Genomic DNA, 57,671 nt, shown 5'->3' on the forward strand with positions numbered 1-57,671 from the left:
TTTTCGGTCTGATCTTCGCCATCGTCGCCTACCTTTCCATTGGCGCCCTCTACGCCGTGCCGCGTGCCGCAGCCATTGGCTACGAGCTCGGCGTGGAGTCCACCTTCGACCTCTCGGGCGGCTGGTGGCGACTGACAGGCACCTTCGCGTTCTTCCTGATCTGTTTCCTGCTAACGCTCTGGCCCGGCAAGGTGGTGGATAACCTGGGCAAGATCCTCACGCCCATCCTGCTGATCCTGCTGGCCATCCTGGCCATTATCGGCCTACAAAAGCTAAGCAACCCCAGCATCCCGGCGACCGAGGAATACGCCTCTAACCCACTGGTCAGCGGAATCTCCCAGGGCTACTTCACGATGGATTCCATCGCCGCCTTGGCCTTCGCGCTGATCGTTGTGAGCTCCTTCAGCCAGAAGGGCGAGTCTGACCACGGGCGCATCATCAAGCTCTCTGCTGTGGCCGCCGGTACCGCCGGATTCTTCCTGATGTTGGTCTACCTGGGCCTGGGCCTAGTCGGCGCCCGAATGCCAGACAAAGAGGCCTACAGCGACGGCGCTGCCCTCCTCAGCTCCGCCGCGCACCTGACGATGGGCAACGCGGGCGAGTTCGTGTTCTCGATGATCGTGCTGCTGGCCTGCATCACCACCGTGGTCGGCCTGACAGCCGCTACCTCCACGTTCTTCCATGAGCTCATTCCGGCTATTAGCTACCGCTGGTGGGCAACGATCCTGACGCTCGTCGGCCTGCTGATCTCCAACTTGGGTCTGGAAAAAATCCTCAACGTTTCCGGTCCGGTTATCGGCCTGATCTACCCACCGGCGATCATCCTGATCGCACTGTCTTACGTGCACCTGCTGTTCCAGAAGTACAAGCTGGTGTTCGCCTACCGCATCGGCGTGATCGTGGCCTTCGTGTTCTCCTTCATCGACTTCCTGGCCGCGCTGAACGTGCCGGTGGATGCACTGCAGGATGCCTTGAGCTGGATTCCGCTGATGGACGCGGGCATGGGCTGGCTGCTGCCCACTCTGTTCCTCACCGCCATTGGACTGGCCATTGACCTAAGCCGAAAGGTTCCGAACGACGAGGACGAAGAAGTAGACTTCGAGGCACTTGACCCGTTCACGGCAAACGTGGACGACGAAGATAACACCGACGGCGCCAACGACACCTCCGAGGCGCGCACTTCCCGAACTTAAGTAGCAATACCTAACACTTCGCACAAGGAAAACGCCTAAAATTCTCCTATGACGTTTTCTTTCTTCGGTTCACCCCGTTTTCAAGCCCCTCGCCGCCAGCGCCTTCTTACTGCTACCTGCGCAGTGTTGCTACCCGCGGCGATCGCTACCTCCGCCCTCTCCCCCGCCGCTGCAGCACCGTCACGTGGCGGCTTCTACGGTTCTGCGGAAGGCTCCCTCTCCCAAGCTGCGGCTACCGGCAGTGGCAAGTTCGCAGTAGGATCCCTGCCGCACTACGACCCAGATGGCTTCTATTCTTCCCTGCCTCTGAAAGTAAAGGGCAAGCCAGGGGAAATCCTCAAAACTGCCCCCAGCAACTTTGCCCTAGGCATTCCTTTCGTCGACTGGACGAACAGCGAAGCCCAGCGTGTGGCCTATGTTTCCACCAACTCCCGCGGCGAGACCGTGCCCGTCACTGGCACCGTTCTAGTCCCCCGTGCTCCCTACACCGGTGGTGGGGAGCGCCCCCTGTTGGTCGTAGCGCCGGGCACCCAGGGCAGCGGCGATGCATGCGCCCCGGGCAAGCTGTTGCCGATGGGGCTAGAGTACGAGGCCGCACCCGTAGCCGCCGCCCTCTCCCGCGGCTGGGCAGTGGCTCTTACCGACCTGAACGGTCTGGGCACGCCCGCCCAGCACACGTACATGAACCGAGTGGATCAGGGCAATGCCACCCTGGACATGGCTCGTGCGGCCAAAAATCTACCTCAGGTTTCGAAGTCCTCCCCGGTCGCCCTGTGGGGTTACTCGCAGGGTGGCGGTTCTTCCGCGGCCGCGCTGGAGCAGGCTCCCACGTACGCCCCTGAGATCAATCTGAAGGCGGGCTACGCCGGTGGTGTACCGGCCGATCTTTACACCACTTCCGTCGCCATCGATAACGGCCCGTTGGCTGCCGCCCTGGGATACACCCTCAATGGCTTCCTTATCTCTAACCCGGAGATCCGCGGCGCCGTCGAAAAGCGCATGAATGACAAGGGTCGGACGTTCCTCCGCCAGACCGCCAACGAGTGCCTCCCCGAATCGCTACTGCGCCACGGCTACACCGATACGCGCACCCTGACGAAGTCTGGTGAATCGCTCACGGAGCTGTTGCGGCAGGAGCCCTTTAGGCAGCTTGTGGACGCCCAACGTATCGGCAAGCGCCCGCCCCAGGTTCCTGTCTACGTAGGCCACGGAACGAATGATGATACGATTCCCGTGGAACAGAGCCGCCAGATGGCCCGGCAGTGGGCAGAGGGAGGCACGAAGGTGAACTATGTGGAGCACAATATCCCCCACACCTTCCCGCTGGGCGACCACATGGTGCCGATGTTCACGCACCTCAAGCCTGCCCTGGACTGGTTGGATAACGTTATCCACGACCGACCGGTGCATCTCACCAAAGCCGGGGATATTCGACGCTGAAAATAGAAAACGCCCGGGTTCAGTGAGTTTTTCACTGTCCCCGGGCTGCCAGGCTTAGTTAGCCTTTCTGATTCCAGTCGTCGTTGGAGTCTGCGGCGTCAAAACCCTCATCCTCCGGAACGTTGCCCTCGGCGGCGACGGACACTGCCTCCTGTGCCTCCTCGGCGGCCTCGTCGTTGCCGACCTCCGGCAACGGCTTGGGCTTAGTACCAAAGACGAACTTCGCATCATCACCCTTGGACTCGCCGTCCCAGTTCTCTACATCGACGGTGACGATTTCACCGGCACCGATCTCGCCAAACAGAATCTTCTCAGACAGGTGATCCTCGATCTCGCGCTGAATGGTGCGGCGCAGCGGGCGGGCGCCCAACACCGGATCGAATCCACGCTTGGCCAGCAGGGACTTCGCCTGCTCGGTGAGCTCCAGATCCATATCCTTCTGCTTCAAAGCGGTGCGCACTCGGTTCAGCAGCAGATCCACCATCTGGACGATCTGCTCTCGAGTCAGCTGGTGGAAGACCACAATGTCGTCGATACGGTTCAGGAACTCCGGGCGGAAGTGCTTCTTCAGCTCGTCGTCGACCTTCTGCTTCATCCGCTCGTACTGCGTATCCTCGTCGGCCTCGCCGGAGGAGCTGAACCCCATACCCACAGCCTTGGAGATGTCCCTGGTGCCCAAGTTGGAGGTGAAGATCAGGACGGTGTTCTTGAAGTCCACCATGCGGCCCTGACCATCGGTCAGGCGACCATCCTCCAGCACCTGCAGCAGAGTGTTGTAGATCTCGGTGTGAGCCTTCTCGATCTCGTCGAACAGCACCACAGAGAACGGCTTGCGACGGACCTTCTCGGTCAGCTGGCCGCCCTCGTCGTAGCCGACGTATCCCGGAGGGGCACCGAACAGGCGGGAGGCTGTGAATTTGTCGTGGAACTCGCCCATGTCGATCTGGATCAGCGCATCATCGTCGCCGAACAAGAACTCTGCCAGCGCCTTCGACAGCTCGGTCTTACCCACACCGGACGGGCCGGCGAAGATGAACGAGCCGGACGGGCGCTTCGGATCCTTCAGCCCGGCGCGGGTGCGGCGGATGGCGCGGGATACGGCCTTAACAGCATCGTCCTGACCGATGATGCGCTTGTGCAGTTCGTCCTCCATGCGCAGCAGACGGCTGGACTCTTCCTCGGTGAGCTTGAATACCGGGATGCCCGTCCAGTTGCCCATGACCTCGGCGATCTGTTCCTCGCCGACCTCGGCAACCTCGTCCAACTCGCCGGCGCGCCAAGCCTTTTCCTTCTCCGCACGCTCTTCGCCCAGCTTGCGCTCGTCGTCGCGTAGGGCTGCTGCCTTCTCGAAGTCCTGATCGTCAATGGCGGCCTCCTTCTTGCGGCGCACTTCGGCGATCTTGTCGTCGACCTCCTGGATAGACTTCGGGGCGGTCATGCGCTTGATGCGCATGCGCGCGCCGGCCTCGTCAATCAGGTCCACGGCCTTATCCGGCAGGAATCGGTCGTTGATGTAGCGATCCGCCAGCTGGGCTGCCGCCGTCAGAGCGCCGTCGGTGATGGATACACGGTGGTGCGCCTCGTAGCGGTCGCGTAGCCCCTTCAGGATCTCCACGGTCAGCTCGACGGAAGGCTCCGGCACCTGCACCGGCTGGAAGCGGCGCTCCAGGGCAGCGTCCTTCTCAATGTGCTTGCGGTACTCGTCCAGCGTGGTCGCACCGATGGTCTGCAGCTCGCCGCGGGCCAGCTTCGGCTTCAGGATACTGGCTGCGTCGATCGCGCCCTCCGCAGCACCGGCGCCGACCAGGGTGTGGATCTCGTCAATGAACAGGATGATGTCGCCGCGCTGGTTGATCTCCTTTAGCACCTTCTTCAGGCGCTCCTCGAAGTCACCACGGTAGCGGGAACCCGCGACCAGGGAGCCCAGATCCAGGGAGTAGAGCTGCTTATCCTTCAACGTCTCCGGCACCTTGCCGTTGACAATGTCCAGAGCCAGGCCCTCCACCACGGCGGTCTTACCCACGCCGGGCTCACCAATCAGCACCGGATTGTTCTTGGTGCGACGGGACAACACCTGCATCACGCGCTCGATCTCGTTGCCACGCCCCACAACCGGGTCCAGCTTGCCGTCCTTTGCAGCCTGGGTGAGGTTGCGGCCGAACTGATCCAGTACCAGAGAGTTGGACTTCTGGCCAGGGCGGCTCGGCGCCCCCTCGCCTACACTGCCCACGCCTGCGGTGGCGGGCTCGCCGCCGCCGCTTTCTTCCTCGTTACCCTCATAGCCACTCAGCAGTTGAATGACCTGCTGGCGCACGCGGGACAAGTCAGCGCCCAGCTTCACCAGCACCTGCGCTGCCACGCCCTCGCCCTCACGGATGAGGCCCAACAGGATGTGCTCGGTGCCGATGTACTTGTGCCCCAGCTGCAGCGCCTCGCGCAGCGCCAGCTCCAGCACCTTCTTAGCGCGCGGGGTGAACGGGATGTAGCCGCTCGGCGGGTGGCCGCCCGTGCCGATGATGTCCTTGACCTCGGTACGCACGGCATCCAGGGAGATGCCCATGGATTCCAGAGCCTTCGCTGCAACACCCTCGCCCTCCTGAATCAGGCCGAGCAGGATGTGCTCAGTGCCGATGTAGTTGTGATTCAGCGCGCGTGCTTCTTCCTGCGCCAACACAACGACGCGGCGCGCGCGATCCGTGAACCTCTCGAACATGGTGTGCTCCCTTTTTCAAAAGATGTAGCTTGCGTATTCGCCAATGTTGCCCACCTTAGCCGTGAGTGTGGACAACTCATATCGCCTTCTACGCAACAGTGCAGTGTTGCTGGCTTATTCCCCCATCACCTCGCCCCCAGGTAACCACATATCGGCAGGTCAAGAACCATTCTGAGCCGAGTCTTTCGGACTGTACGCCGTCAGCGAACGCCCCTTCCCCAACCTTGATCCACCCACTTCCCCACCGCCTATCCGCGCATAGTTATTTTTTCAAAGTGAGACATTTTTGTTTGACGAATATTAAAGTGATGCAAGCCACTAAATGGTAGAGAAGCCAACCCAAGGAGAGACACCCAGAAATGAACGCCGCAGCAGCCGCCCAGTTGCCCAAGCCCTCCCTCACCGACCAGATCGGGGCCGCCGGCACACTCCTCAAGGGCACCCTGCCCCTGTTCAAATCGGGAGTCCTGGGATCTATGAGCCCCGTCGCAGCAACCAAGGCCCTCAAGGGCATCATCCAGTGGAACTTCCTGCCCGCCGGCCTGCTGGCCATCGGTGCTGCGCGCGACCCGTACCACACGGCCATCATTGACGACGCAGGCTCCATGACCTACCAAGAGCTGCACGAACAGTCCACCGCCTTGGCGCAGGCCCTGTTCCGCACGGGGGTTCGCGAACGCGACCGCATCGGCGTGCTGTGCCGCAATCACCGCGGCTTCATCCTCACCCTGTGCGCACACGGTCGATTGGGCACGGACATTGTGCTATTCAACACTGGGGCGTCGGCAAAACAGACACAGGCTGTGCTGCAGGAACAAAAAATCGACATGCTGTTTATCGACGAGGAGTTCCTCCCCCTCCTGCCGAAGGATTTCGACGCCTGCCCGGTGATTATCGCCTGGGAAAATGGCGACACACTGGGACTGTCCCGCGAAGCCGAGGAGGCTCTTAAGAAGCCCTCCAATATCCGAGATGCGATCGCCAGCGGCAACTACGCCACCCGCCACGAGGACTGGGCCTCCCTACACGAGGTGCTGCGCACCACTCCAGAAAACCTCTCTATCCCCAAGCGTCCGCGCCAGGGCCGCACCATCATCCTGACCTCCGGCACCACCGGCACCCCGAAGGGGGCACGCCGACCGGAGCCGAAGACGTACATGCCAGCATCGTCGATCATGAGCCGCATCCCGATGCGCCACCACCGCCCGTCATTCCTCTCCGCACCGATGTTCCACACCTGGGGCTTCGCGCAGATCCAGCTGGCGCTCGCCCTGCGAAACACCATGATTATGCAGCGCCGATTCTCCCCGGAAGGCGCCGTGCAGCTTATCGAGAAGAACCGCCCATACACCATCGCTATGGTGCCGACGATGCTGCGCCGCATGTTGGAGGTCATCCCGGAGGGCTTCAACCCGGGCACCAAGATCATCGCCACCTCCGGCGAAGCGCTGCCGCCGAAGGTTGTACGCGAGACGCAGGAGAAGTTCGGCGACGTGCTATACAACCTCTACGGGTCGACGGAGGTCAGCTGGGCCTCCATCGCCACTCCGGAGGATCTGCGGAAGCACATTAACACCGCCGGCAAGCCGCCGATGGCCACCACCCTGAAGGTCCTGGACGACAACGGCAAGGAACTGTCGGAGGGAGAGATCGGCCGCATCTTCGTAAAGAACGACATGCTGTTCGAGGGCTACACCCGCCCCGGCTCCGATAAGGAGATTATCGATGGCATGGTCGCCACCGGTGATCTGGGCTACTACAGCGAAGGCTTGCTTTTCATCTCTGGCCGCAGCGACGACATGATTGTCTCCGGCGGCGAGAACGTTTTCCCACAGGAGACCGAGGACGTAGTGAACTCCATGGACTGTGTTGCAGAGTCCGCTGTGCGTGGCGTGGAGGACGCGGAGTTCGGCCAGGCGTTGTGTGCGTGGGTCGTGCCGGAGGGCAAGACCGCGGAGGAGCTAACCGACGAGGAGAAGGCGGAGTTCGAGGGCAAGGTGAAGCTGGAAGTTAAAGCGCATCTGGCTCGCCACAGCGTGCCGCGCTACTTCGTGTACATGAATAAGCTTCCCCGCAACGCGGTGGGCAAGGTGGTCCCGCGCGAGCTGCCACAGCCTTAGCCAGTAGTCCACTCGTAGCCACCCATCCCGCAGAGGGGCATCCCAGCTGACTTAATTGTCGGAAAACTTAAATGTCGGAAAAGTTGCAAAACCTTATTGGGCACAATTTTCGCTAATGGAAAAGCCCTGGTCAGAGAGGTGTACAACAAGGGCTGACAATAGCAGGTTTGCAGTTTTGCAACTTTTCCGACATTTAGCTCTGCCACTTTTCCGACATTCAGTTCTGCAAATTTTCCGACATCTGGTTCTGCAACTTTTCCGACATCTAGCGCCGTGTAAAGCTAACCGAAGCGGTGGGCGCAAGCAGATGCGCCATAATGAGGGGCATGACCAACATCAGCTCCAACAGCAACCTCGACATTAGCCCCAGCCCCCTCCGCCCCCGCGTGCTGTCCATCGCCGGCACCGACCCGACAGGCGGAGCAGGCGCGCAGGCGGACCTCAAATCCATCATGGCGGCGGGCGGCTACGGCATGTCCGTCATTACCGCGCTGGTAGCGCAGAACACGCAAGGCGTGCGCAATATCCACACTCCCCCGCTGGATTTCCTTCGCGCGCAGCTAGACTCCGTCTTCGATGACGTCACCGTCGATGCTGTGAAGATCGGCATGCTCGGAGACATCGATACCATCCAGGCCGTCCGCGACTACCTGCAAAGTCACCAGGTCACGACGGTGCTAGATCCGGTGGCGGTGGCTTCCTCGGGCGATCGGCTACTCACGGCGGATGCCGAGGACGCGCTACGGGACTTCGCTGCTGCTTCTTCGGTGGTGACGCCTAACCTCCCCGAGCTGGCTCTCCTGACGAAGACCAAAATTGCCAGCAGCGAGCAAGAGGCCGTGGACATCGCCGGCACGTGGGCGAAAGAAACCAACACGACCGTAATCGTGAAGCTGGGCCATCTGGCTGGGCCGGAAGCCGGAAACATTGCGGTGGCTCCGTCCGGGGAGACGCACAAGGTCAGTTCCCCGCGCGTGGAAACCAAAAACACCCACGGCACGGGGTGTTCTTTGTCTTCCGCACTGGCCACACGCCTGGGTGCGGGTGATTCGCTAGAGGATGCGCTGGATTGGGCCACTAAATGGCTCAACGAGGCCATCGCCAATGCCGACCGTTTGCTTGTCGGTAAAGGCCATGGCCCCGTTGATCACTCAGTGCGCCTGTTCTAGGCAGCTAAGCGCGGGCGCGAGCGGGTGGCTAGCCAGCTATCCAGCTACGCGGACGGCAGCGCGCAACGTAGCCGCTGCCCGCGCACTAGCGCCGCCAGCTACTACTTGAGCTCCTTGGAGGAAAGACCCAGCTCGCGACGGGCGACAACCAGCTGCTGAATCTGCTGGGTGCCCTCGAAGATGTCCAGGATCTTGGAGTCGCGGGCCCACTTCTCCAGCAGGTCACGCTCGGAGTAACCGTAAGCGCCGGCGATCTCAACCGCACGCAGGGTCAGGTCGGTAGCCATGCGGCCCGCCTTCGCCTTGCACTCGGAGGCTTCCTTACTGTTCGGCTGCTTGTTGTCGGCCATCCAGCCTGCGCGCATGGTCATCAGGTATGCAGCTTCCCAGTCGCTCTCCAGGCGAATGTACTCGCTGGCTGCTGCGGGCTGGTTCCACGCGGGGGCGTCGTAATCAATCTCTACACCTGCGTCGGTGAGGATCTCGCGCAGCTTCTCCAGGGAAGCGCGGGCAACACCGACAGCCATGGCGGCAACCATGGGGCGGGTGTTGTCGAAGGTGGCCATCACGCCACCGAAGCCCTTCTTGGTGTCCACCTCCGGGGAACCCAGTAGGTTCTCCTTCGGGATGCGGACGTTGTCCAGGATGAAGTGCGCGGTGTCGGAGGAGCGGATGCCCAGCTTGTGCTCCAGGCGGACCAGCTCGAAGCCCGGGGTGTCGCGCGGGACGACGAAGGACTTGATGGCTGCACGGCCGGCGGACTTGTCGACGGACGCCCAGACAACAACGTGGGTGCAGCGCTCGCCGGCGGTGACGAAGATCTTCTCACCGTTCAGCACGTACTCGTCGCCATCCAGCTTGGCGGTGGCGGCGACGGCTGCGGAGTCGGAGCCGAACTGCGGCTCGGTGATAGCCATGGCAGCCCAGATCTTGCCGAATCGCTCGAGCTGCTCATCGTCGGCCACTGCGGCGACAGCTGCGTTGCCCAGACCCTGGTAAGGGATGGACAGGGTCAGTCCGACGTCGCCCCAGCAGGTCTCGATGACGTTGAGGATGGAGGCCATGTTGCCGCCATTCTTGACGCCCTCAGTCTTCTTCTTGTCATCGCCGCGGCCACCGGAGGCACCGGCCATGGTCTGGCCGGCATCTGCCATGCCTTCGACCAGGCTGGCCATGGTGTCCAGCTCGACGGGGCGCTCGTGCTCCGCGAGATCGTACTTGCGGGAGATCGGGCGGAAAATTTCGGCGGCGGCCTGGTGCGCTTGGTTCTGGCCCGCCTTCAAACGCTTGGGGAGTTCCAGATTAATCATGATGTGGTTCCTTCAAGTTCCTTGTGCTTATTCGATATGGATTCGAATTGTGGCGGGGTTAGACGACGACTACGCCCTCGGCAATGCCGATGGCGCGCATGTCGCGGTACCAGCGCTCGACCGGGTGCTCCTTGGTGAAGCCGTGGCCACCGAGCAGCTGCACGCCGTCGAGGCCCATGACCATGCCCTTGTCCGACGCGTAGCGGCGGGCCAGGCCGGCCTCGCGGTTGAAGGACAGACCCTGGTCCAGGCGGGAAACACCGCGTAGCAGGATCAGGCGCAGGCCGTCCAGCTCGATGCGCAGGTTGGCAACCATGAAGGCGACTGCCTGGCGGTGCGAGATAGGCTCGCCGAATGCCTCGCGCTCGTTGACGTACTTCTTGGTGTACTCCAGGATGGCCTCGCCGGTACCGGCTGCCAGTGCAGCCCAGCCCAGGCGAGAGCGGCGGATGATCTCTGCGTAGTTTTCCTTGCGCTCGTCGGCGGACAGATCCTTGCCACCCAGCAGCTGGCTGGCCGGGACGCGCACATCCTTCAACAGAACACGGCCCAGGGCAGCGCCGCGCAGACCCATCGACGGGTCGGCCTCAACTACCAGGCCGTCGGTGTCGGACTCGACGATGACGAAGGTGTTTTCGCCGTCGAGGTTCACTGCGATGACGAACAGCTCGGCCTTACCAGCGTTCGGAACCATGGTCTTCACGCCGTTGATAACGATGTCATCGCCCTCGCGGACGGCGGTGGTCTGCAGGGTGAAAGGATCGAACAGCGGGCGGGATTCGGAGACGACCACGGCGGAGGCCGGAACGGACTCGCCTGCGAACTCCGGCAAGTAGGTCTTCTGCTGGGAATCGTCACCGTAGTTGGTGATGACGTTGGCCACGCCGGCCGGTGCCAGGATGGCAACGGCCTGACCCATGTCACCGAATGCCAGAGCCTCGGCGATCAGGGCGTTGGTAGTGGCGCCGGATGCAGAGGCGATGCCTTCGTATTCTTCCGGCAGGTTGATCAGGGCAACGCCCAGCTCAGCGGCTGCTTCCAGCAGCCCCTCGGCCGGCTCAGATGCCTCGTTCTGGTCGTGTCCGGTCGGACGCAGACGCTCTTCGGCGAACTCGCGTACCGCGGCGACGATCATCTCCTGATCCTCGGTCGGGGTCAGGTCGAACGGAGCCTTGCCCGGTGCCGGCGCCTCAGTCGGGACGGGCTGGTTGTTCTCGTCGGTGGTCTGGTTCGCCAGACGAACCGGCTTTCCGGAGCCCTTGATTTTCTTGAACTGGCGGTTCACAGCACCCAGGGTGCGCATGCCGGTCTTCGTGGACTGGTAGGCAACGCGGTCGACCTTCTTGCCGAGGCCGTACTTCTCTGCCAGGTCGGAGCCCGTGAACTTCGTCAGGACTCCCATGACGGTGCCGATTGCGTCTCGCTTGATGTTGTTCAGGCCAGGAGTCGAATCGGCACGCTTGCTTCGGTCGCTCATTTCGTGCGGCCACCTTTCACTGGTTGTCAGCGCAAATCTCATATCTGCATGTGCGGATAATTATGTATGTAGCGTAAACCAGTTTAATGGCGCGCGTCACAATATGGGGCAATTCACGATCTGAATTACACCCAACCGGGCAAACTGCAGGCCAGCTACCGTTGCACGACCCCCACGAGGCGACGCTAGGTACGCCTAGTTGTCGCCTGGCGAGCTCGGCCTAGTTGTCGCCTGGCGGGCTCGGCCTAGTTGTCGCGCTCCGGCTTCACGATCGGGAACAGTACGGTCTCGCGAATCCCCAGGCCAGTCAGCGCCATCAGCAGGCGGTCGATACCCATACCGGTACCAGCCGTCGGCGGCATGCCCTGCTCCATAGCGGCCAGGAAGTCCTCATCCAGGCGCATTGCCTCGTCGTCGCCGTTGGCGGCCAAACGCGCCTGATCCTCAAAGCGTTCGCGCTGAATCACCGGATCCACTAGCTCCGAGTAGCCGGTGGCCAACTCGAAGCCGCGGACGTACAGGTCCCACTTCTCGGTCACGCCCGGCTTGCTGCGGTGCTGGCGGGTCAGCGGAGAAGTCTCTACCGGGAAGTTGCGCACGAAGATGGGCCCTTCCAGTTGGTCCTCGCACAGAACCTCCCAGATTTCCTCCACCAGCTTGCCGTGTCCCCAGCCACCCTTGGCGGGAACGTCCAGGCCGATGACCTTGGCGATCTCCTTCAGCCCCTCAACAGTCGAGTCGATCGTCACCTCCGGCTGGCCGGGGTACTTGCGTGCCAACGCCTCGTTCAGCGAGGGGTACATCTCAATTTCTTTCCACTCGCCGCCGAAGTCGAACTCGGTGCCATCGGCCAGGCGTACCTTGCCGGTGCCCTCTAGGTCCGTACCCTTGGTCAGCTGGTCCACGATGTACTGGATGGACTCGCGGGTGGTGCGAGCACAGTCGTCGTAGTCGCCCCACGCTGCATAGGTCTCCAGCATCGCAAACTCCGGGGAGTGGGACTTGTCCACGCCCTCGTTGCGGAAGTTGCGGTTGATCTCGAAGACTCGGTCGATGCCGCCTACCACGGCGCGCTTCAGGAACAGTTCTGGCGCAATACGCAGGTACAGGTCGATATCCAGGGCGTTGGAGTGCGTAACGAACGGACGTGCCGCCGCACCACCGTGCAGGGTCTGCAGCATTGGGGTCTCGATCTCTACGAAGCCCTCGCCCTCCATGTAGTCGCGCAGAGCGCGGATGACCTTCACGCGCGTCATTGCGTTCTTGCGGGCATCCTCGCGCACGATCAGGTCGTTGTAGCGCTGGCGCACGCGGGTTTCTTCGTTCATCTCTGCGAACGCCACTGGCAATGGACGCAAGGACTTCGCCGCCATGACCCACTCGCTGGCCATCACTGACAACTCGCCACGGCGGGAGGCGATCACGCGCCCCGTCACGCCGATGAAGTCGCCGAGGTCTACGTCGGACTTCCAGGCCGCAAGTGCCTCCTCACCGACCTCCGCCAGGGAAAGCATGGCCTGCAGCTGCGTGCCGTCGCCGTCCTGCAGGGTGGCGAAGCACAGCTTGCCCGTGTTGCGCATGAAGATCAGGCGCCCGGTCACGCTCACTACGTCCTGGGTTTCGTCGCCTGCGGCGAGGTAGGTGACGCCCTCTGCCTCAACCGGTTGCTCTTCAGCTTCACCGTCAGTCTTCTTCACGGCCCATTTTGCACGCACCTCGGCCAGGGAGTGGGTGCGCGGCACCTCTACCGGGTAGGCATCCTTGCCGGATTCAATGATGCGTTGGCGCTTGTCGCGGCGGATGCGTAGCTGTTCGGGCAGGTCTTGTGCGGGGGTATTTGCTGCGTCAGTCACGTTTACAAAGCCTAGCGCATGGGGAGGACGAGTAATCGATTGAGGCGTGCGCGGCGCCTGGGGGTGTTAGCTTTAGGGAACATAAGACGGATCGTTGCACGACGACCAATGCGCGACGACCAATGCACGAAGTACACCGGACGAAGACACGAAGACTCGAAGACTACGGAAGCACTCAAACATGTTTAGTTCACGCCCCGCTACTTTCACCCATAAGTACGCCCGCGCCACAGCTGCCTGCTTGGCAGCGGGCTCTTTGGTTTTCGCATCCAGCTGCTCCGCTTTTCAGCGCCCAGAAGGCGCCAGCGAAGAAGTTTCCTACGGGGGCAAGAAGGAAAACTCCGGCTCCAATAACAGTTTCTCCGACGTCTCCCCAGAAATCAGCGATGACCAGCTGCGGGAAATCTTCGCCGATGGGAAGTTCAGCGACTGCAAACTCGACCAAGCTTTCTTCGACAGCGCATACATGGATGGCGCGAAGATGATTCCGCTGGACTCTGCCGACGTGTACGTCAATTCAGAAACCTGCTCCGGCTATGTAAAGCCGCAGATCAGTGGCGATCAGCCCGATGAGCTCAAAGAAACTTCGATCTACACTGCACTGTCCGCCACCAAGAATGGCTCCAATCTCGACGATCTTCCCAATGAGGATGCTGAACGGAAGGAGCTATCCGACGATGGTCTTCAAGGATGGAAATCTGCCGAGGTAATAAATGCGTGCATGCTTTCCGGCCCGGAGGGAACACCGTTGGAATATGCAGAGGTTATCTCCATGTCCGGTTGTGACCCGGTCAAGCCGCTGTTGCGCTCGCTGACTAACCTGGCAAACCGTTATCAGGAACTCGAGGGCAAGGAAGCGAACATTGGTGGCTCTAACGGCCCACTGGAACTCGGCGATCGCGTAGAGATCGACCTCGCTGATGACGGCTACCTCGAATCCCGCGACAAGGCCAAGCCTAAGGAAGAGTCAGTCACTGAAAAGGTGGGCGTCGGTAAGACAAAAATGAAGCTGATGAGCCTTGAGATTCTTACCGACAATCCGCAGGATTACGGCAAGGTTTGTGCCGAAGTGGAGTATGACTACGAAGACGAGTCGCCGCTGTTCCCTCCAACCGAGATCGGTCTACAGTCCCCTGACGGCGAATACCAGCTGATGAAGGTTGCTGGTAGTACTGTGACTCCTTTGTCTGATGGCAAGGGCAGCCAGCGTTTCTGCTCGGAGGTTGGGTTGCGTTATAGCAACAGCGACTTCGTGATTATCGGATCGGACACACTCACGGCAACGGAAAAGTCCCTTGAGGAAGAGGGAATGCCGCTGTGGCGCTTCCACGTGAAGCGCAACGACGACGGGAATTACGAGATTAGCTAGTCGCGCAGCGCAAGCTCGGGTGGGAGCTTTAGCCTTCCGGGTGGCGCGGATTCTTTAGCCCCGAGCCGTCCGGCACGTGAGCCGGGTCGCCACCGAGCTCCACCTGCTTGTTGTTCTCGTCCACAAAGACAACGCGCGAAGCGTAATTCTTCAGGTCTTCCTCGCTGTACTGGGCATACCCAATGATGATCACCAGGTCGCCGGGGCTAATCAGGCGCGCGGCGGCGCCGTTAATGCCGATCACTCCGGTCCCGCGGTCACCCGAGATGGCGTAGGTAGTCAGGCGGTTGCCGTTATCAATATCGACGATGTCGATCTGCTCGCCCTCGAGGATGTCGGCAGCTTCCATCAGGTCAGCATCAATGGTGCACGAGCCGACGTAGTGCAGGTCGGCCTGGGTGACCGTCGCACGGTGGATCTTTGATTTCAGCATGGTTCGCAACACGGGTGAACACCTTACTCGGGGCTAACAAAATATGCTATTTAGCTGTAGTTTGTGCGCTGTCCAAGCGGGGCTCAAACAGCGCCCAGGCACTCCCCAGGCAGCGCCCAAGCGGGGCTCAAACAGCGCCCAAGCGCTGTTTAAAGCGAGTGCTTAAGCGTTTCGGTGCGCGCCATCGCTCGGCAGAGCCACCACGAACTCGGGCTCGTTAAAGCCCTTCTCCGCAAAAGCCTCGGCCACCGCCCTGGCTGTTGGTTCTACCTGGTCCTCGCGCAGCAGCGCAATCGCGGAACCGCCGAAGCCGCCGCCGGTCATGCGCGCACCCAGCGCGCCCTTAGCCATCGCAACGTCCACTGCGGTATCCAGCTCCGGAACGGTGACCTCGTAGTCGTCGCGCAGGGAGGCATGACTGCCCTGCATCGAGCGACCGAAGGCCTCCATGTCGCCAGCGCTGACCTGCTTAATCGCCTCGGCTGTGCGGGCGATCTCGCTGACTACGTGGCGCACGCGGGCGGCCACCTCCACCGGATCCATGTCGTTGGCCTTGGCCCATCCCACGGAGGCATCCTCGGCTTCCTCGGCGAAGCGCAGGCTGCTGACCCCCAGGTCGGCGGTCACTCCGTCGATCACCGCACGCCGCGCGGCGTATTGCCCGTCGTTCAGCCGGTGCGGGGCGTTCGTATTCATGATGAGGATCGCCAGCCCCCGCGCCGCAATATCGAAAGGCACCTGGGTGGCGCTGTCTTCGGCAAAGTCGATGGCCAGGGCGTGGCCATCCTGCCCGAACAACGAAATACGCTGGTCAAGGCCGCCCGTTGAGGCGCCGACGACCTCGTTCTCTGCTCTTATGGACGCCCCCATGAGCCCGTTGCGAACTGCATCATCGAGGGGCGCGCCGCCGTATAGGTCATAGGCCGCGAGAGCCGCCGAGCACTCCAGCGCGGCGGAACTGGAAAGCCCCGCGCCGACGGGAACGTCGGACTCGATGGCGAGATCCAGGCCACCAGCGGGCATCAGGCCAGCCTCAACGGCCGCCCAAATGGCGCCGACTGCGTACCCCGCCCAGTTGGCGGGGTTGCCGGGGCCGACCTCGGCCACGGGGATCTCACAGTGCACAACCTCAGCCGGGTCGCCGAAGCGGGAGGCCACGCGGAACACGCCGTCGTCGTTTTTGGCAGCTGCCACGTAGGTCCGCTGGGACAGCGCTAAGGGCAGGCTGATGCCATCGGCGTAATCGACGTGCTCGCCGATCAGGTTCACGCGCCCCGGTGCAGACCACACGCCCGCCGGTTCGGAGCCGTAGACCTGCTGGAACAGGGATGTTGCGTCGGCAGTACCCTGCTCCTCGGAGCGGGTCTGCAGCCAGCGCGGAGTAGCAGCGTCTTGTGCTGCGTTGGTTTGGCTAGTTGGCATTGTCGGCGACCTCCCGGAAGCGCTCGGCGATTCGTTCCGGAGTGGTGTCGGAGATCCAGGCCTCCTGACCCGACTCACTACCGGCCAGGAACTTCATGCGGCCTGGGGATCGCATCATCGAATACAGCTGCAAGTACAGGCGACCGTTCTCCCGGTCCTCCCCCACTGGCGCCTGGTTCCAGGCTGCGATGTAGGGGGTGCGTTCCACACCGTCGAAGAAGCGATCCATGCGCCCCAGCAGATCCAAGTAGAAGCGGGTGAGTTCATCCTTCTCCTCGTCGGTGAGCGCCGCGAAGTCCGGGACTGCCCGGTTGGCCATGAGGATAACCTCCACCGGCCACTTCGCCGCCGCCGGAACATAAGCAGTGAAGTGTTCGCCGGCTAGAAATACGCGGGTGCCGGATTCCTTTTCAGAGGACAAGACGGCGTCAAAAAGATCCTTCCCGGTGCTCTCCCGAAAAGCCCGAGCGCGCGCGGCTACCTCGGCGGCGCGCGGCGGAACGAAGGGATAGGAGTAGATCTGGCCGTGCGGGTGTTGCAGCGTCACGCCGATTTCCTTGCCGCGGTTTTCAAAGGGGAACACATAGCGGATGCCCTCGATAGCGGAGAGCTCAGCAGTGCGGTGAGCCCAGGCCTCAACGACCGTGCGCGCGCGTTCGTAGGGCAGGTCCCGGAAAGATGCGTTCACGTCCGGGGTAAAGCAGACGACCTCGCAGCGACCAATGGCGGGCTTGCGGGGGAACAGCTCCTGGCCGTCGACCTGCGTGGCGAAGTCGTCCGGCACCTCCATGTGCACAGACAGGGAGGGGAAGCGATTTTCAAAGACCACGACGTCGTAATCATCGGCGGGCACCTCGGTGGGCAGCTCGCCGGGCTTGGTGGGAGCCAGCGGGTTTTCGTTGGCCGGGGGCATGAACGTGCGGTTCATGCGGTGCGCGGCGTAGACGTACCACTGGCCGGTCAAGGGATCCTGGCGCATCTCGGATTCCGTGGTGGCCCGCGGCAGGTCGCGGGAATCGTGCAGCTCGCGCTGCTTCTCGCCGGAAACGTAGGCCGGCTCGTCGTCGAAGTACAGCAGCTCGCGGCCGTCGGCCAGCGTGGTTCGGGTTACTTTGACATCGTGCTGCACGGCAAGGATCACTTCCTAAGAATTTTTATGCGGTAGGCGCAGGTAAGCGTTAGTAAAAAAGCCCGCCTCTTTAGTGGGGCGGGCAACACGTTATTTAGTTTGCGGTTCCTGCGGTTCGGCGGATTCGTCGATCTTGATTGGGTCCAGCTTGGTCCACAGGAAGAAGACCGCTGCCACGACGATCATGGCGAGCCCGCACACCAGGTTATACGTTTCGTTCTTCGGCTCGCCGGTGGTTACATCCATGCCCGGGTCCAGCAGGAAGTAGCTGATCAAAAGCACGAGTCCGTACAGACCCATGAGGGAACCGATGACGTTGCGGATGTCGAAAGCGCCGGCCATGTGGGAACGCTTAACGGCCTTGACGGCCTTTGCTTCGGTGTTGTTAGCCATTGTGTCCGTTCACTCCTTTCTGGAAGTTTTCAGTGCGCCTAGGCGAACACGATGTTGAGGACGAGGACCATAGACAGGCAGAGGATGCCCAGCGGGACGGTACGGCGGTACCACGGCAGGGTAGCCTCGGCGACATCTGTGAGATTCTCCTTCGGGGTGACGGACTTGACGAAGCCCACCAGCTCCTCATCCGGCTTCGGCTTGGTCACCATGGAAACCAGGATGGAAGCGATGATGTCCGTGACGAATGCCAGAGAAGCAGCCACGAAAGCCGTACCCTGACCAGGCAGGTTGAAGAAGCTAGCCTCGGTGCTGCCGAAGGTTGCCACAGCCCAGTAGACGATGGCGATACCCGTACCGGAAACCAGGCCGACCCAACCTGCGGTGGGTGTCATCCGCTTCCAGAACATACCCAGGATGAAGGTGGCGAACAGCGGCGCGTTGAAGAAGCCGAACAGTGTCTGCAGGTAGTCCATGACGTTGCCGAAGTTGGAGGCCAACAGGGCGGTAAACACTGCAATGACGGTGGCACCGACGGTGGCGATGCGGCCGACCTTCAGGTAGTAGTCGTCGTCGCGATCCTTCACGATGTAGGACTGCCAGATGTCGTAGGAGAACACCGTATTAAACGCCGAGATGTTGGCTGCCATGCCGGCCATAAACGCGGCCAGCAGACCAGCGATAGCCACGCCCAGCAGGCCGTTCGGCAGCAGATCGCGCATCAGGTACAGGATCGCATCGTTCGGCTCCGCGGAGCCGTCCATGATCGGGGTGACAGTGGCACCGGCGACCATACCCGGGATGACTACCAGGAACGGGATGAACATCTTCGGGAACGCGCCGATGATCGGGGTCTTACGTGCAGCGGACAACGAATCTGCTGCCATCGAGCGCTGCACCTCCACGAAGTTGGTGGTCCAGTAACCAAAGGAGAGCACGAAGCCCAAGCCAAAGACCAAGCCGATAGCGGAGACGACCGGGTTGTCGAAGCCGGAGATCTCGGTGCCCGGCCAGGTGTGGAAGTGCGAGGAATCCGCGACCTTTTCCTGCAAACCGGACCAGCCACCCACCTGATGCAGGCCGATCATCGTCAGCGGTAGCAGTGCTGCGATGATCACGAAGAACTGCAGCACCTCGTTGTAGATGGCAGCGGACAGACCGCCGAGGGTGATGTACGACAGCACGATCACAGCGGCGACGACTAGGGTGACCCACAGCGGCCATCCCAGCAGGGAGTTGACCACCTTGGCCAGCAGCAGCAGGTTCACGCCCGCGATCAGCAGCTGCGCAATGGCGAAGGAAACGCCGTTGACCAAGTGCGCGCCGTTACCGAAGCGACGACGCATGAACTCCGGCACGGAACGCACCTTGGAGCCGTAGTAGAAGGGCATCATCACGATGCCGAGGAAGACCATGGCCGGGATCGCACCGATCCAGAAATAGTGCATGGTCTCGAATCCGTACTGCACGCCGTTGGCCGAGTGGCCCACAATTTCCACGGCACCCAGGTTGGCGGAGATGAAGGCCAGGCCCGTCACCCATGCGGGTAGGGAGCGGCCCGAGAGGAAGAAGTCGATTGAGCTGGACACCTTGGACTTAGCCGCCCAACCGATGCCCAGGACGAAAGCGAAATAGAGCGCGACCAGCGCGTAGTCTACCCAGCTCGCGTCCAAACGTAGTCCTTCAGCTGTCATAGCTGCGAACCTCCAGGAACGTCACGTCCCCGTCCCAGGAACCAATCATCTTGTTTCTCAACTACCAGCGACGAGAACTATTGGATACTTAATGCATTCTTGATTCTAACGCCGTAGGGCGCGGTAAAGGAAATTATTTTCTATTTATGTAACTAGGTTGTGGCGAAAGTTACGAACTAAGAATCGACGCCCCCATGCGGAACGATAGAGACACCACATTCAAAGCTGCGTTCCTCCCCCGCAGCCAGGCGGATGAGGTCCCGGCCGGAGCGTAGAGCGTCCGGCGGACACGTCATCGGCTCGACAGCCAGGGCTCGGCCTTCGCCGGGGTAACCCTCGCGGCGAGCCGGGTCGGCGGTGAACACCTGGAACCAGCCGAAGCCCTCTTTTACCCACAGGCGCACGCCCTCGCCGTCTGGGTTCAGCAGACGTACCTCGGCATGACCGTCGGGGCCGAGGCAGTCGTGCATCCAGCCTTTCTCCGGTACCTGGCCGAAGCAGTGGTCCAGCCACACGCCAGCCATGCGCTGGCCCGCCTCTACATCCGGCAGCACCTTGTTGGCGGGGAATTCCGGGCCGGCCGGCAGGTTACGCACCGAGTCCAGAGGCAAGTTAGTGGCGACGGGCAGGTGCAGCACACAGTCGTCCAGCGGCGCCCCCAGGGCGCTCAGGTACGGGTGCCAGCCCAAGCCGAAGGGGCAGGAAGTATCGGCATCGTTGCGGACTTCGAAGATTGCACGCAGCCCATCACGCACGTCGAGGGTCCACGTCACCCGCATGCGCAGCGGCCAGGGCCACCCCTGGCGCAGGCCAGTGGACAGCTCCAGCGTTACGAACTCCTCCCCTCGGTCGGCTATGTGCCAGGCCATGTGGCCTACAAACCCGTGGATAGCGGTAGCACGTGCAGGCTCAGTTATGTCCAGCCGGTGCAGCACACCGTCGTGGGCAAAAACTCCATCGGCAGTGCGGTTCGGCCACGGTGCCAAAATGATTCCGGAAGACAGAGGCGGGTAGGCGCCCTCGGGGTAGGAAACCACCAGCGGCTTGCCCTCATGTTCCAGGCTGCGCAGTCCACCGCCGAAGGTGGAGATACTGGCGCGGTAATCCCCCGCGGAGATCTCCACGAAGGGGTGGGAGTGGCGCTTCAGGGTGTCTAGTTCGTCGCTCATGGTGCTTACTCGCCTGCGTTCGCGGCGGCTGAGCCGTCCCCGCCGTAATCGCTGCCCTCGTCCAGGCCCTTGAAACCCGTGCCCAGCGGCACGCCCACGTTGTCGATCAAGCGCGTGGTCCCTACGCGCGCCGCCACTAGCAGACGCGCCTCGCCGTCCTGGGGGCAGTCGGAAAGATCCGTACCGCGCAGCTCAAGATAATCGACGTTCACGCCGGAGGCGGCGTCCAGAATAGAGCCAGCAGTCTCCAGCACCGCTGCGGCCCCCTGCTCGGCCACGAACGCGCCTGCGGTAAGGGCCGCGGACAGGGTGAGGGCAAGCTCACGTTCCTCGTCGGACAGGTAGACGTTGCGGGAGGACTTCGCCAGGCCGTCGGCCTCGCGCACGATCGGCACGCCGTGAACCTGCACCTCCATGTTCAGGTCGGTAACCATCTGCTGGATTAACAGCAGCTGCTGGTAGTCCTTCTCGCCGAAGAAAGCGTGGTCGCAGTGTGTAATGGTGAACAGCTTGTTCACGACCGTCAGCACGCCCGCGAAGTGCGTCGGGCGGTGCGCGCCCTCCAGGATGCGGCCGGCTGCGCCCGGGTGGATCGTCGTCCGTGGACCGTTGGGATACATCTCGCGGGGGCTAGGCGCAAACACGGCATCCACACCTGCGGCCTTGAGCTTCGCCACGTCCTCGTCGAGGGTTCGCGGGTAAGCATCCAGGTCCTCCCCCTCAGCAAACTGCAGCGGATTCACAAAGATGCTGACCACCACCAGCGCACCTGGGATCTGCTGGGCAGCCTGCACCAGCGATAGGTGACCCTCGTGCAGCGCACCCATCGTGGGCACCAGCACCACGGGGCGGCCTGCCTTGCGCATCGCACGGGTCAGCTGCCCGATCGCCTCGATTTCAGTGAAAACCTCTGCCTGGCCAGGTGTGAACGTCATAGTTCTTACTCTAGATCCAGCAGCCTTTCGACCTCAATCGCCCCTGCCTTTAGCGCGGTCCGGCGGGCCATGGTTGTGTAGGCGGCCTCGCTAGCTCGACCGTCCCCGCCTCCGAGCTCCTGCAGGGCGGCCCGGTGGCGCATCACGGCCGCCACATCGTCGCGGGCCACCGGGCCAGTCAAGCCGTCCATGCGCCTATCCAGCGCGTTATCCACCGCTGCGTGGGCGATGCGGCGTAGCAGCAGGGCGCTGTCGGGGCTCTCCCCCGGCGCGCCCACCACACGATCCAAGATCTCCTGCGCGTCCGTCAGGAGGGTCACCAGGTGGTTTGCCGCGTGCGCCATCGCCGCGTGGTAGGCCGCGCGGTGATGCTCGGGAATCGCCACGGGTACTCCGCCCAGGCTGGCCACCAACGCCTGCGCGACCGCATCGCCGACCTCGGAATCGCTGGTTATCCCCCACGCACAACCGTCCAGCCGCTCACTATCGGCGGCGGTGCCGGCGAAAGTCATCGCCGGGTGCAGCGCCAGCGGCAGTGCCCCGGTATCGGTGACCGGCTGCAAGATCCCGCAACCGAAGGCGCCGGACACATGCGCAACGATCTGCCCATCACGTGTGTGCTGCGCAACCTCCTCGATCACCTCGGGCAGCTTCGGATCCGGCACCGCCAGTACCACGATCGCGGCGTGCGCGGCGCTGCTGAGGCTGGTGCGGGGGATGTTCGGGATTCTTTCAGACGCCAACCTCTCCGAGCGTTCCGATCGTGCGTACACACCATGCACGTGGTGGCCCGCGCGTACGAACGCCTCCGCCAAGGCCACGCCCACCTTGCCTGCGGAGATGATGCCGACAGAAAGGCGTGGCTGTTGGATATCCATACCTGTCACAGGTAGGCGCTTACTTCTGGAAGCGTTTCATCAGCTCAGCGACGGTCAGGCCGTCCTTGACTTCGTCGGCGCGACGGCGGCCGTGCGGGCTCTCTGGCTGGTCGTCCTGCTGGTTATCGTTCAGTGTGTCGTCGTTTGCTGCTTGGGGGGCCGGATTATCGATGCGAGCACGGCCGGAGCGTACAGCCTCGGCGCTCGGCATTTGCGCACGGCGCTTCTGCGCGGGTTGAGGTTGTGGCGACTGTGCAGCCTGTGCAGCCGCTGTCTTGTCTTCCGCACGCTTCGCGTCGTCCATCGCCGTGGTATCCACCACCAGCGGTAGTTGGGAGGTCTCTTCGGAATCCTGACCAGTCCACTTCACGGCAGCGAACGTGCCGGTGTTGAACTTCGGCTTGCTGCGGTGCTGAGCCTGGTGCGATTGAGCCTGGTGCGGCTGAGCCTGCGTGGGCTGCTGGGGGCGCTGGTCCTGCTGCGTGTTTCGAGCCTGGCGTGTCTGAGCCTGCTCGGGGCGGGCCTCGTGCTGGCCTGCAGTCTGGGTAGTAGCGACCCGGCTGCCACCCTGTCCCAGCTCGTGAACGCGCTCTGCAGTTGCGCGTACCGCACGCTGCTCGCCCTCGTCGAAGTTCTCGCCGGTCAGCTCCGCCAACTGCTGGCGCATGTGCGCCAGTTCCGCACGCAGCTCCTCCAGGTGCTTATCGCGCTGGTCCTGGGACTGCTTGGCCTCCGCAGCGTACCTAGCCTGAGTTGCAGCCTCGCGCTTGTCCAGCTGTGCGCGCTCCTGCTCCAGCTGCGACTGGTAGTAGCTCTCCTGGTTCTCCGCCTGCTCACGTGCCAGCTTCAAAGCACCCGAGTAGCGCAGTACCAATACCACGCCGAAGAACGCCGCCCAGAGCGCGGCGATCAAGGCCACCTTCAGCCAACCATCGGAATCCATGAACAGCGTCAGCACGCTGGCCACAAGTGCCAATGCCACCAGTCCAAACATCAGGACGCGAGAGAAGTTCGAGGGCTCGTTCGACACCACCGGCGAACCGTGGAAGTCGGAACCCCAGTTGTCAGAATCGTCCTCGTATCCCAGAGATTCCATGGACTGATGCCCAGAGAAAGGCTGCGACTGCGGCTGGTGAGACTGCTGTGGCTTAGGAGACTGCTGGAAGCTCATGGACAACACACTACCCAACGTCGAGGCCATTGGGGGTTAATGGCGCATCCGGTGGTGGCGCTTCACAGCTGCGTTCCAACCACATTCCGGCCACAACGGCCACCAAGCCGCCCAATGCCCCAGCGATCACACCTGGCACATCCGCCTCCGCGGCCATAAGGCGCCCGGCGTTCGGCAAGACGTACAGCCCCACGCCCACAAAGACCCCCAGGAACACTGATCCTCCCCACGCCGTGGCCTGCCCCAGCGCCAACCACTGAGCCACCGTGGTCGGCTGCATCTGCGAGCGATCCATCCCCACCCCGCTAGCGCCGATACGCTTACGAATCACCCACCCCGCCACTGCGCACACAAGCGCGAAGATCCACAACAGCACAGCGCCAGTGGTCTTGATCGGCGGGAAACTGCCGTAGAAGCTCAGTGTAGTCACCCATGCAATGAGGGCGCACACGACCGCCACCGCGGAGATCGTAGAGATCTGTGTGCGCTTCAGCGGACTCATGTGCTTGCCTCGTTATCCCTTCAACTCGGACGGATCCGCCGGAACGATGGCCTCCCGCTCGGTCGGATCGACTTCGCCCAGCCACTCCAGGATGCCTCGCCCATTCAAGGTACACCAGGGTTCCCGAGCTAATTGCAGGTCGCTTAGGGGCACCAGCACAAACGCTCGCTCGTGGGCATAGGGGTGCGGAATAACCAGCTCAAAACCCCACTTTCCCTGGGACTGGAGGGGCTGAGAGTTGGCGTCAAAACAAAAAAGAATATCGACATCTACCGTCCGCGGGCCCCACCGCACCTCACGCCGACGGTTTGCCACGGCCTCGGCAAATTGACAGTGGTGCAGCAGTGCAAGCGGATCCAGCGACGTGCGCACGGCAACGACGGAGTTGCGGAATTCCCGCTGCTCCACCCCACCCCACGGCGGGGTGACGAAGATGCGCGACTTTTCCACAATCTCAATGTCCGGGTGCATCGCCAGCAACTCGTAGGCGCGCTCGATCTGCGCGGTCGGGCTGCCCACGTCGCCCGGCATGTTCGAACCAATTCCGAGGAAGGCGGTAATCATCGCTTAGACCTCCGAGCCACCGCCCGCACGTCGCCGAACGGGTGGACGATCGGCGCCTGCGGTTTGTGGACCGTGACTTCTACGGCGTAGACACCACCCAGCTCCGCAATCTGGTCAGCAATGGTGGAGGCCAGGGTCTCGATCAAATCGTGGCCCTGCGCCTGGCCCTTTACTTGGCTCGGCGCGCCCTGCGCTCCCCGTCCCTCGACCGCGTTCACCGCGATGTCGGCCAGCTGCACGTAGTTGATCGTGTCTTCCAGCGAGTCCGTTTCCGCGGCTGCGCGAAAGTCCGTCCACACCACCATGTCCACAATGAACTTCTGGCCTGCGTCCTTTTCATGCGAAAACACGCCGTGGTGGCCGAACGCCTCCACGCCGATGAGCTCGATGCGATCAGCCACGTCGCGCCCTCCATTGCTCGTCGATGTCGGGGCCGCGTCCGGTAGCCATCGCATGCGCAACGTCCACGGCGGCCCGTGTCGGAGCTACCTTATGCACCCGAACCGCCCACGCGCCAACCGCCGCTGCCAGCGCGGAGGTAGCCGCCGTCGCATCGTCCGCCGATTCCGGGGTGCCAGGTTTGCCGTCGCTCGCGGGCCGCAGTGCCGTCAGGAAGCGCTTGCGCGAGGCCCCCACCAACACCGGATATCCCATTTGCACCAGCCGTTCGGTCGCTCCGAGCAGCTGCCAGTTTTCCTGCGGTGTTTTCGCGAACCCGATGCCGGGATCTAGGTAGATCTGTTTCTTTGTGACGCCTACCGCTTCCGCCGCCGCAATCCGCCGCTCGAGCCATCGAATAACGTGGTCGACGATGTCCTCACCGTGGTCGTGATAGCCCTGGGCACCAGCGAAATCTGCAGCGTTTCCCTTGTTCCAGTGTATGAGGATGATCGGCAGGCCGGATTCCGCGGCCAGCGGAAGCATGTCTGGGTCCGCCAGGCCGCCGGAGACGTCGTTGAGGTAGGTGACCCCTGCCTTCCAGGCGGCCCGCGCCGTGGATGCCCGCATCGTGTCGATGCTGGTGGCGATTCCCCGGCGGGATAGCTCCTCGATGACGGGGGTGACGCGGGCGGCCTCGACCTCCGGGGCGACGCGGGTGGCGCCCGGGCGGGTAGATTCCCCACCCACGTCGATAATGTCCGCACCATCAGCCACCATGGCCTCCGCATGGGCTACGGCGGCCTCGGTGTTCGGGTATGCCCCGCCGTCGGAGAAGGAATCCTCGGTGACGTTGAGGATGCCCATCACGAGGGTGCGCTGGGGGTTGTTTGCGCTGGGATCAGTCACGGTAGAACCCGTCACGGCCGAATCAGCGCCATCGCCTCTGCGCGGGAGGCCGCGTTTTTCTGGAATCCGCCGCGGACCGCGGAGGTCACCGTGTTGGCACCGGGCTTGCGAATACCGCGCATGGCCATGCATAGGTGCTCGGCTTCCAGCACAACGATCACTGCGGAAGGGTCCAGCTTGTCCACCAGCGCGTCGGCCACCTGGGAAGTCAGGCGTTCCTGGACCTGCGGGCGCTTCGCCAGGCCGTCAATCAGGCGGGCCAACTTGGACAGGCCGGTGACCTTGCCGGATTCGCCGGGGATGTATCCGATGTGCGCTTTGCCGAAGAAGGGCACCAGGTGGTGCTCGCACATGGAGTAGAAGGTGATGTCGCGGACGAGCACCAGCTCGCGGTGATCCTCGCTGAAGGTCTTGCTGAGCACCTCCGTCGGATCTTCGAAGAGCCCAGAGCAGGTCTCGCGGTAGGCGCGCGCCACGCGGGCCGGGGTTTCCCGCAAGCCTTCGCGGTCGGGGTCCTCGCCGATGGCGCACAGGAGTTCGCGAATGGCTGCTTCGGCTCGCTCCTGGTCGAAGGTATCCGGGTTGAGCGGCTGTTGTGAGTTATTCACTAGTTTTCTTCCTGCCTGTGCTGACCACCGGACTCGTTGCCGGTGTGGTCGCCGTCGTGCTTATCCCAGGGGAACGTCTGCTTCGGCATCTCGCCGCGGCGGTGGCGGGCCACCGACTCCGACTGCTCCTGTTGTTCCTCTGGCTCCGACTGTGCGGTCTGTTCCGGCTGCTGTGGTTCGGCGGACTGGCCCAAAGGCTGTGCCTGGCCCTGCTGCTCAATCTGTGGAGCCGCCTGGCCCGGTTTGTTGTCCGGCTGCTCGTTGGCGGGCAGTTGGAAGCCTCGCTCCTGTTCCGGCGGTATCGGGCGGCCGGGCTGGCTCGGCTGGTTGTATTGACCGAGCTGGTTGTGCTGCCCCTGCTGAGTCTGCGGGAACTGCTGCTGCCCCTGCTGCAGGCGTTCCGCCTGGCGCTGCTCGTTTTGCGCCTTGCGCCTTTCCATACGTGCACGGCGGGCAGCAGAGAAGAAGTTGGTCTTCTCCGGAGGCTCCTCGCCACGCTCACGGGCCAGCTCTACCGGGGTCTTCACCGGCTCGCGGTGGTCGCACGGGCGATCCAGGTCCTGCATCGGGAAGATATCCGCAACCTCGCGGGTCTCGATGCCCTCGAAGATGGCCTCCAGGTCCGACCGGCGCAGCGTCTCCTTCTCCAGCAGCTTCGATGCCAGGGTGTCTAGGTAGTCGCGGTTTTCGCGCAGCACCTCGTAGGCCACCTGCTGGGCCTTGTTCATGAGCATGCGCACCTGCTCGTCGATCTGATTGGCCACGTTTTGGGACGGCTGGTTGCCGCCCTGGCCACCACGGCCGACGAACGGGTCGCCGTCATCCTGGCCGTACTTCACGGCACCGACGACGGGGCTCATGCCGTATTCCACCACCATCGCGCGGGCGATGTTGGTAGCCATCTCGATATCAGCGGAGGCACCCGTAGTCGGGTTGCCAAACACTAGCTCCTCGGCACCGCGGCCGCCCATAGCAAAGACCAGGCGGGCGAACAGCTCGGAGCGATTGTACATACCCTTGTCGTCCTCGGGCGCAGTCATGGCGTGGCCACCGGTGCGGCCACGCGCCAGGATCGTCACCTTGTAAACCCGGTCGATGTCCTTCATCGCCCAGGCAGCCAGGGTGTGGCCTCCCTCGTGGTAGGCAGTGACCTTCTTCTCGTGCTCCGAGATGATCTTCGAGCTGCGACGTGGCCCACCCACCACGCGGTCTGTGGCCTCTTCCAGAGCGTCGGCGGTAATCACGTTGCCGTCCACGCGCGCGGTGAGCAGGGCGGCCTCGTTCAGCACGTTCTCCAGGTCGGCACCGGACATGCCCGCGGTGCGCTTGGCCAACGACTTCAGATCCACGTCCTTCGCCAGCGGCTTGTCCTTCGCGTGCACGTTCAGGATCTGTTCACGGCCAGCCAGATCCGGGTTGGTTACCGGAATCTGTCGGTCGAACCGGCCCGGGCGCAGCAGCGCGGGGTCCAAGATGTCCGGACGGTTGGTGGCGGCCATCAGGATCACACCATCGCGGTCGCCGAAGCCGTCCATCTCCACCAGCAGCTGGTTCAGGGTCTGCTCGCGCTCGTCGTGGCCGCCGCCCATGCCGGCGCCGCGTTGGCGGCCGACCGCATCGATCTCATCGACGAAGATGATGCAGGGCGAGTTCTCCTTCGCTTGCTTGAACAGGTCGCGCACGCGGGAAGCACCCACACCGACGAACATCTCCACGAAGTCGGAACCAGAAATGGTGAAAAACGGTACGCCCGCCTCGCCCGCCACGGCGCGGGCCAGCAGGGTCTTACCGGTACCGGGCGGACCGTAAAGCAGCACACCGCGCGGGATTTTCGCGCCCAGCGCTTCGTAGCGGGTCGGGTCCGTCAGGAAGTCGCGGATCTCATCGAGCTCCTCCACTGCTTCATCCGCACCGGCCACGTCGTCGAAGGTGGTATCCGGATTGTCCTTGTTCAGCTGCTTAGCGGTGGACTTGCCAAAGCCGAAGGCACCCATGCCGCCACCGCCCTGCATACGGGACAGCATGAACATCAGCAGACCGAAGATCAGCAGCATCGGCAGCAGCATCATCAGCAAGCTGCCCAGGAAGCTATCCTCGGTGACCTTGGTGTTGAACTTCTCCGACTCGGACTTCTGCACCGCGTCGAAGATCTCCGGAGCTGCGCGACCGGGGTACTTCGCGATGATCTGCTCGATGCCGTCCTTGCCATCGACCTCGATGGAATCCTTCAACTTCAGCTGTACTTGCTGCTCACGATCATTGATCTGAGCTTCCGTGACGTTCTTGTCCTCCAGCTGCTTCATGGCTACGGAGGTCTCGACCTCGTCGTAACCACGGGCGTCATCAGTTAAAACACCGAACGCATAGATCGCGATGAGGATCACGGCGACAATACCCGCGATCCTCAGTACCTTCTTCTTGTCCATATTTCCTAGAGTGTTGTTTGTTTAAAAATGACCGCGCGAACAGCGCTTTACTGGTTAGCGCTTTTACTGGTAGACGCGCGGGTGCAAGGTGCCCACGTAGGGCAGGTCGCGGTAACGCTCCGCGAAATCCAGGCCATAGCCCACAACGAACTCGTTGGGGATGTCGAAGCCAACCTCGGCCAGGTCGATCTGTACCTTCTGCGCCTCTGGCTTACGCAATAGCGTAACGACAGACAGCGATTTCGGGTTGCGGTTGCGCAGGTTCTTCATCAGCCAGGACAGTGTCAGGCCAGAGTCAATGATGTCCTCGACGATCACCACGTTGCGGTTTTCTATGTCGCGATCCAGATCCTTGAGGATGCGCACCACACCCGACGAACTGGTGGAATTGCCGTAGGAACTCACGGCCATGAACTCCAGCTGCGTGGGGATATCCAGCGCACGCGCGAAGTCGGTAATAAAGAACACCGCGCCCTTCAGCACGCAGATCAGAATGAGGTCGTCTTCCTCGTCGCGGAAGCGGTCGGCGGTGGCCTTCGCCAGTTCCCCAATGCGGTCGTGCAGCGCCTCCTCGTCGATGAGGACACTTTCTAGATCGTCGCCGTACGGATTTTCCGGGACATTGAAGTTCTTCTCGCTGTGCATCGCAGACCTCGTTTTCCTCGTCTTGTTTTCGCAGTGTTGTGGCAGTGATCGCTTCGCCGTTTAATGCCTGCCTGGCATTCTAGCGCGCAGCTACTACCTGGGAACAGTCGCTAGCTGCAGGTAACCGTCGCGGCGCTGCACCACAAGGCGATGGGCGCGTCGCTTCTCGCTCATTGTAGGCGCGCCCGCAGGCCACGGCACCGCTGTTCCCCCTTGCCCTTTCCATGCCACGACCAGCGCATCTATTGCCTGCAGGTGCGCGCTCGTCAGCGGTCCCGTTTTATCGGCCAGCCACTGCTTAACGATTCTGCGCCGTAGCGCCGCTGGCTGTTGTTGTAATTCGGTGCAGTTTATAGACGCCCCCTTCTCCGCCACCGCCAACCCCCGTCCTGCAAGCTCATCGAGTAGCTCTACGTCTTCGCGGAGCATCCGCGCGGTGCGCGCCATGTTCGCACCGATGTGTTCCCCCAGCGCATCCTGCAGATACGGCAGCACCTGCGTGCGGATACGGCTGCGTAGGAAGGCATCGCTGGAATTGTGCGGGTCCTCCCACCAGGAAAGGTCTGCACCGCGACATTCCGCCTCCGTCTCGGCTCGGGTGCAACCCAACAGGGGGCGGCCGAGCCAGGCCGCGCCCGCGGCCACCGAAGCGTGGTCTGCGTGCACGGACCGCATCCCGGCGATGGCCTCCGCCCCGGAGCCGCGAACCAACCCGATGAGTAGCCCTTCGGCATCGTCATCCGCGGTATGCGCCACCAGCAATGGCCTCCCGGCGGCAGCGGCCCCCAAGGCGCGGTAGCGCGCCGTGCGTGCAGGCCCCTCCCCCGTACCTTCCACCGCCACCGTGCGAATCTCCGCCGTCGCACCCAGGGCGCGCGCGGTCTCCGCGGCCTGTTGGGCCACGCGGGCGGAACCTGCCTGCATCTGGTGGTCCACCACTACAGCGTGTACCGACACGTCGCACCGCAGCAGGCCGTGGACAAGCGCTAACGAATCCGCTCCGCCGGACAACCCCACGGCCACGCCGGCGCGCACCTGTGCGGCACGGTTGTGGTCCGCTCCGCCACTGTCCAACGCCCGTAACCAGGCCCGGATCTGCGACTGCACGCTCATCTCTGCGCTGAACTTCTTGCTCGGCTACGCGGCCGTGCGCACCGCATTCGCCAACCGGTCCAGCGCCGGGCGGGCGGAGTTGGGGTCGGAGTCGTTGGAAAGGAAAGCGAACGTCAGCGCTCGGCCGGAGTCCGTCATTACGGTGCCGGCCAACGCATTCACGCCGGACAGGGTGCCGGTCTTCGCGCGTACCCAGCCGGCGGACGCTTCCGCGCCGGAGCCAGCGCCATAGCGGGTCGCCAAGGTGCCTTCCACGCTAGAGACCGGAAGCATGTCCAGCATGGGGCGCACCTCCTTGTGGGACAGCACGCCGTCTAGTTCGTGGGCTGTCAGGCGGTTCTTCTCGCTCATGCCGGAGTTATCGAAAAGCTCTGCGTCCTGAACATCCACACCGTGCTGCTTCAAAACAGCCAGGGTGGCGCTGGTGGCTCCTTCGAATGTCAGCGGCGAGCCCTGGGCACTGGCAATCTCGCGGCCGACAGCTTCGGCCATTATGTTGTCGCTGTGCACCAGCATGTCCCGCAACCGCACCTTCAGCGGCGCAGACTGGACACTGGCGATGGGACGGGAGTCACCGAGATTGGGCGTCGCTTCCTCTACAACAGTGACCTCCGCATCCGCGCCGAGCGCCTCGGCGACAGCGCGCCCGACATCCTCACCAGGGGTGTGGGAACGGGCGGAATCGGACTTATAGGGGTTGAGGCGGCCGGCATCGAGCATGACGGCATCCAAGTTGGCGACGTTGCCACCGTCGATGTCCGCGCGGTCCCAGGTCTTGTTAAAAAGATCCCCAGAACGAATCGAGTTATCCACGACGATCGAGGTAACAGGCTGGCCAACCAGCTGCTTCTTCGCCTTCTTGGCGAGTGCGGCGATCGAGGCAGCATCGGTGAAGAATCCCTCGCCGTCGCGGGAAAGCGAAACGTCGCCATCGCTGCGCAGAATCAGCCGCCCCGGATCGGTGGGGTCCTGAATCAGATCCGTGGACCAACGGCTGTCGTGGTCCAACGCCAGCAACGCAGCGGCTGCAGTGTACAGCTTGGTGGAAGAGGCTGGAGTGAGCTTCCGATTCTCGTCCTTGGCCCACAGCACTTCTCCGGTCTCCACGTCGGTGACGGAGGCCGACAGCAGCCCCAGCGCCGGATCCGCCGCGGCACGTCGAACGGCAGCTTGCACGTCCGGCACATCCCCCTTGGGAGCATGCATAACCGGACTGGGTTCTGCGATACTCTCGGCAGCTTGAACCTCGTAGCGGCCATTCATCGCCCACACCACGGCAGCCCCCACTACAGCGGCGACCACGACCACGAAGGCCAGGATGCTCCACAGCCACACTTTCAGGGACTTCTGCTTACTCACTCGTTTCACCCTAGCCGAAAAAAGGCACTCGGTTAGAATGGTGCGCATGAGTAAAAACATCGAAGTAACTATTGAAATTCCGAAGGGCTCCCGCAACAAGTACGAGGTAGACCACGAGTCCGGCAAGGTCTACCTGGATCGCTACCTGTTCACCCCGATGGCATACCCGGCAGACTACGGCTTCATCGACCACACCCTGGGCGAGGACGGCGACCCGTTGGACGCGCTGGTAGTTCTGCCGGAGCCAGTATTCCCCGGCGTGATCGTTAAGGCTCGCCCGGTAGGCGTGTTCAAGATGACAGACGAGGCCGGTGGCGACGACAAGCTGCTGTGCGTGCTGGACGACGTTCGCTTCGAGCAGTTCCAGGACATCGAGGACATCGACCAGTTCACCAAGAACGAGATCGAGCACTTCTTCGTCCACTACAAGGATCTGGAGCCGGGCAAGGAAGTCAATGGTTCCGGCTGGGGCAACAAGGCAGAGGCCGAGCGCATTCTGCAAGAGGCCATCGACCGCTACCAGGGCTAGTTCAAGGGCTCTTTGCTAGAGAACTCTTTGCTAGAGAACTCTTTGCCGCCGGGCGGCGATCTGGTGCACGATCTCAATGATCGCCGCTCCGCCCGCACCCACAACCAACCCCACGATCATCAGCTGGTGGTTCCCTGGGGACAGCATCAGAAGCTCGCGTATCGGCGGCACCAGGAAAATCACTGGCAAGCGTGCGCCAATTCAACCTCCTTCATGGGCGGCCGGCAGCTTCCGCCGGAATGCCTATCTATTTAACTCCACGCCATTTAACTCCTCGTCTGTGGCTGCTCGCCCACATTTACCTACAATGGGGCACCATGAGTGAATTCGAAACAGTACAGCCCACCGACGTTCCCGCCGGCGCGCAGCTGGTCGACATCCGCGAAGTGGATGAGTACAACCAGTGGCACGCAGAGGGCGCGACCAACCTCCCCCTGTCCGAGCTCCAGGCCCGCTACGGCGAGCTGGATCTGAATGAGGACATCTACCTGATCTGCCTGTCCGGTGGCCGCTCCGCGCGCGCCTGTCAGTGGCTGGAGCAGAACGGCATCGACGCGATCAACGTGGCCAACGGCACGGCTGGGTGGCGCGACGCTGGACTGCCCATCGTGGGGCAACCCCACAATTAGACAACACCCATAGTCAGCGTTATATTTGTGGCATGTCCGAATCTATGCCGCTACCCGCTGACTTGTTGTCTTCCCCCTCATTCCAGCTAGAGCGCCTGCGCCGTCGCACCCGCGACTTCGTGGAAACCGCGCTCGCGGAAGAGGGCTTCAACCTGCGCGAATTCTGGGTACTTGCCTGCCTCGTCGACGGCGATGCAGCAAGCCAGGCCACGCTGGGCGAAATCCTCGGAGTGGATCGCTCCGATATGGTTCGCCTGGTTGACTCCCTGGAGAAGCGCAGCCTAGCTAAGAGGGTCAAGGACCCCAAGGATCGTCGTCGCCAAATCATTTCGGTGACCAAGAAGGGCAACAAGGCCTACAGCAGCCTGACCCCACTGGTTCACGCTGCAGAGGATAGGGCACTTGATGACTCGACCTCCAAGCAGCTGAAGCACTTGAGCAAGCTGGCCAAGGCCATCATCGCGAGCGAGGAGGCCTAGGCACACAGTGCACATCCCTTCCCGGTACCTCCGTTCCAGTGAGGCACCGGAGCCTCGCACGCTCATCGACATTGTGCGTGCGACGGCTTCGGCATGCCCAGAAGCCCCCGCCATCGACGACGGCAAGGGGGTCATCACCTATTCCGAATTGCTCGCAGAGATCAACGAGACCGCCGAGTGGCTGCACGAGCGCGGCCTCGGGCGCGGCGACCGCATCGGCATTCGCATGCCCAGCGGTGATCGCTCGCTCTACATCGCTATCCTGTCTACCCTGGCCGTCGGTGCTGCTTATGTACCTGTGGACGCCGACGACCCCGAGGAACGCGCATCCCTCGTCTTCGGCGAGGCCGGCGTGGCCGCAATCTACGGCGCCGACGGGCTGCGGGTAATCAACGACAACTTGCAGGCCGGTTCTGCTGCCGAGTCTCCTTCAGACTCGCCCAAGGCTTTCGGCCCCGACCTGGAGACCGATGCGTGGATCATCTTCACCTCCGGCTCCACCGGCAAGCCCAAGGGGGTAGCGGTAACCCACCGCAACGCGGCTGCCTTCGTGGACGCCGAGGCGGAGATGTTCCTGCAGGACGAGCCCCTTGCCCCGGGCGACCGCGTGCTGGCCGGACTGTCCGTCGCCTTCGACGCTTCCTGCGAGGAAATGTGGCTGGCTTGGCGCCACGGCGCCTGCCTGGTGCCCGCCCCGCGTGCCCTTGTGCGCTCCGGCGTGGACCTGGGGCCCTGGCTGGTTTCCCGCAACGTGACTGCTGTGTCCACCGTGCCTACCCTGGCTGGCCTCTGGCCTGACGAAGCTCTGGACGCAGTGCGCCTGCTGATCTTCGGCGGCGAGGCATGCCCGCCGGAACTGGCCGCCCGCCTGGCCACCGACTCCCGCGAGCTGTGGAACACCTACGGGCCGACGGAGGCCACCGTCGTGGCCTGTGGCACCACGATGGATGGAGTGCGCCCAGTTTCCATCGGCACTCCCCTCCGGGGCTGGGATCTGGCGGTCGTCGACGAGAGCAACCAGCCGGTGGGCTGGGGCGAGACCGGCGAGCTGATCATCGGTGGCGTTGGCTTGGCCCGCTACCTGGATCCAGAAAAGGATGCGGAGAAGTTCGCACCCATGCCGGAACTCGGTTGGGAGCGCGCCTACCGCTCCGGTGACCACGTACGCCTTGAGGAAGACGGCCTGTACTTCGTCGGCCGTATCGACGACCAGGTGAAGATCGGTGGGCGTCGAATCGAACTCGGCGAGGTAGACGCGGCGCTATCCGCCCTCCCCGGCGTGCGCAGCTCCACCGTCGTGGTACAGACCACCGGCGGCGGAGACAAGGTGCTGGTGGGTTACGTCTCTACGGAAGGCGATGCCGACAAGTTCGACCAGCAGCAGGCTCTGGGCCAGCTGCGCGACGCGCTGCCCGCCGCGATGGTGCCGCGCCTGTGCGCACTGGATGAGCTGCCGGTGACGACCTCCGGCAAGGTAGACAAGAAGGCCTTGCCCTGGCCACTGCCTTCCAGCGGTACCGCAGAGTTCGACAACCCGACCCAGCAGTGGCTGGCGGAGCTGTTTGCAGACGCACTGGGCACAGCCGTGACCAGCCCGGATGCGGACTTCTTTAACCTCGGTGGCACCTCTTTGGGGGCAGCCACGCTGATCAGCCGCGTGCGCCAAGAAGTTCCGACGGTCAGCGTGCGCGATCTCTACGATCACTCGCGTCTGGCTGCGCTGGCCGAGCACATCGACTCCATGCGCGCAAAAACCGGAGGTGCCGGTTCCGGCTCGACCGCACAGGCCGCGGACGTGAAGCCAGCGAAGCCGGTGGGCATCAGCACCCGCTTGGCGCAGGCTTTGATCCAGATCCCGGCGCTAACCCTCGCTGGCGCGCAGTGGGTCACGTGGATCTTGGTGTTCAACGCAATCCTGTTCCACGGTTCCTCGTGGGCGGGCGACCTTCCGTGGGTCGTCGACGTGCCGTGGGCCGTGGTCATTGCAGCGGTGATCGTCTTTGCCACCCCGCTGGGCCGCCTACCGCTGTCCGCGCTGCTGATCCGCTTGATTACAGCGGGCATCGGCGAGGGCGACTACCGGCGCGGCGGCTCCGTTCACCTGCGTATTTGGGCTGCGGAGCGCGTGGCGGATTCCTCCGGCGCACGCGACGTCTCCGGCGCCGCGTGGATCACCACGTACGCCCGCTGGCTGGGCGCGAAGGTCGGCAAGGGTGCACAGATGCACACTCTGCCGCCGGTTACTGGCCTGCTGACTTTGGGCAAGCACTGCTCCATCGAGCAGGAGGTAGACCTTTCCGGCTACTGGCTGGAGGGCGACGTGTTGCACGTCGGACGCATCGAGATCGGCAAGGATGCCTCCGTCGGCGCCCGCTCCACTCTGTTCCCGGGAGCCCGCATCGGCGCGCGCGCTCACATCGAGCCAGGTTCGGCCGTCACGGGTACCAAGAAGGTGAAAGCTGGCTCGCAGTGGGCTGGCTCTCCCGCCATCAAGGTCGGTAAGGCCCGCAACCGCTTCCCAGAGCAGGCAGCTCCGCGCCGCCCCATGTGGTTCTGGCTCTACGCGCTGAGCGCAATCGTCATGTCTCTGCTGCCTCTTGTGGCACTTTTTGCCGCCGCTGCGTTCGTGCTGTGGTTTGTTCCTTCTGACGCCCCCTTGCTGGCACTTCCTATCGCCGCAGTTGGTGGCCTGGTGGCATTTGCCACCTACACCGCACTGACTTGGCTTTTCGTTCGCGTGCTATCTATAGGCCTCAAGCCGGGCGTGGTGGCCGTGCGCAGCCTCAGTGGCTGGCGTGTATGGGCCATTGAGCGCCTGATGGATAGCGCCCGCACCCAGCTGTTCCCGATGTACGCCGCTCAGCTGACCCCGCTGTGGTTCCGCAGCCTGGGAGCAAAGGTGGGCAAGGACGCGGAGATTTCAACCGCCGTGATGGTGCCACGCTTCGCCGAGGTGCGCGAGGGCGCGTTCCTGGCGGATGACACGATGGTCGGCGGCTATGAGCTCGGCGGTGGTGGCTGGATGCTCACCGGCAACACGAAGGTTGGCAAGCGCTCCTTCCTGGGCAACTCGGGTATCGCTGGCCCGGATCGCACGCTGAAGAAGAACTCTCTGGTGGCTGTGCTGTCCTCTACCCCGGAGAAGACGAAGTCCGGTAGCAACTGGCTGGGTTCCCCGCCGGAGCGCCTGCGCCGCGTAGCCGTGGAGGCCGGCGGCGAGTCCCGCACTTATAACCCGGGCTTCGGCCTGAAAGTGGCCCGCGGCATTGTGGAGACTCTGCGTCTGCTGGCGCCGATGACCTCCGCCGTGATTGCCGCGGGTGTGGTGCTGACTCTGCAGTGGGTGCTGGTGAACCAAGGCATCTGGCAGACCTTCGCGGTCTCCGGCCTGGTGCTGGTCGGCGCGGGCTTTGTAGCCGCGGCGGTGACCGTTCTGATGAAGTGGCTGTGCGTGCAGCGCATCAAGGCTGGCGACCACCAGCTGTGGTCTGCCTTCGTGTGGCTGAACGAGCTGCAGGATCAGTTTGTGGAGACCGTGGCTGGACCGTGGTTCCTGGCGCACACGATGGGCACTGGCAGCTTGAACATGTTCCTACGCGCCCTCGGTGCGAAAATCGGCCGGGGTGCCTGGCTGGATTCCTACTGGCTGCCAGAGGCAGACCTGGTCTCCATCGGCCGAGGCGCGAGCGTGGGCCCAGGCTGCGTAGTACAAACGCACCTCTTCCAGGATCGCGTGATGAGCCTGGATACCGTCACCCTGGGTGACGGTGCGACGATGGGACCGCACAGCGTGGCTCTGCCTGCCGCAGCGATCGAGAAGGCGGCGACGGTCGGCCCGGCGTCTCTAGTTATGCGCGGCGACCACGTGCCCGCCGCCACGAGGTGGCAGGGCAACCCCATCGAAATCGTCGACTAGTCGCCGATCTGATCGCGACCGCGCTTGACGATCTTCGGGTCCGGCTGGCCAACGATCTCGTGGTCCTTGTCGGCGTACTCGAACTTCGACAGAACGTAGCGCATCGCGTTGATGCGGGCGCGCTTCTTGTCGTTGGACTTAATGGTGATCCACGGGGACTCGTTGGTGTCCGTGTAACGGAACTGCTCTTCCTTGGCGCGGGTGTAGTCGTCCCACTTATCCAGGGAGGCCAGGTCCATCGGAGAGAGCTTCCACTGGCGAACCGGGTCTACCTGGCGAATGGCGAAGCGAGTGCGCTGTTCCTTCTGGGTAACGGAGAACCACAGCTTCGTCAGGGAGATGCCCGAGCCCATGATCATGTTCTCCAGCATCGGAACCTCACGCAGGAACTCTGCGTGCTGATCGTTAGTGCAGAAGCCCATCACGCGCTCCACGCCGGAGCGGTTGTACCAGGAGCGGTCAAAGAAGACGATCTCGCCACCGCACGGGAAGTGCTGAACGTAGCGCTGGAAGTACCAGGAGGTGGACTCGCGCTCGGAGGGCTTCTCCAGGGCGACGGTGCGGGCGCCACGGGGGTTCAGGTGCTCGTTGAACCGCTTGATGGTGCCACCCTTACCGGCAGCGTCGCGACCCTCGAAAATGATGATGTGCTTCTGGCCAGTATCCTTGGTCCAGTTCTGGAACTTCAGCAGCTCGATCTGCAGGGCGCGCTTGGTAGTCTCGTATTCATCGCGACTCATGCGCTCGTCGTAGGGGTACTGGTCGCGCCAAGTATCAACGCGGTGGCCGTCGGGGGTGATCAGTACCGGATCGTCTTCGTCCGAGTCGTCCACCAAGTAGCCCTCGGTAGCGGCAAGATCAACCATGTGGAATTCTTCTTCGGCCATGTGCCTGGGTTCTCCTTCGCCTGAAGATTCTAAAACTTAAAACAGCACTTTCTATCCTAGTGCTTTTGGCGTGGTGCCACAGGGCGCCTAGGAAGAGCATGAAAAAACCCCGACCGAAGCCGGGGTTTTAACAATCGCTAGAAGCGGAACTTACTTCGTCCACGCAACGATGGTCTCGATGACGCTCTTCAGGCCCTTGAAGATGTTGCCGAAGCCGCCCAGGAAGTCAGCCAGCTGGCCGAAGATGCCGGTAATCTGATCGATCATTGTGTTCTCCTCTTAAGAGATCGGGGGCGCCAGGTTCCCTGGGCCCAAAATATTTCATGGTAGTGACGCCCCCTTTAGGCCGTCTGTGGAACACAGTAGCGGATCTATAAAACAACACAACCCCTGAGAGGAACCTTTTTCCAACATATCCCCCACTAGGGGGGTAACGTTTCGATAAAGTTCCAGCTCAGGGGTTGTTTTTACAGCCTGTCTACCTAGGTTAAATCTAGGCAAATTACTATCTTTTTAAGCATTACTGAGAGTAAGTGGAAACTCCCAGAGGCTCTTTAAGGGCTTAGAAGCCGCCCATACCGCCCATCTCGTCAGCACCCGGCATAGCCGGTGCCTCCGGCTCCGGCTTATCCGCGACTACAGCCTCAGTCGTCAGGAACAAAGCGGCAATGGAGGCAGCGTTCTGCAGCGCGGAACGGGTCACCTTCACCGGGTCAGAGATGCCAGCACCCAGCAGATCCACATACTCACCGGTAGCGGCGTTCAGGCCCTCGCCAACCGGGAGGTTGGCGACCTTGTCAACGACCACGCCGGGCTCCAGACCAGCATTGTGGGCGATCTGCTTCAGCGGGGAAGCCAGGGCGGCGCGCACGATCTGCACACCGGTTGCTTCGTCGCCTTCCAGACCCAGGTTGTCGTCCAGCACGCTGGCGGTCTGCAGCAGAGCTGCGCCGCCGCCAGCAACGATGCCTTCTTCTGCAGCTGCCTTCGCGTTACGCACGGCATCCTCGATGCGGTGCTTGCGCTCCTTCAGCTCCACCTCGGTAGCAGCGCCGACCTGCAGTACTGCAACACCGCCGGACAGCTTAGCCAGGCGCTCCTGCAGCTTTTCTGCATCGTAGTCGGAGTCCGCGTTCTCGATCTCCTGGCGAATCTGCTTGATACGTCCAGCCAGCTGCTCCGGGGAACCCGCACCGTCGACGATCGTCGTGTCATCCTTAGTCACAACAACCTTGCGGGCGGTACCCAGCATCGGCAGGTCAGCGGTCTCCAGGGACAGGCCGACCTCCTCGGCGATGACCTGGCCGCCGGTCAGGATCGCGATGTCCTGCAGCTGCGCCTTGCGACGGTCGCCGAAGCCCGGTGCCTTCACGGCGACGGACTTGAAGGTGCCGCGGATCTTGTTCACAACCAGGGTGGACAGCGCCTCGCCCTCGATGTCCTCGGCAACGATCAGCAGCGGCTTGCCGGACTGCATGACCTTCTCCAGCAGCGGCAGCAGGTCCTTCACGTTCGAGATCTTGGAGCTGACCAGCAGGATGTACGGGTCCTCCAGCACAGCCTCGCCACGCTCCACGTCGGTGGCGAAGTAACCGGAGATGTAGCCCTTGTCGAAGCGCATACCTTCGGTGACCTCGAGGTTCACGCCAAAGGCGTTGGACTCCTCGACGGTGATCACACCGTCCTTATTCAGCTGACCGTCGCCGACCTTGTACATAGCCTCGGCGATCAGCTCACCGATCTTCTCGTCAGCGGCAGAGATGCCGGCGGTAGCGGCGATCTGCTCCTGGGTCTCGATCTCCTTAGCGTGCCCCAGCAGCTCTGCCGTGACCTTCTCCACGCCAGCCTGGATGCCGCGCTTGATACCCATCGGGTTGGAGCCAGCGGCAACGTTGCGCAGACCCTCGCGAACCAGGGACTGTGCCAAGACAGTAGCGGTGGTGGTGCCGTCGCCAGCGACGTCGTCGGTCTTCTTGGCAACTTCCTTGACCAGCTCTGCACCGATCTTCTCGTAGGGGTCTTCCAGCTCGATTTCGCGAGCGATCGTCACACCATCGTTGGTGATCGTCGGGGCGCCCCACTTACGCTCCAGGACAACGTTGCGCCCCTTCGGTCCGAGGGTTACCTTGACCGCGTCTGCCAGGGTGTTTAGCCCCTTTTCCAGTCCGCGGCGTGCTTCTTCGTCGAATGCAATCATCTTAGCCATGAGGCTTTTCGATCCTCCGTTAGAGTTGGCGACACATACGGCTCAGATCAAGCGCCCGCGACGGCACGGGTGAACGAATGTCGCGACATTCACCCTCACTTCATCTGACGGTTATTTTCTGGCACTCCCTTAGTTCAAGTGCTAACCCCGTTTTTAGCACTCTCCCCCGCCGTCTGCAAGGAACTACAGGTCTGCACGGCGGGCTACGGGGCACCGTCGGGCGAGGCACTGTCGGCAATGGTCGCTACAGTAGTTTTTTATGAGCGATAACAACCGTGAAACCAACAGTGAATCCCGCACTTCCCAGCTAGACCTCGCCCGCGCCGCCATCGCGGAGCAAATGCCGCAGCTGAAGGAAGACCTCAGCACCCTCGTTTCCTTCGAATCGGTCCACTCCACCCCGGGCCTAGAAGAGGCCAACGCTGCCGCCGCACAGTGGGTCATCGACGCATTCACCACCGTGGGCATCCCGGTCACCGGCCACGTCACCACCGATGGTTCCACCTCTGTCATCGGCCTGCGCGAGCCCGCCGAGGGCTACCCCACCATCCTGCTGTACTCCCACTTCGACGTGCAGCCCGCCGGTGACGTCGACGCATGGACCTCCGACCCGTGGACCCTCACCGAGCGCGACGGCCGCTGGTACGGTCGCGGCACCGCCGACTGCAAAGGCCACGTCGCTATGCACATTGCGGTGTTGCGCGCTCTTTCCATTCTTTCGGACGCCCACTTCCCCGCCGCCAAAAACCTCGGCATCCGGATCGTTGTCGAAGGCTCGGAGGAGCGCGGGGGCTACGGCTTGGAGGACCTTCTGGCCGAGAAGCCGGAGCTCTTCGCCGCCGATACCTTCCTGATTGCCGATTCCGGCAACGACGCGTTGGGCGAGCCGAGCCTGTGCACCGCACTGCGCGGTTCCGCCCCAGTCACGGTACGCACCCGCACGTTGGCGCAGCCGATGCACTCCGGCCAGTTCGGTGGCTCCGCACCAGACGCACTCGTGGAGCTGGTGAGGTTACTGTCCACCCTCCACGACAAGGATGGCCTGGTGGCGGTTCCGGGATTGGAGCCGAGGGAGCGCTGGGGTGGCGTCGGCCCCACAGAACAGGCATTCCGCGACAACGCCGGGGTAACCGACGGCGTGGAGCTGTACGGCGCCGACGAGTGGCAGCCGAACGACCTGACGGTGATGAATCCGTCGATCACGATCACCGGCCTGGATTCGCTGTCGGTGGCAGATGCAGTGAACTCCGTACCCGCGACGGCCGCGGCCGTGGTGAGCCTGCGCGTTCCGCCGGGGCGCGAGCCACAGGAGTGCCAAGACTTACTGGTCCAGCACCTGGAGAGCCAAAAGATCAACGCCCAGGTGGAGATCGAGCGTGGCTCGTTGGCTGAGGCATTCCAGGCGGATACCTCCGGGTCCGCGCTGCAGCTGCTCGGCGAGGCGCTGAGCGAGGTGTACGGCAAGGAGACGATGGAGGTCGCCTCGGGCGGGTCGATTCCGCTGACCAACAAGCTGCTGGGAGCGTACCCGCAGGCCGAGCTCGCACTCTACGGCATTGAAGAGCCGAAGTGCGCCATCCACTCGGCGGATGAGTCGGTGGACCCGGGCGAGATCGAGGCCATCGCGACGGCGGAACTATTGTTCCTCCTGCGCACCGCAGAAGCGCACAGCTAGGCGCCCAAAATCTCACCAAGTGAGAACTGGGCAACAGTTTGAATCTCAGAGTGAGACGGATTACATTATTTAATTAACAGCACTTCATATAGGTGCCCACACCACGGGGACCGGCAGTAAATTAGATTTTGTTCCAGAAATTCGAGTCATCATGAACAACTCCTCTACGAACACCACGACCTTGATCCGCTTTGCAAGCCCGGACCAGGACATGGATCTAGACGCGCCGGTATATACCCCGCTACCCAGTGGTCGCCGCTCCACCGCGAAGACGTACAGCGAACCGGTGCACACCCGCATCGAGAAGCGTCGCAAGCGCACCCGCACCTTCGCCGAGGATCCGTTCCGGGCTCGCTTCGGCCAGCGCTTGCCGGTAGGCATGCGCCAAGAGGCCCGCGGGATGGAGTGGAAGAAGTTCATCCGCACCTACGCGCCCGGCACGATTCGCGTGGACTATCTGAAGGCCACCCGCCGCTCGCTGGGGCGCCACGACTTCGACATGCAGGTCAGCGGCCTGCGCACCGATGGGCAGGCCACCCGCGTGGAGATCACCGCAATGGGTGCTTCTTCGGCAATGACGGAAACCCTGGCCGACCACGGCTTCCGCGTGGAGATCGCGGAGTTCCACCAGTACGACATCTTTGAGGCCACCGTGACCTTCATTTACGCGGTACATAAGTCCAAGCGCGTGTGGGCGGTTGGTTTCGGCGCGGATCGCGATACCTCCATCGCCAACGCCCTGTGCAACGCGGCCGCCCGCCTGCACTTCTAGCGCGGCTGCCCGCCTCTAGGCTCTACACCTCTAAGCTCAGCCGCGTAATGGTAGCTAGGCCACGCAACTGTCACGTAACTACAGCGACGTTCGCAGCGAGTCGACCGTCAGGTCGACCGCGGCGATCCACGCCTCCGGCTGCGTGAAGCCACCCTCTACCCCATCGTCGCCGCGCGTGCGCGTACCCGGCTCCGGTGCCGCGCCGTGGTCGCGAGCCGCGGCGCGCTGCAGCGCGTAATCCCCACCACGGGCGATCAGCTTGCGCACGTCCTGCAGTTCTGCCGCGCAACCCAGCTCCTTAGATAGCGGGGCGAGCCTGTCCACCCAGGCATCCAGTTCGTCGGTAACCAATGCCTCATTGGTCTCCCGATCTGTGATGATCAGCGCGTCCAGGCCATAGCGCGCGGCACGCCACTTGTTCTCCGCGACGTGCCAGGGCTGCAAGCTCGGCAGCTCATGGCCGGCATCCAGGCAGCGCTCGAAGTACACCACCAGGCAGTGGGTGTAGGCAGCGATGGCAGCGAGTTCCCACAGCTCCATCGTGGCGTCTGCAAATCGGGTCTCCACCGTGCCGTACTTGGTGGGGCGCACGTCGAAGTGCATGGAGCCGGTGTGATTGATCACGCCGGAACGATCCTGGTCCCGGTTGAACTCCTCCCACTGCTCCCAACTTTCGAATTGGTAGGGCATCCCCGCGGTCGGCAGCTGCTGGTACAACAGGGTGCGGTTGGAGGAATAGCCGGTATCCAAGCCTTCCCACGCGGGGGAGCTGGCGGACATGGCCAAGATGTGCGGATAGTGCGTCATCAACGCGTTGATGATCGGCCACACCTTCTCTTTTGAGCCCACACCGACATGCACGTGGATACCCCAGATCAGCATCTGGCGACCCCAGTACTGGGTGCGCTGGATGATCTCCTGGTAGCTGCTCTTCTCGCTGAGCTTCTGGTCCCCCCAGTGAGCGAACGGGTGCGTGCCCGCCGAGAACAGGTTCACGCCGATGTCGTCCGCGCATTCCATCAACTGCTTAGCCTGGCCGCGCAGATCCGCGACGGCCTCCGGGATCGTTCCATGCACGCTGGAGACCATCTCCACAGTGTTCGCCAGGAACTCGCGGACGACCTTGTGCCCCGGGTGCACTTCGTCCATGCGCGCCAGCAATTCGGCGGCGCGGGGAACCAGGTCGCGGGTCTCGGGGTCAACGAGGGCAACTTCCCACTCGATACCGACGGAAGGTGCGGAACCCGGGAAGTCCATCTTGGCCCCTTTGAAGAATCTAGACAGAAGTTAAAAGAACGCCTTTACTTTAGCGGGGCATGTCGTTTGTTGTCACAACCACAACACCCGCGGGGCGCTCCCCCTCCAGCATCTCTACACCCTCGAGGGTGCGGTCGGTCGCTTCATCGCGTTCACGAGCTTCGATCCCCAGGTCGCGGGCAAGCTGCTCGGCCAACTTTCGCTCGGCGTCATTTCCCTTCGGGTAGAGCACCACAGAATTCGGGAACACGCCCGATTCGTCCGGCAGGTTACCCACACCAGTCTTGTTCCACTGCTGGTCACGCATCTTGTTGGCCACATCGCCGGCGAGCCCTGCGATGGGGCTGTTGTTGAGGACGGCCACGTAGGTTTCTTCCTTGGAGACGCCGCCTTCCACCCCAGCGGCCGCACCGTCGCGCTGGTTGTCGGCGTTCGCATTCTCGCGAGTACCTTCCCGGTCTTCCTCGCGGTTTTCGCCCTCACCTTCCGGCTGCGGCTGCGTAGAGTCGTCCGCGCCCGGGTGCGGGGCACCGTCACCCTCTGGGGCGGAGGTCTGCTGACCCTGCTTATCCTGCCCGGCCTGTTGCCCTTGCTGAGTCTGAGCGGCCTGCGGGGATTCGTCGGAATCTTTGCTGGTCAGGGAGAATACGCCCCAGCCGATCAGCAATACGGCTACGGCGATGAGGATCATGGCCAGGCCGCGGAGCGGGAGGCCGATGTTCTCGTTATCCGTATCGTCGTCAAGTGCGTGGCGTGGTCGATTCGTTTCAGTCACGCCCCAGATTTTAACTTCCGCAACATCAGCAACAAACCTGACACGCGCTCTGCGTTATTCTTCCGTCCCATTCCTGGGATCACTCTTCGTCGCGACGGCGCAGCAGCGTCCGCACCAACACGGGGTCGAAATCCAGCGCCTCCGGCCGCTCAATCAGCCGGTTGAGTTGTTGGAAGTAACGCACCGGATCCACCCCAAACTCGCCGCGTATGCGCTCGTTCTTGGCGCTGGTGTCCAGCCACCAGCGGCGCTCGAACTCCAAAATGGCGATCTCTCGGTCTGACAACATGGAACTAGATTCTAGACTGTGGGGTATGACCATCATGCCTATCGTCATCTGTGGCGACCCTGTCCTGCACAACCCCACCGCCAAGGTGGATCCCAGCGAGATCGGTGACCTCGCCACCCTGATTGCGGATATGTACGAAACCCTGTCCGCTGCCAATGGAGTGGGACTGGCCGCCAACCAGGTGGGCGTAAGTAAGAGATTCTTCGTCTACGACTGCCCCGATACCGAACTGGGCGAGATGCGCCGCGGCTGCGTGATCAACCCGGTTTTGGAAACCAGCGAGATCCCCGAGACCATGCCCGACGAAGAGGACGACGAGGAAGGCTGCCTGTCCGTCCCCGGCTACTCCTTCCCCACCGGTCGTGCCGATTGGGCGCGGGTGACCGGCCTGGACGAAAACGGTAAGGAAGTCACCGTCGAAGGCACCGGCTTCTTCGCCCGCTGCCTGCAGCACGAGGTCGGCCACCTGGACGGATACCTCTACACTGATACGTTGATCGGCCGCTGGAAGCGCAAGTCCAAAAAGGCCATCAAGGCCGAGGGGTGGGACCACGCGGGCAACACCTGGACCCCCGGCGTGGACGAGGATCCGTTCGGGCATGAGTAAAGACACGAGCTTCTCCGCCGCCCACGCCGGTGCGCGGCACGTAGAAGGCCTCTGGTTCCCCATCAGCCGCCGAACCGACCCCGTCAGCATCCGCCCCGGCACCCGCGTGGTGGTGCGCTATCGCACGGCAGATACCACCCAAAAAGGAGCCACCAACAGCAGTGGTGGGGCGCCCACCGTCACCGACACGATCGGCGTGCTACGCAGCGTGCACCCGCTGCAGGTGGGCGACGTGGTGATCGCCGACGAGGACGTGGTGGTGCTAAAAACCCTCAGCGCCAAGCCCGTGCGCAACAGCGACATCCGCGCGCTGGAGACAGCCAAGGCCGCAGCCTTCCCCGGCATCGATAACCAGATGATCGGCGGCTGGCTAGCACGCGCGGGCGATGGCATCACGGAACGCAGCAACTCCGCCGTACCCATCGGCCCCAGCGCCGGGCTGCAGGAGGTGCCGCTGGCACAGCTGGAGGAGTTCTACCGCTCTCACGGCCTACCCTGCCAGTTGATGATCCCCGACCGTATCGGTCGGCCTGCCGAGCACCTCCCCGGCGAACGCGGCCCGGAGATCGTCGTGATGAGCAAGGAGCTCAGCGGAAGGTCCGACGACGCGCCTGCCTCCTCGCTAACTGCCCCGCCGGCGCACGTGCAAGCACCTTCGCTATCTGGCGCGCGGGTGGAGCTGGCAGTAGACGGCGCCCCCGATGCCAGCTGGTTCTCCATGTACAAGTTCCGCGGCCAGCCCCTGCCAACGAAGGCTCTGGACCTGCTGAGCCACCGCATCGACGGCCAACTGGGCTTCGCACGCCTCACCGTCGACGGCCAGCTCGCGGCCATCACCCGCGCCACTATTACCAACGGCTGGCTGGGCTACTCTGCCGTGGCGGTCGCCCCCAACTATCGCCGTCGGGGCCTGGGAACCCTGTTGTGTCAGTACCTTCTGGACTGGGGTGCGGACAACGGCGCCGACCGCGCCTACCTGGACGTCATCGACTCCAACACCGCGGGAAAGGCGCTGTACCACAAGCTGGGGTTCAGCGAACACCACCGCAGCCGTAGTCTGCGCACTCACTGAAACGCACGCGCTAGAATGCTTAACCATGCGCATCGCCACCTGGAACATCAACTCCGTACGCACCCGCGAGGAGCGGGTGCGCGAGTTCCTGCAACGCAGCGACGTAGACGTGCTGTGCCTGCAGGAAACCAAGTGCACCGACAAGCAGTTCCCCGACTTTACTGATACGGGCTACGAGCAAGCCCACTTCGGGCTGCACAGCTTCAACGGCGTGGCCATTTTGTCGCGGGTGGGCCTGGAAGAGGTGCACACAGACTTCGGCCAGCCCGGATTCGACAAGAATCTTCAGGCCGAGCAAACCCTGGAAGCACGCGCGATCGGCGCAACCTGTGGCGGCGTAGAGGTCTGGAGCCTGTACGTTCCCAACGGCCGCGAGATTGCGGACCCGCACTACTCGTACAAGCTGCGGTGGCTCGACGCCCTTGCGGAGTACGCGGCGAATTCGGGCGCGGGGGCGTCTACAAGAAAGAGCAGCGAGAAGCTGTGCCTGGTCGGCGACTACAACATCGCCCCGCGCGACGAGGACGTATGGGACCGCAGCTACTTCGACGGCCGTACGCACGTAACCCCCAACGAGCGTGCCCGGCTGCGCGCACTGGAAGGCGCGGGGCTTAGCGCCGCGACGGACCTGATCGCCGACGAGTACACCTATTGGGACTACCAGGCTATGCGCTTCCAAAAGGGCGAGGGCATGCGCATCGACCTGCAGTATGCACGCGGGATCACCCCGAAGGCCGCACGGGTGGATCGCGATGAGCGCAAGGGCACCGGCGCTTCTGACCATGCGCCGGTGATCGTGGACTACACCGTAGATGGCGAGGTCTAAGCCATGCCCTTCCCCGACCTTTTCGGCCTGTTTAGCGAGTTCACGGACGATTTGCAGTGGTGGCAGATCACGCTTGTCGTTGCGGACTACGCACTAAAGATCTTTGCCCTGGGCTGGGTTCCTAAGGAACGACGCCCCACCTCCGCCATGGCCTGGCTGCTCGCCATTTTCTTGATTCCCTTCCTGGGCATCTTCCTGTTCCTGCTGATGGGATCGCCGGCGATCAACCGACGGCGCCACCGCATCCAGAACCAGGCCAACGAGCTGATCCGCACGATGAGTTCCAACGAACCGGACGTACCGGAAGGCACCGAACTTGGCGACGAACTGCGCTCCCTAGTGCGCCTCAACCGCGAGCTCACCGCACTGCCCGCCGTGGACGGGACGATGCGGGCGCTGCACTCGGACTACACGGAATCGATAGCGGCCATGTGCCGCGCGATCGACCAGGCAAACGACTATGTGAACGTCGAGATCTACATTATGGCCTGGGACGATACGACCGAGCCTTTCTTCGAGGCTTTAGGCCGGGCGGCGCAGCGTGGTGTGAAGGTGCGCGTGCTGTGGGACCACATTGGTGCCCACAAGTACAAGGGCAACAAGAAGCTGGGCAAGAAACTACAGGCCATGGGCGTGGACTGGCAGGTCATGTTGCCCCTGCAGCCCTTCAAGTGGCGCTTCCGTCGCCCCGACCTGCGCAACCACCGCAAGTTGGTGGTTGTGGACGGCCGGGTGGCCTTCATGGGCTCGCAGAATATGATCGAGGCGCCGTACCAGAAGCCAAAAAACCATAAGATCGGCCGCGAGTGGGTAGACGTGATGGCGGAGCTGACCGGGCCGATCGTCACCACGATCAACTCTGTGTTTGCCGTGGACTGGTACACCGAAACCAGCGAAGAACTGGACCTCATCAACCCCACGGACGCCAAACAGTGGCTGGACACCCACGATGAGGATACGGGCATGGACCTGATGCAGATCATTCCCTCCGGCCCGGGGTTTACCACCGAGCCAAACCTGCGCCTTTTTACCTCCATGGCGCACCACGCGAAGCACACGCTGAAGCTCATCAGCCCGTACTTCATCCCCGACGAATCCCTCATGGAGGCCGTCACCACCGCCTGCTACCGCGGCGTGCGGGTGGAGCTGTACGTCTCCGAGAAGTCCGATCAAGCACTGGTGGGCCACGCACAGGCCTCCTACTACTCGGAGCTGTTGAAGGCCGGAGTGCACATGTACCTGTACCCCTACCCGAAGGTGCTGCACTCTAAGTTCGCCGTCGCCGATGGAGAGGTGGCTGTGATGGGCAGCTCCAACATGGATATGCGCAGCTTCGGCCTAAACTACGAGATTTCGATGATGGTCGGCGAGGGCGAACTATTGAATGCTCTGCGGGCGCTGACAGATGACTACAAGGAACGCTCCGCGCTGCTGACCGAGGAACAGTGGAGTACCCGCCCCCTGCACAAGCAGTACGTGGACAACGTCGCCCGGCTGACCAGCGCGCTGCAGTAACTACCGCCATGATTGCGGTCGCAGCTGCCGCCGCGCGTTCATTATCGCCGATTAGTGCAATAGTACTTTTACAGTCGGATAGGGTGATTCACTAGTTACAAACATATGCACGCGAAAAGAAAGTATCGCCCGATGACCTCGTTCCCCCAGAAGCTGCAGCAGACACCTTCCAACCCCCAGGTACGCGGCCGTAAGGCACCCGAGATTCTGCCGGAGATCGACGTCGCAGAGATCGCCACCGCAGTGTACGACTTTCTTTCTGCCACCCGCCGCCTCATGGAGCGCCCCAACCAGTCCCTAGAGATCTCCCAGTCAGAGATCGAGGTGCTGCAGTTCATCTCCCAGCACCCGGGCTGTGGAGTCTCGGACGTCGCACGCTTGCGCTTCCTCCGCGCCTCCAACGTATCGGCCACCGTGCGTCGCCTTATCAACGCGGGCCTGATCCGCCGCCAAGCCAACCCAGAGGACAAGCGCGCCCAGAATCTTTACCTCACGGACGAGGGCGTGGACATGATGAACTCCATCACCGACGAGTGGGCGCTGATCATTACCCAGGCCACCGACCGGATGGATGCACGCGATATCGCCAAGCTGCGCCGCGGTGTGCCTGCCCTGCGTAACCTCTCGCTGGCCGCCGAGTCGCTGGTCGACGACCTGCAGCGAAACCTGGACTAGCGGATACGCAAAAGCCCCCACCTGGCATCTCTGGGCCGGTGGGGGCAGAGGGGGCGTTGCTAAGCATCGCGTTTCTTCAGCATCACCACTCCGACGACAAAAAGCACCACACACCAGGCGCCGAAGTACAGGATCGAGCCGGTCTGGCCCCACGGCGCATCCTCCAGGTCGCGCATGCCGGTGAACGCATCGGCGTTAGTGAACGGCATGTACGGCGGCAGCCAGTCGCGAACCTTCGGCACCAGCTGCACCAGCGTGCCTTCGATAACCAGGTTCCACAGCAGCATGATGGCAATGCCACCGGCGGTGTTGCGCACCAGGTAACCCACGCCAATGGCTGCGGCAATCGTCAGCAGCAGGTAAACCTCGATGCGCCAGATCTGATCCCACAGACCATCCGCGCCGAGGCCAGCCTTGTTCAGCAGCTCCTGGTCCTCCAGGTTCCAGCCGAGCGACCAGCGGGCGACGATCGTGCCCAGGACGTTGGAGACGAAGGCCAGGATTGAGGCGATCACGCCGTACACGATGAACTTCGCAATCGGCACCTGCCAGCGCGTTGGGGTGGCCAACAGCGTGGTCTTGCTGGTGTTCGCGCCGTACTCGGTGGTCACCAGCATGACGGCCTGGATCATAACGATCATCATGCCGAAGGAAAGGAATCCGCTGAGTCCCATGTCGGAACCGATGCCCGAGGCGACGGCCATGTACAGTTCGGGATCCTTCTTCGCCTCGTCGCTATTGAGAAGCGAGCCAGTCATGCCACCGTTAAGCAGCGCGAAGCCGATCGAGAAGAACAGGATCAGCCCGGAGGTCCACCACAGGGCCTTGGTGCTGCGGAGCTTAATCAGCTCCGACTGGATCAGGTTCACCATTACTTGTCCCCTTCCTTCTGCAGGCGCACGGCCTGGCCGGTTGCCTCACTGTTTTCTTTTGGACGCCCACCCTCGGCACCAGCGCCCGCAGACGTCGCGCTGGGGATGGCCTGCCTGCGCTGCTGAGCCTTTGCGCTTCGCCGGGTGCGCGCCTCAGCCTCCTGCTTGTCGGCGGCCTCGCGCGTGCCTGCCTTGTCGGGCTGGCCCCCCTCCATGTTGGCGTGGTACTCCACATGCTCCTGGGTCATGCGCAGGTATGCATCCTCCAGGCTCGGACGCTTCTCGGACAGTTCCCGCAGACGCAGACCGTAGCTGTAGGCCAGGGCACCGATCCAATCGCTTTCCTGCTGCGGAATGGTGATGGTCGGGCGGCCGTCCAGATCCTTATCCTCGCGGAAAGGCACCAACTCCTCGGTCAGCGCCGCCTTCAGCTCCGAGATATGGTCGGTGCGCACGACGGTGGAGACCTCGGAGGTGGACTTGATGAACTCGTGAGTGCTCTGGTTGGCCACCAGGCGGCCCTTACCGATCACGATCAGGTGGTCGGCGGTCTGCGCCATTTCGCTCAGCAGGTGCGAGCTGATAAGCACCGTGCGCCCCTCCCGGGCGAGAGCGCGGACGAAGTCACGAACCCAGCGGATACCCTCCGGATCCAGGCCATTGACGGGCTCGTCCAGAATCAGCACCTCTGGGTCGCCCAGCAGCGCACAGGCCAGGCCCAGTCGCTGCCCCATGCCCAGCGAAAACTTGCCAGCCTTACGGCCTGCTACGTCGCTGAGCCCCACGATGCCCAGAACCTCATCCACACGCTTTTTCGACATGCCATTGGCAGCCGCCACCCAGCGCAAGTGCGCGGCCGCGCTGCGGTTGGGGTGCACCCACTTGGCATCCAGCAGCGTGCCCACCTTTTCCAGCGGACGCTTGTAATCGGCATACGGCTTGCCATCGATACGGGCAGTGCCCTGCGTCGGCTCATCCAACCCAACGATCATCCGCATAGTGGTGGACTTACCGGCACCATTGGGTCCCAAGAACCCGGTGACTATTCCGGGAGTGACCTCAAAGTTCAAATCATTGACTACCGTAGTGCCTTTATAGGCTTTGGTAAGAGAACTGACCGTAATCATGCGTTCTAGTGTGCCACAGTAAGCGGACATTAAGCAGGGCAACAGGCGGACGAGATAGCAGACTTTATGGGCGCGAGGATGCTTAGGGCGTATATACTTTATGGTTATGCCCCCAGTGACTGCGTTCGAGGCAGACCGGTGGATGGACAGCGACGAGCACCCCACCGGTCGTGGCAGCTCGTTCAAGGGGTTTGTGAACCCGGCGCTCGAGGCACCGCGGAGGTTCCTGAAGTTCGCTTCCACCTCCCCCGGCCTACTCACCATCGTCTCGACGATTCTGGTGTTGGCGATCCTGGCCGCCGGTGGCGCCATGGTGTACAGCTCCCAAAGCCGGCAGTCGCAGCTCAACACTCTGGTCAGTCGCACCGAGCCGCTTTCGGATGCCTCACAGGAGCTGTTCAACTCGCTATCCGTAGCCGATTCCGTGGCCACCACCAGCTTCCTCCGCAAATCCACCAGCGATACGGCCACCCGCGATTACGACTCGGCCATGTCCCACGCCGCCTCCGCCATCGTGCGCGCCACTAGCGGTATCGACGATATCGAGTCCCGCGAAATGGAGCTGGTGCTGCAGATCCAGAACTCCCTGCCGGACTACGTAAATCTCATGTCCAAGGCGCAGACCCACGACCGCCTGCGCAATCCCGTCGGCGCATCCTACCTATCCCAGGCCTCCACACTGATGCAGGACACAATGCTGCCTGCCGCCCAGGAGCTCTACTCGCGCACCTCGGAAGAGGTCTCCTCTCAACAGGCAAAGCTCTCCGCGCCCCTATGGTTCCCCCTGTCCGGCATTTTGGCGGCAATCATTATGCTGGTCATCGCCCAGTTCTGGCTCGCAGCACTGACCAACAGGCGGCTCAACATGGGGTATGTGGCGGCTACGGGGCTTATGTTGTTCGCCCTCGTGTGGGCGTCTATAAGCGCTGCCCTCACGTGGCACGCGGGCAACCAAGACGTGCAAGGCACCGTGCGACCGCTCGAGCAGCTTACGGCAGTACGCATCTCCGTGCAGCAGTCGCGTACCCAAGAGGCCCTGGGGCTGATCCAGCGCGATTATGGCGAGGATCGCCAACGGGAGTTCTCCGAGGCGATGACGGACATCGACGGCAAGCTGGAAGCGCTGCGCAGCCAAGTGATCCACCCCGAACGCATCGATACCGCTCGCGAGGCTCTGCGCTCGTGGGACGAGTCACATGCGAAAATGGTCTCCGAACTGAAAAATGGGCGCTACACCGAGGCCCTGGCGGCAGCGCTGGATACGACTGTGCCCGACGGCAACACCGGCGGGAGTAGCAGTGAAGGCAACAGCGGCAGCGACGAAGATACGTCCGACTACACGATCGTGGACGACGAGATGCAGGAGCTCATCAGCAGCACCCGTGCCGAGCTGCGCGACATCCTAGTCGAGGGGCGCACCGCAGCGGGCCGCGTGACCAACCTGGTGCTAGCTCTGACGGTGTTGTCCGCGCTGTGCGTCATCGGCGGCACCCGGCCCCGACTGCAGGAGTTCATCTGATGAAACAGAATGCGTTGAAGCCCCTAGCAGCAGCCCTGGCCAGCGTGGCGCTCGGCTTCACCTCAGCCTGCTCCACGGAGGATCCGAGTCTGCCCGAATGGCCCGCCGTTCAGCACAGCGCCAACGAAAATCTGCCCTACGGGGCGACGTATGCAAAGCCGAGCGAGGTTCCTACTGATGGTGACGCCGCAGCGGATGCGAACTCGACCATCGACAACACAGGCACGCAGGAACCGTTCGGCTCTATCAAGCCGGATGATCGGGAGCCGAAGGAGCGCGTGCCACACATCATGCGCCGCGGGCGTCTGGTGGTGGGCGTGGCCCAATCCCTAAACCGGCTGGGCTTTCGCGACCCAGTCTCGGGAGACGTCGCGGGCTTCGAGGTGGACCTGGCGCGCGAGATCGCGCGCGACATCTTCGGCGATCCGGACAAAATCGAGTTCCGCTACGTGGAAAGCCGCGAACGCGCCGAAGCGCTGAAAAATGGCGACGTGGACATTGTGGTGCGCACGATGTCGCCTACTCAATCACGCCAGTCGAAGGTAGAATTTTCCACCCCTTACCTGCAGGTTCACTCGAGACTTCTGGTGCTCAGCGATTCGAACATCGAAAGCTTTGACGACCTGCACGACAAGACGGTGTGCGTCACGCGCGACTCGACCTCCGCGGTCCGCATAAAGCAATACGACGTGGGGCGACTGTTGCTGACGAAGGCGTGGACCGACTGTTTGATGGCCATGCAGCGCTACCAGACCGATGCGGTGTTTACGGATGACGCCATCCTCACCGGCCTGCAGGCTCAGGACCCCTATACGGCTTTGGTAGCCGAAGCCCCTGATTCCAACTACTACTCGGTGGCCATCGCTCCCCCGGGATTCCCGAAGAATACGACTGGCCTGGTGATGCAAGTGAACTCCACCATGGAGAGGATCCGGCGCGATGGAACGTGGCAAGACCTGTATGACAGGTGGTTGGCGGACTACTTGGGGCCGGCGTCATCACTACCGATTAAGTACCGCAGCGAGGAAGAGTCGAAAGAGCTAAGGAAGATACGGCGAGAGGCGGCGAACAGCGATGCAGAGTAACGAGGACAACGACCTCGAGGGCATGGCCTGTGGAGACGGGGATCGTCGCGACGGCAACGTGGGCGAGCAGGAGCGGCAGGCGAAGCCGGAAGCGAGCCAGCAAGCGAGCCAGCGGCGCAGCGAACCCGAGGACCGCACCGAAGCCGTGCTCTACGACCCTTTCGCGGACAGCGAACCAGAGGAACGCAAGGAACCAGAAGAACCAGAAGAACGCACAGAAGCCGTAGAGTTCGACCCCTTCGCGGACAGCGAGCCAGAGGAACGTACCGAGGCTGTTCCCTTCGACCCCTTCGCGGACGACGAGGATACGGACAAAACCGTCCAACACACCGAGCCCGTCATCGGCGCACCGGCGAGCGCGACGGACTCCGGCGAGCGTTCGCGCATAGAGGCACTCTCGACGTTCCGCAAAAGGCGTGGCACGTACCGCTCTGGCGCGTCGGTGGCCGACGGCATGGTGCAACTGCCATTCATTGCGCCGACAAACCCGGAAGACGCGGTGATAGACCCAACCGCGGCGATTGAAAAAGGGGTGGAGGCGCCGACCCTCAAACCGGGCGACATCATCGCAGGCCAGTACGAAATCCTGGGCCCCATCGCACACGGTGGCCTGGGCTGGGTGTACATCGCGGTCGACCACAACGTCGCCGACCGCTACGTGGTGCTCAAGGGAATGATGGCCACGGAAAACGAGCAAGAGCGCGCCGTCGCTGAATCCGAGCGCGCGTTCCTGGCGGACATCACGCACCCGGGAATTGTGAAGATCTTTAATTTCATCGACGACCCGCGCTCTCCCGGTGGCTTCATCGTGATGGAGTACGTCGGTGGGCCATCGCTGCGCGGGCAGCGGCGGAAGCTGGCCGCGGGTGCGTTCGACCTGGATGTGGCGATCGGCTACATCCTGGAGATTCTGCCTGCACTGGACTACCTGCACTCCCGCGGCGTGGTCTACAACGATCTGAAGCCGGACAACATCCTCATCACGGAAGACCAGGTGAAGCTGATCGACCTGGGCGCGGTGACCGGTATCGGCGCGTTCGGGCACATCTTCGGCACGAAGGGCTTCCAGGCCCCCGAGATCGCGAAGACCGGCCCGACTGTGGCCAGCGACATCTACACCGTGGGGCGCACGTTGGCCGCGCTGGTTGTGAACCTGCCGGTGGAAAATGGCGCCTATGCCCCGGGGTTGCCCACCCCGGACGAAGAACCGCTGTTTCGCGAGTACCTGTCTTTGTACCGTCTACTGCTCCGCGCCACAGACGAGGATCCGGACGTGCGCTTCAGCTCCGCCACCGCCATGGCGAACCAGCTGATCGGCGTGCTGCGAGAGATTTTGGCCATCCGCGACGGCCGCCACTACCCGCACCTGAACACGCGCTTCACCGCGCAGCGCAGCACCTTCGGCACCAAGCACATTGTGTTCCGCACCGACCAGTTGGTCGACGGCGTGGTGCGTTCCGTGGAAAACTCTGTGCCCGAAGTCGTGAGTGCGCTGCCAACCCCGCTGGCCGATTCGCAAGACCCGGGCTACGGGTTGCTCTCTGCTACCAGCTTCACTGAGGCCGGCGACCTGCTGGATACCCTCCGCGCGGCCTACGCCCAGCCGGAGCTGAAGCATTCCGTGGAGATTCCGCTGACGATGGTCCGCGCCCTGCTGGACGTGGGCAAGACTCGCGAGGCCCAGGACTTGCTGACCGAGCTGAAGCCGCGGCTGGAGTACGACTGGCGTTTCCAGTGGCACTCTGGTGTTGCGGCGCTGCTGACGGGGCAGTTTGCAGAGGCGCAGAAGTTCTTCAACCGCGTGCTGTACATCTTGCCGGGCGAGCCCGCTCCGAAGTTGGCGCTGGCCGCCACCGACGAGTTGTTGTTGCAGCAGCAGGGTGTGAACTCTACGAAGCTGCTGAGCGAGCACGTCTCCCGCGCGGCCTCTGCCCTGGCATATGCGCAGCGGTTGCCGGTAAAGGATTACACCGGGGTGCCCAGCTGGGAGCACGTCACTCTGGATCCGGTCTCCCTTCGTTTCCACGCCATGCGTTTGTACGGGCTGGTGTGGGCGACCAACCCGTCCACGGTATCTAGCGCTTTTGGCCTGGCCAGGCAGTTGCGCGCGGAGGGTATGGTCGATTCGGCCGTCGCTGCGTTGGACCGGCTACCGCAGGCCTCGCGGCACAATCGTCTGGCACGGTTGACGTCTATCTTGTTGCTTATTTCTGACGCCAACAGCCTCACCGAGTCCCGTATCCGCCGTGCGGCTAGACGTTTGGAAACGCTGCCGACTAACGAGCCGCGTCTGCCCCAAGTCCGCATCGCCGTGCTGAGCGCGGGTCTGAATTGGCTGCGTGGAGCTAGCGACTCAGCCCCGGACGGTGGAGCCGGCGCCGCTAGCGCCGCCTCCTCTGGCGCCGCCTCCTCTGGCGCCGCCTCCTCTGGCGCCGCCTCCTCTGCTCCCCATCCCGAAACCTCCGGCTCTGCTGCCGATTCCGGCGCCGCCTCCCCTGGCGCCGCCGGCTCCGAGTCATCCCACCACTCTCGCCAACCCCACCGATCCCGTCGTTCCCGCAAGTCAAAGCGTGCTACGAGTACTACG

The 57,671-nt window shown here is 62.8% G+C and carries 49 protein-coding genes and 1 pseudogene (2 of these 50 only partly in view); 19 read left to right on the forward strand and 31 right to left on the reverse strand.

What is annotated here, in order from left to right; genetic code table 11:
* Window positions 1-1,193, forward strand: the 3' portion of a protein-coding gene (gene brnQ, locus ACKFRT_RS07005; protein ID WP_408924789.1) for a branched-chain amino acid transport system II carrier protein. It extends 277 nt beyond the left edge of the window; only the last 1,193 of its 1,470 coding nucleotides appear in the window; its start codon lies beyond the left edge, outside the window; the stop codon is at window positions 1,191-1,193.
* Window positions 1,194-1,241: 48 nt separating this feature from the next.
* Complete coding sequence (locus ACKFRT_RS07010) at window positions 1,242-2,633, forward strand: alpha/beta fold hydrolase (RefSeq protein ID WP_408924790.1); 1,392 nt, start codon at window positions 1,242-1,244, stop codon at window positions 2,631-2,633.
* 58 nt (window positions 2,634-2,691) lie between these two features.
* Here ACKFRT_RS07010 and ACKFRT_RS07015 read toward each other — a convergent pair whose 3' ends face one another.
* Window positions 2,692-5,346 carry an ATP-dependent Clp protease ATP-binding subunit gene (locus tag ACKFRT_RS07015; protein ID WP_296212206.1) on the reverse strand — a complete coding sequence of 885 codons (2,655 nt, stop codon included), beginning with the start codon at window positions 5,344-5,346 and terminating at the stop codon, window positions 2,692-2,694.
* A 359-nt stretch (window positions 5,347-5,705) separates the two neighbouring features.
* Here ACKFRT_RS07015 and ACKFRT_RS07020 point away from each other — a divergent pair, with 359 nt between their 5' ends.
* Both ACKFRT_RS07020 and thiD read left to right on the forward strand, forming a co-directional pair.
* Window positions 5,706-7,466 carry an AMP-binding protein gene (locus ACKFRT_RS07020; protein WP_408924791.1) on the forward strand — a complete coding sequence of 587 codons (1,761 nt, stop codon included), beginning with the start codon at window positions 5,706-5,708 and terminating at the stop codon, window positions 7,464-7,466.
* Between the two features lie 326 nt (window positions 7,467-7,792).
* A pseudogene (gene thiD / locus ACKFRT_RS07025) lies at window positions 7,793-8,617 on the forward strand (bifunctional hydroxymethylpyrimidine kinase/phosphomethylpyrimidine kinase); the annotation flags it as partial.
* Between the two features lie 119 nt (window positions 8,618-8,736).
* On the opposite strand, the gene ACKFRT_RS07030 reads toward thiD, so the two are convergent.
* The 3 genes from ACKFRT_RS07030 to lysS form a co-directional block, all read right to left on the reverse strand.
* Entirely contained in the window at window positions 8,737-9,945 is a 1,209-nt protein-coding gene (locus ACKFRT_RS07030; protein WP_408924792.1) for an acyl-CoA dehydrogenase family protein, read from the reverse strand.
* A gap of 58 nt (window positions 9,946-10,003) precedes the next feature.
* Window positions 10,004-11,422, reverse strand: a complete 1,419-nt coding sequence (locus ACKFRT_RS07035) for an acyl-CoA dehydrogenase family protein (protein ID WP_408924793.1) — start codon at window positions 11,420-11,422, stop codon at window positions 10,004-10,006.
* A 245-nt stretch (window positions 11,423-11,667) separates the two neighbouring features.
* Window positions 11,668-13,275, reverse strand: coding sequence for a lysine--tRNA ligase (lysS, locus tag ACKFRT_RS07040; protein ID WP_408924794.1), 1,608 nt, complete (start codon window positions 13,273-13,275; stop codon window positions 11,668-11,670).
* Between the two features lie 181 nt (window positions 13,276-13,456).
* Between lysS and ACKFRT_RS07045 the strand changes: the two genes are divergently transcribed.
* Entirely contained in the window at window positions 13,457-14,644 is a 1,188-nt protein-coding gene (locus tag ACKFRT_RS07045) for a hypothetical protein (RefSeq protein WP_408924795.1), read from the forward strand.
* Between the two features lie 28 nt (window positions 14,645-14,672).
* On the opposite strand, the gene panD is transcribed toward ACKFRT_RS07045, so the two are convergent.
* The 18 genes from panD to dacB form a co-directional block, all read right to left on the reverse strand.
* Window positions 14,673-15,089, reverse strand: a complete 417-nt coding sequence (gene panD, locus ACKFRT_RS07050; protein ID WP_408924796.1) for an aspartate 1-decarboxylase — start codon at window positions 15,087-15,089, stop codon at window positions 14,673-14,675.
* A gap of 150 nt (window positions 15,090-15,239) precedes the next feature.
* Complete coding sequence (galK, locus tag ACKFRT_RS07055; protein ID WP_408924797.1) at window positions 15,240-16,499, reverse strand: galactokinase; 1,260 nt, start codon at window positions 16,497-16,499, stop codon at window positions 15,240-15,242.
* Window positions 16,489-17,640 carry a galactose-1-phosphate uridylyltransferase gene (gene galT, locus ACKFRT_RS07060; RefSeq protein WP_296212222.1) on the reverse strand — a complete coding sequence of 384 codons (1,152 nt, stop codon included), beginning with the start codon at window positions 17,638-17,640 and terminating at the stop codon, window positions 16,489-16,491. Before galT ends, galK begins: the two co-directional genes overlap by 11 nt.
* Window positions 17,641-17,718: 78 nt before the next feature.
* On the reverse strand, window positions 17,719-18,021 hold the full coding sequence (locus tag ACKFRT_RS07065) for a hypothetical protein (protein WP_408924798.1): 303 nt from the start codon (window positions 18,019-18,021) through the stop codon (window positions 17,719-17,721).
* A gap of 38 nt (window positions 18,022-18,059) precedes the next feature.
* The gene (locus ACKFRT_RS07070; RefSeq protein ID WP_408924799.1) at window positions 18,060-19,715 is read right to left on the reverse strand and encodes a sodium:solute symporter family protein; all 1,656 of its coding nucleotides are present in this window, start codon (window positions 19,713-19,715) and stop codon (window positions 18,060-18,062) included.
* A gap of 176 nt (window positions 19,716-19,891) precedes the next feature.
* Window positions 19,892-20,884 carry an aldose 1-epimerase family protein gene (locus tag ACKFRT_RS07075; protein ID WP_296212228.1) on the reverse strand — a complete coding sequence of 331 codons (993 nt, stop codon included), beginning with the start codon at window positions 20,882-20,884 and terminating at the stop codon, window positions 19,892-19,894.
* Between the two features lie 5 nt (window positions 20,885-20,889).
* Window positions 20,890-21,819 (reverse strand): pantoate--beta-alanine ligase, encoded by a 930-nt coding sequence (panC, locus tag ACKFRT_RS07080; RefSeq protein ID WP_408924800.1) that lies wholly within the window; start codon window positions 21,817-21,819, stop codon window positions 20,890-20,892.
* Between the two features lie 5 nt (window positions 21,820-21,824).
* On the reverse strand, window positions 21,825-22,697 hold the full coding sequence (locus ACKFRT_RS07085) for a Rossmann-like and DUF2520 domain-containing protein (protein ID WP_408924801.1): 873 nt from the start codon (window positions 22,695-22,697) through the stop codon (window positions 21,825-21,827).
* A 19-nt stretch (window positions 22,698-22,716) separates the two neighbouring features.
* A complete protein-coding gene (locus ACKFRT_RS07090) occupies window positions 22,717-23,868 on the reverse strand; it encodes a DUF6779 domain-containing protein (protein ID WP_408924802.1) in 1,152 nt (383 codons plus the stop codon).
* A gap of 10 nt (window positions 23,869-23,878) precedes the next feature.
* Window positions 23,879-24,370 carry a DUF3180 domain-containing protein gene (locus ACKFRT_RS07095; RefSeq protein ID WP_296212236.1) on the reverse strand — a complete coding sequence of 164 codons (492 nt, stop codon included), beginning with the start codon at window positions 24,368-24,370 and terminating at the stop codon, window positions 23,879-23,881.
* 12 nt (window positions 24,371-24,382) lie between these two features.
* Complete coding sequence (gene folK, locus ACKFRT_RS07100) at window positions 24,383-24,934, reverse strand: 2-amino-4-hydroxy-6-hydroxymethyldihydropteridine diphosphokinase (RefSeq protein ID WP_408924803.1); 552 nt, start codon at window positions 24,932-24,934, stop codon at window positions 24,383-24,385.
* Window positions 24,931-25,335, reverse strand: coding sequence for a dihydroneopterin aldolase (gene folB, locus ACKFRT_RS07105; RefSeq protein ID WP_408924804.1), 405 nt, complete (start codon window positions 25,333-25,335; stop codon window positions 24,931-24,933). Before folB ends, folK begins: the two co-directional genes overlap by 4 nt.
* Complete coding sequence (folP, locus tag ACKFRT_RS07110; protein ID WP_408926074.1) at window positions 25,328-26,179, reverse strand: dihydropteroate synthase; 852 nt, start codon at window positions 26,177-26,179, stop codon at window positions 25,328-25,330. Before folP ends, folB begins: the two co-directional genes overlap by 8 nt.
* Window positions 26,180-26,232: 53 nt before the next feature.
* Window positions 26,233-26,829 carry a GTP cyclohydrolase I FolE gene (folE, locus tag ACKFRT_RS07115; RefSeq protein ID WP_408924805.1) on the reverse strand — a complete coding sequence of 199 codons (597 nt, stop codon included), beginning with the start codon at window positions 26,827-26,829 and terminating at the stop codon, window positions 26,233-26,235.
* Window positions 26,829-29,255, reverse strand: coding sequence for an ATP-dependent zinc metalloprotease FtsH (gene ftsH / locus ACKFRT_RS07120; RefSeq protein WP_408924806.1), 2,427 nt, complete (start codon window positions 29,253-29,255; stop codon window positions 26,829-26,831). Before ftsH ends, folE begins: the two co-directional genes overlap by 1 nt.
* 63 nt (window positions 29,256-29,318) lie before the next feature.
* On the reverse strand, window positions 29,319-29,900 hold the full coding sequence (gene hpt / locus ACKFRT_RS07125) for a hypoxanthine phosphoribosyltransferase (protein ID WP_408924807.1): 582 nt from the start codon (window positions 29,898-29,900) through the stop codon (window positions 29,319-29,321).
* 93 nt (window positions 29,901-29,993) lie between these two features.
* A complete protein-coding gene (gene tilS, locus ACKFRT_RS07130) occupies window positions 29,994-31,013 on the reverse strand; it encodes a tRNA lysidine(34) synthetase TilS (RefSeq protein ID WP_408924808.1) in 1,020 nt (339 codons plus the stop codon).
* Between the two features lie 24 nt (window positions 31,014-31,037).
* Complete coding sequence (gene dacB, locus ACKFRT_RS07135) at window positions 31,038-32,372, reverse strand: D-alanyl-D-alanine carboxypeptidase/D-alanyl-D-alanine-endopeptidase (protein ID WP_408924809.1); 1,335 nt, start codon at window positions 32,370-32,372, stop codon at window positions 31,038-31,040.
* Window positions 32,373-32,418: 46 nt separating this feature from the next.
* Between dacB and ACKFRT_RS07140 the strand changes: the two genes are divergently transcribed.
* On the forward strand, window positions 32,419-32,901 hold the full coding sequence (locus tag ACKFRT_RS07140) for an inorganic diphosphatase (RefSeq protein WP_296212250.1): 483 nt from the start codon (window positions 32,419-32,421) through the stop codon (window positions 32,899-32,901).
* Between the two features lie 30 nt (window positions 32,902-32,931).
* Here ACKFRT_RS07140 and ACKFRT_RS07145 read toward each other — a convergent pair whose 3' ends face one another.
* Window positions 32,932-33,090: a hypothetical protein gene (locus tag ACKFRT_RS07145; protein ID WP_408924810.1), complete on the reverse strand. Its 159-nt coding sequence runs from the start codon at window positions 33,088-33,090 to the stop codon at window positions 32,932-32,934.
* Window positions 33,091-33,218: 128 nt separating this feature from the next.
* Between ACKFRT_RS07145 and ACKFRT_RS07150 the strand changes: the two genes are divergently transcribed.
* From ACKFRT_RS07150 to ACKFRT_RS07160, 3 genes are read left to right on the forward strand one after another with little or no spacing between them, the layout of a single operon-like run.
* Window positions 33,219-33,530 carry a rhodanese-like domain-containing protein gene (locus ACKFRT_RS07150; protein WP_296212255.1) on the forward strand — a complete coding sequence of 104 codons (312 nt, stop codon included), beginning with the start codon at window positions 33,219-33,221 and terminating at the stop codon, window positions 33,528-33,530.
* A 32-nt stretch (window positions 33,531-33,562) separates the two neighbouring features.
* On the forward strand, window positions 33,563-34,009 hold the full coding sequence (locus ACKFRT_RS07155; protein ID WP_296212257.1) for a MarR family winged helix-turn-helix transcriptional regulator: 447 nt from the start codon (window positions 33,563-33,565) through the stop codon (window positions 34,007-34,009).
* A gap of 7 nt (window positions 34,010-34,016) precedes the next feature.
* Entirely contained in the window at window positions 34,017-37,925 is a 3,909-nt protein-coding gene (locus tag ACKFRT_RS07160) for a Pls/PosA family non-ribosomal peptide synthetase (protein WP_408924811.1), read from the forward strand.
* Here ACKFRT_RS07160 and ppk2 read toward each other — a convergent pair.
* The 3 genes from ppk2 to groL all read right to left on the reverse strand — a co-directional run bounded on the left by ppk2 (window position 37,922) and on the right by groL (window position 41,018).
* Window positions 37,922-38,812 (reverse strand): polyphosphate kinase 2, encoded by an 891-nt coding sequence (gene ppk2 / locus ACKFRT_RS07165; RefSeq protein ID WP_296212262.1) that lies wholly within the window; start codon window positions 38,810-38,812, stop codon window positions 37,922-37,924. The genes ACKFRT_RS07160 and ppk2 overlap by 4 nt on opposite strands.
* 150 nt (window positions 38,813-38,962) lie before the next feature.
* Complete coding sequence (locus ACKFRT_RS07170) at window positions 38,963-39,079, reverse strand: PorACj family cell wall channel-forming small protein (protein ID WP_296212264.1); 117 nt, start codon at window positions 39,077-39,079, stop codon at window positions 38,963-38,965.
* A gap of 295 nt (window positions 39,080-39,374) precedes the next feature.
* Window positions 39,375-41,018: a chaperonin GroEL gene (gene groL / locus ACKFRT_RS07175; protein WP_296212266.1), complete on the reverse strand. Its 1,644-nt coding sequence runs from the start codon at window positions 41,016-41,018 to the stop codon at window positions 39,375-39,377.
* 259 nt (window positions 41,019-41,277) lie between these two features.
* Here groL and ACKFRT_RS07180 point away from each other — a divergent pair, with 259 nt between their 5' ends.
* Complete coding sequence (locus ACKFRT_RS07180; RefSeq protein ID WP_408924812.1) at window positions 41,278-42,693, forward strand: dipeptidase; 1,416 nt, start codon at window positions 41,278-41,280, stop codon at window positions 42,691-42,693.
* Window positions 42,694-42,844: 151 nt separating this feature from the next.
* Window positions 42,845-43,465: a hypothetical protein gene (locus ACKFRT_RS07185; protein WP_408924813.1), complete on the forward strand. Its 621-nt coding sequence runs from the start codon at window positions 42,845-42,847 to the stop codon at window positions 43,463-43,465.
* Between the two features lie 78 nt (window positions 43,466-43,543).
* Here ACKFRT_RS07185 and ACKFRT_RS07190 read toward each other — a convergent pair whose 3' ends face one another.
* From ACKFRT_RS07190 to ACKFRT_RS07200, 3 genes are all read right to left on the reverse strand, one after another.
* Complete coding sequence (locus tag ACKFRT_RS07190) at window positions 43,544-44,722, reverse strand: glutamate--cysteine ligase (protein ID WP_408924814.1); 1,179 nt, start codon at window positions 44,720-44,722, stop codon at window positions 43,544-43,546.
* Between the two features lie 49 nt (window positions 44,723-44,771).
* Complete coding sequence (locus ACKFRT_RS07195; protein ID WP_408924815.1) at window positions 44,772-45,497, reverse strand: LytR C-terminal domain-containing protein; 726 nt, start codon at window positions 45,495-45,497, stop codon at window positions 44,772-44,774.
* A 79-nt stretch (window positions 45,498-45,576) separates the two neighbouring features.
* On the reverse strand, window positions 45,577-45,786 hold the full coding sequence (locus ACKFRT_RS07200; RefSeq protein ID WP_296212276.1) for a DUF3263 domain-containing protein: 210 nt from the start codon (window positions 45,784-45,786) through the stop codon (window positions 45,577-45,579).
* A gap of 25 nt (window positions 45,787-45,811) precedes the next feature.
* Here ACKFRT_RS07200 and ACKFRT_RS07205 point away from each other — a divergent pair, with 25 nt between their 5' ends.
* The 5 genes from ACKFRT_RS07205 to ACKFRT_RS07225 all read left to right on the forward strand — a co-directional run bounded on the left by ACKFRT_RS07205 (window position 45,812) and on the right by ACKFRT_RS07225 (window position 50,481).
* Window positions 45,812-46,393, forward strand: coding sequence for a peptide deformylase (locus tag ACKFRT_RS07205; protein WP_296212277.1), 582 nt, complete (start codon window positions 45,812-45,814; stop codon window positions 46,391-46,393).
* Window positions 46,386-47,465, forward strand: a complete 1,080-nt coding sequence (locus tag ACKFRT_RS07210) for a GNAT family N-acetyltransferase (RefSeq protein ID WP_408924816.1) — start codon at window positions 46,386-46,388, stop codon at window positions 47,463-47,465. The genes ACKFRT_RS07205 and ACKFRT_RS07210 overlap by 8 nt, the downstream gene beginning before the upstream one ends.
* 25 nt (window positions 47,466-47,490) lie before the next feature.
* Window positions 47,491-48,291, forward strand: coding sequence for an exodeoxyribonuclease III (locus ACKFRT_RS07215; protein WP_408924817.1), 801 nt, complete (start codon window positions 47,491-47,493; stop codon window positions 48,289-48,291).
* Window positions 48,292-48,294: 3 nt separating this feature from the next.
* Complete coding sequence (gene cls / locus ACKFRT_RS07220; protein WP_296212283.1) at window positions 48,295-49,806, forward strand: cardiolipin synthase; 1,512 nt, start codon at window positions 48,295-48,297, stop codon at window positions 49,804-49,806.
* Between the two features lie 132 nt (window positions 49,807-49,938).
* Window positions 49,939-50,481 carry a MarR family winged helix-turn-helix transcriptional regulator gene (locus tag ACKFRT_RS07225; RefSeq protein ID WP_408924818.1) on the forward strand — a complete coding sequence of 181 codons (543 nt, stop codon included), beginning with the start codon at window positions 49,939-49,941 and terminating at the stop codon, window positions 50,479-50,481.
* A 59-nt stretch (window positions 50,482-50,540) separates the two neighbouring features.
* Here the strand turns inward: ACKFRT_RS07225 and ACKFRT_RS07230 are convergent, their stop codons facing one another.
* Together ACKFRT_RS07230 and ACKFRT_RS07235 are read right to left on the reverse strand one after the other, a co-directional pair.
* Window positions 50,541-51,353 carry an ABC transporter permease subunit gene (locus ACKFRT_RS07230; protein ID WP_408924819.1) on the reverse strand — a complete coding sequence of 271 codons (813 nt, stop codon included), beginning with the start codon at window positions 51,351-51,353 and terminating at the stop codon, window positions 50,541-50,543.
* Window positions 51,353-52,480, reverse strand: a complete 1,128-nt coding sequence (locus ACKFRT_RS07235) for an ABC transporter ATP-binding protein (RefSeq protein WP_408924820.1) — start codon at window positions 52,478-52,480, stop codon at window positions 51,353-51,355. Before ACKFRT_RS07235 ends, ACKFRT_RS07230 begins: the two co-directional genes overlap by 1 nt.
* Window positions 52,481-52,580: 100 nt before the next feature.
* Here ACKFRT_RS07235 and ACKFRT_RS07240 point away from each other — a divergent pair, with 100 nt between their 5' ends.
* The 3 genes in view from ACKFRT_RS07240 to ACKFRT_RS07250 are tightly spaced (each overlapping or abutting the next) and all read left to right on the forward strand, a layout consistent with a single transcriptional unit that may run on beyond the window.
* A complete protein-coding gene (locus tag ACKFRT_RS07240; protein ID WP_408924821.1) occupies window positions 52,581-53,999 on the forward strand; it encodes a hypothetical protein in 1,419 nt (472 codons plus the stop codon).
* Entirely contained in the window at window positions 53,999-55,084 is a 1,086-nt protein-coding gene (locus ACKFRT_RS07245; protein WP_408924822.1) for a glutamate ABC transporter substrate-binding protein, read from the forward strand. The genes ACKFRT_RS07240 and ACKFRT_RS07245 overlap by 1 nt, the downstream gene beginning before the upstream one ends.
* Window positions 55,074-57,671 carry the 5' portion of a tetratricopeptide repeat protein gene (locus ACKFRT_RS07250; protein ID WP_408924823.1) on the forward strand. It continues 174 nt past the right edge of the window, so only the first 2,598 of its 2,772 coding nucleotides appear in the window; the start codon lies at window positions 55,074-55,076; its stop codon lies beyond the right edge, outside the window. The genes ACKFRT_RS07245 and ACKFRT_RS07250 overlap by 11 nt, the downstream gene beginning before the upstream one ends.

Origin of the sequence: Corynebacterium jamesii, assembly GCF_046097395.1 — a bacterium.
Classification (GTDB): domain Bacteria; phylum Actinomycetota; class Actinomycetes; order Mycobacteriales; family Mycobacteriaceae; genus Corynebacterium.

Coding starts and splice junctions, on each gene's coding strand:
- ACKFRT_RS07010 (WP_408924790.1), top strand. CDS start 1,242: ATGACGTTTTCTTTCTTCGGTTCACCCCGTTTTCAAGCCCCTCGCCGC.
- ACKFRT_RS07015 (WP_296212206.1), bottom strand. CDS start 5,346: ATGTTCGAGAGGTTCACGGATCGCGCGCGCCGCGTCGTTGTGTTGGCG.
- ACKFRT_RS07020 (WP_408924791.1), top strand. CDS start 5,706: ATGAACGCCGCAGCAGCCGCCCAGTTGCCCAAGCCCTCCCTCACCGAC.
- ACKFRT_RS07030 (WP_408924792.1), bottom strand. CDS start 9,945: ATGATTAATCTGGAACTCCCCAAGCGTTTGAAGGCGGGCCAGAACCAA.
- ACKFRT_RS07035 (WP_408924793.1), bottom strand. CDS start 11,422: ATGAGCGACCGAAGCAAGCGTGCCGATTCGACTCCTGGCCTGAACAAC.
- ACKFRT_RS07045 (WP_408924795.1), top strand. CDS start 13,457: ATGTTTAGTTCACGCCCCGCTACTTTCACCCATAAGTACGCCCGCGCC.
- galK (WP_408924797.1), bottom strand. CDS start 16,499: ATGCCAACTAGCCAAACCAACGCAGCACAAGACGCTGCTACTCCGCGC.
- ACKFRT_RS07065 (WP_408924798.1), bottom strand. CDS start 18,021: ATGGCTAACAACACCGAAGCAAAGGCCGTCAAGGCCGTTAAGCGTTCC.
- ACKFRT_RS07070 (WP_408924799.1), bottom strand. CDS start 19,715: ATGACAGCTGAAGGACTACGTTTGGACGCGAGCTGGGTAGACTACGCG.
- ACKFRT_RS07075 (WP_296212228.1), bottom strand. CDS start 20,884: ATGAGCGACGAACTAGACACCCTGAAGCGCCACTCCCACCCCTTCGTG.
- panC (WP_408924800.1), bottom strand. CDS start 21,819: ATGACGTTCACACCTGGCCAGGCAGAGGTTTTCACTGAAATCGAGGCG.
- ACKFRT_RS07085 (WP_408924801.1), bottom strand. CDS start 22,697: ATGGATATCCAACAGCCACGCCTTTCTGTCGGCATCATCTCCGCAGGC.
- ACKFRT_RS07090 (WP_408924802.1), bottom strand. CDS start 23,868: ATGAGCTTCCAGCAGTCTCCTAAGCCACAGCAGTCTCACCAGCCGCAG.
- ACKFRT_RS07095 (WP_296212236.1), bottom strand. CDS start 24,370: ATGAGTCCGCTGAAGCGCACACAGATCTCTACGATCTCCGCGGTGGCG.
- folK (WP_408924803.1), bottom strand. CDS start 24,934: ATGATTACCGCCTTCCTCGGAATTGGTTCGAACATGCCGGGCGACGTG.
- folP (WP_408926074.1), bottom strand. CDS start 26,179: ATGGGCATCCTCAACGTCACCGAGGATTCCTTCTCCGACGGCGGGGCA.
- ftsH (WP_408924806.1), bottom strand. CDS start 29,255: ATGGACAAGAAGAAGGTACTGAGGATCGCGGGTATTGTCGCCGTGATC.
- hpt (WP_408924807.1), bottom strand. CDS start 29,900: ATGCACAGCGAGAAGAACTTCAATGTCCCGGAAAATCCGTACGGCGAC.
- tilS (WP_408924808.1), bottom strand. CDS start 31,013: ATGAGCGTGCAGTCGCAGATCCGGGCCTGGTTACGGGCGTTGGACAGT.
- ACKFRT_RS07140 (WP_296212250.1), top strand. CDS start 32,419: ATGAGTAAAAACATCGAAGTAACTATTGAAATTCCGAAGGGCTCCCGC.
- ACKFRT_RS07150 (WP_296212255.1), top strand. CDS start 33,219: ATGAGTGAATTCGAAACAGTACAGCCCACCGACGTTCCCGCCGGCGCG.
- ACKFRT_RS07155 (WP_296212257.1), top strand. CDS start 33,563: ATGTCCGAATCTATGCCGCTACCCGCTGACTTGTTGTCTTCCCCCTCA.
- ppk2 (WP_296212262.1), bottom strand. CDS start 38,812: ATGGCCGAAGAAGAATTCCACATGGTTGATCTTGCCGCTACCGAGGGC.
- ACKFRT_RS07170 (WP_296212264.1), bottom strand. CDS start 39,079: ATGATCGATCAGATTACCGGCATCTTCGGCCAGCTGGCTGACTTCCTG.
- groL (WP_296212266.1), bottom strand. CDS start 41,018: ATGGCTAAGATGATTGCATTCGACGAAGAAGCACGCCGCGGACTGGAA.
- ACKFRT_RS07180 (WP_408924812.1), top strand. CDS start 41,278: ATGAGCGATAACAACCGTGAAACCAACAGTGAATCCCGCACTTCCCAG.
- ACKFRT_RS07185 (WP_408924813.1), top strand. CDS start 42,845: ATGAACAACTCCTCTACGAACACCACGACCTTGATCCGCTTTGCAAGC.
- ACKFRT_RS07190 (WP_408924814.1), bottom strand. CDS start 44,722: ATGGACTTCCCGGGTTCCGCACCTTCCGTCGGTATCGAGTGGGAAGTT.
- ACKFRT_RS07200 (WP_296212276.1), bottom strand. CDS start 45,786: ATGTTGTCAGACCGAGAGATCGCCATTTTGGAGTTCGAGCGCCGCTGG.
- ACKFRT_RS07205 (WP_296212277.1), top strand. CDS start 45,812: ATGACCATCATGCCTATCGTCATCTGTGGCGACCCTGTCCTGCACAAC.
- ACKFRT_RS07210 (WP_408924816.1), top strand. CDS start 46,386: ATGAGTAAAGACACGAGCTTCTCCGCCGCCCACGCCGGTGCGCGGCAC.
- ACKFRT_RS07215 (WP_408924817.1), top strand. CDS start 47,491: ATGCGCATCGCCACCTGGAACATCAACTCCGTACGCACCCGCGAGGAG.
- cls (WP_296212283.1), top strand. CDS start 48,295: ATGCCCTTCCCCGACCTTTTCGGCCTGTTTAGCGAGTTCACGGACGAT.
- ACKFRT_RS07225 (WP_408924818.1), top strand. CDS start 49,939: ATGACCTCGTTCCCCCAGAAGCTGCAGCAGACACCTTCCAACCCCCAG.
- ACKFRT_RS07230 (WP_408924819.1), bottom strand. CDS start 51,353: ATGGTGAACCTGATCCAGTCGGAGCTGATTAAGCTCCGCAGCACCAAG.
- ACKFRT_RS07235 (WP_408924820.1), bottom strand. CDS start 52,480: ATGATTACGGTCAGTTCTCTTACCAAAGCCTATAAAGGCACTACGGTA.
- ACKFRT_RS07240 (WP_408924821.1), top strand. CDS start 52,581: ATGGTTATGCCCCCAGTGACTGCGTTCGAGGCAGACCGGTGGATGGAC.
- ACKFRT_RS07245 (WP_408924822.1), top strand. CDS start 53,999: ATGAAACAGAATGCGTTGAAGCCCCTAGCAGCAGCCCTGGCCAGCGTG.